Origin of the sequence: Enterobacter cloacae complex sp. P13B (genome assembly GCF_014895915.1) — a bacterium.
Taxonomy (GTDB): domain Bacteria; phylum Pseudomonadota; class Gammaproteobacteria; order Enterobacterales; family Enterobacteriaceae; genus Enterobacter; species Enterobacter bugandensis.
Genome location: NZ_JADBQN010000043.1, coordinates 1 through 56,579, shown reverse-complemented (window position 1 = coordinate 56,579; position 56,579 = coordinate 1). Strand labels below are relative to the sequence as shown.

General features: G+C 56.4%; 56 protein-coding genes and 1 tRNA gene (1 of these 57 running past the window's edge). 12 read left to right on the top strand and 45 right to left on the bottom strand.

The features are described 5' to 3' along the window. Positions 1 to 1,400, top strand: partial view of a phosphate acetyltransferase gene (gene pta / locus IM273_RS18415; RefSeq protein WP_041908921.1) — the 3' portion only. The gene continues 742 nt to the left of window position 1, outside the view; only the last 1,400 of its 2,142 coding nucleotides appear in the window; the start codon falls outside the window, past its left edge; its stop codon occupies positions 1,398 to 1,400. A gap of 107 nt (positions 1,401 to 1,507) precedes the next feature. Here the strand turns inward: pta and IM273_RS18410 are convergent, their stop codons facing one another. The 5 genes from IM273_RS18410 to IM273_RS18390 form a co-directional block, all read right to left on the bottom strand. Continuing rightward, positions 1,508 to 2,461: a transketolase family protein gene (locus IM273_RS18410; protein WP_045259691.1), complete on the bottom strand. Its 954-nt coding sequence runs from the start codon at positions 2,459 to 2,461 to the stop codon at positions 1,508 to 1,510. Next, on the bottom strand, positions 2,454 to 3,284 hold the full coding sequence (locus IM273_RS18405) for a transketolase (RefSeq protein WP_028013942.1): 831 nt from the start codon (positions 3,282 to 3,284) through the stop codon (positions 2,454 to 2,456). The genes IM273_RS18410 and IM273_RS18405 overlap by 8 nt, the downstream gene beginning before the upstream one ends. Beyond that, positions 3,281 to 4,672, bottom strand: coding sequence for a PTS ascorbate transporter subunit IIC (locus IM273_RS18400; RefSeq protein ID WP_045259690.1), 1,392 nt, complete (start codon positions 4,670 to 4,672; stop codon positions 3,281 to 3,283). Before IM273_RS18400 ends, IM273_RS18405 begins: the two co-directional genes overlap by 4 nt. Positions 4,673 to 4,693: 21 nt before the next feature. Then, complete coding sequence (locus IM273_RS18395) at positions 4,694 to 4,966, bottom strand: PTS sugar transporter subunit IIB (protein WP_041908914.1); 273 nt, start codon at positions 4,964 to 4,966, stop codon at positions 4,694 to 4,696. Between the two features lie 81 nt (positions 4,967 to 5,047). Then, the gene (locus tag IM273_RS18390; protein ID WP_028013945.1) at positions 5,048 to 5,491 is read right to left on the bottom strand and encodes a PTS sugar transporter subunit IIA; all 444 of its coding nucleotides are present in this window, start codon (positions 5,489 to 5,491) and stop codon (positions 5,048 to 5,050) included. A 232-nt stretch (positions 5,492 to 5,723) separates the two neighbouring features. Here IM273_RS18390 and IM273_RS18385 point away from each other — a divergent pair, with 232 nt between their 5' ends. Next, positions 5,724 to 6,743 (top strand): LacI family DNA-binding transcriptional regulator, encoded by a 1,020-nt coding sequence (locus tag IM273_RS18385; protein ID WP_193050969.1) that lies wholly within the window; start codon positions 5,724 to 5,726, stop codon positions 6,741 to 6,743. 3 nt (positions 6,744 to 6,746) lie between these two features. Here the strand turns inward: IM273_RS18385 and yfcD are convergent, their stop codons facing one another. Genes yfcD through yfcF form a run of 3 tightly spaced genes read right to left on the bottom strand, consistent with a single transcriptional unit; the run spans position 6,747 to position 8,620 of the window. Then, the gene (gene yfcD, locus IM273_RS18380; RefSeq protein WP_006811396.1) at positions 6,747 to 7,313 is read right to left on the bottom strand and encodes an NUDIX hydrolase YfcD; all 567 of its coding nucleotides are present in this window, start codon (positions 7,311 to 7,313) and stop codon (positions 6,747 to 6,749) included. Positions 7,314 to 7,368: 55 nt separating this feature from the next. After that, on the bottom strand, positions 7,369 to 7,920 hold the full coding sequence (yfcE, locus tag IM273_RS18375; protein ID WP_193050971.1) for a phosphodiesterase: 552 nt from the start codon (positions 7,918 to 7,920) through the stop codon (positions 7,369 to 7,371). 55 nt (positions 7,921 to 7,975) lie between these two features. Continuing rightward, on the bottom strand, positions 7,976 to 8,620 hold the full coding sequence (yfcF, locus tag IM273_RS18370) for a glutathione transferase (RefSeq protein ID WP_047367994.1): 645 nt from the start codon (positions 8,618 to 8,620) through the stop codon (positions 7,976 to 7,978). Between the two features lie 140 nt (positions 8,621 to 8,760). Between yfcF and yfcG the strand changes: the two genes are divergently transcribed. From yfcG to IM273_RS18350, 4 genes are all read left to right on the top strand, one after another. Beyond that, entirely contained in the window at positions 8,761 to 9,390 is a 630-nt protein-coding gene (gene yfcG / locus IM273_RS18365) for a GSH-dependent disulfide bond oxidoreductase (protein ID WP_193050973.1), read from the top strand. A 75-nt stretch (positions 9,391 to 9,465) separates the two neighbouring features. Then, complete coding sequence (folX, locus tag IM273_RS18360; protein ID WP_028013950.1) at positions 9,466 to 9,834, top strand: dihydroneopterin triphosphate 2'-epimerase; 369 nt, start codon at positions 9,466 to 9,468, stop codon at positions 9,832 to 9,834. Between the two features lie 13 nt (positions 9,835 to 9,847). Continuing rightward, positions 9,848 to 10,741 (top strand): TIGR01777 family oxidoreductase, encoded by an 894-nt coding sequence (locus tag IM273_RS18355; protein ID WP_126326766.1) that lies wholly within the window; start codon positions 9,848 to 9,850, stop codon positions 10,739 to 10,741. 44 nt (positions 10,742 to 10,785) lie between these two features. Further along, on the top strand, positions 10,786 to 11,283 hold the full coding sequence (locus tag IM273_RS18350) for a GNAT family N-acetyltransferase (RefSeq protein WP_193050975.1): 498 nt from the start codon (positions 10,786 to 10,788) through the stop codon (positions 11,281 to 11,283). Positions 11,284 to 11,340: 57 nt separating this feature from the next. Here the strand turns inward: IM273_RS18350 and hisP are convergent, their stop codons facing one another. From hisP to pdxB, 15 genes are all read right to left on the bottom strand, one after another. Beyond that, positions 11,341 to 12,114, bottom strand: a complete 774-nt coding sequence (gene hisP / locus IM273_RS18345) for a histidine ABC transporter ATP-binding protein HisP (protein ID WP_010433274.1) — start codon at positions 12,112 to 12,114, stop codon at positions 11,341 to 11,343. Between the two features lie 8 nt (positions 12,115 to 12,122). Next, positions 12,123 to 12,839, bottom strand: coding sequence for an ABC transporter permease (locus IM273_RS18340; protein WP_028013953.1), 717 nt, complete (start codon positions 12,837 to 12,839; stop codon positions 12,123 to 12,125). Further along, the gene (locus tag IM273_RS18335) at positions 12,836 to 13,522 is read right to left on the bottom strand and encodes a histidine ABC transporter permease HisQ (protein WP_028013954.1); all 687 of its coding nucleotides are present in this window, start codon (positions 13,520 to 13,522) and stop codon (positions 12,836 to 12,838) included. The genes IM273_RS18340 and IM273_RS18335 overlap by 4 nt, the downstream gene beginning before the upstream one ends. 87 nt (positions 13,523 to 13,609) lie before the next feature. Next, complete coding sequence (gene hisJ, locus IM273_RS18330) at positions 13,610 to 14,392, bottom strand: histidine ABC transporter substrate-binding protein HisJ (protein ID WP_047367997.1); 783 nt, start codon at positions 14,390 to 14,392, stop codon at positions 13,610 to 13,612. A 213-nt stretch (positions 14,393 to 14,605) separates the two neighbouring features. Next, positions 14,606 to 15,388: a lysine/arginine/ornithine ABC transporter substrate-binding protein ArgT gene (argT, locus tag IM273_RS18325; RefSeq protein ID WP_028013956.1), complete on the bottom strand. Its 783-nt coding sequence runs from the start codon at positions 15,386 to 15,388 to the stop codon at positions 14,606 to 14,608. A gap of 290 nt (positions 15,389 to 15,678) precedes the next feature. Then, positions 15,679 to 16,248, bottom strand: a complete 570-nt coding sequence (locus tag IM273_RS18320; RefSeq protein WP_193050977.1) for a UbiX family flavin prenyltransferase — start codon at positions 16,246 to 16,248, stop codon at positions 15,679 to 15,681. A gap of 88 nt (positions 16,249 to 16,336) precedes the next feature. Beyond that, positions 16,337 to 17,854, bottom strand: a complete 1,518-nt coding sequence (gene purF, locus IM273_RS18315) for an amidophosphoribosyltransferase (RefSeq protein ID WP_057057711.1) — start codon at positions 17,852 to 17,854, stop codon at positions 16,337 to 16,339. A 33-nt stretch (positions 17,855 to 17,887) separates the two neighbouring features. Beyond that, positions 17,888 to 18,376, bottom strand: coding sequence for a colicin V production protein (gene cvpA, locus IM273_RS18310; RefSeq protein ID WP_000262116.1), 489 nt, complete (start codon positions 18,374 to 18,376; stop codon positions 17,888 to 17,890). Positions 18,377 to 18,540: 164 nt separating this feature from the next. After that, the gene (gene dedD, locus IM273_RS18305) at positions 18,541 to 19,215 is read right to left on the bottom strand and encodes a cell division protein DedD (protein ID WP_193050979.1); all 675 of its coding nucleotides are present in this window, start codon (positions 19,213 to 19,215) and stop codon (positions 18,541 to 18,543) included. After that, positions 19,205 to 20,473, bottom strand: a complete 1,269-nt coding sequence (gene folC / locus IM273_RS18300) for a bifunctional tetrahydrofolate synthase/dihydrofolate synthase (protein WP_193050981.1) — start codon at positions 20,471 to 20,473, stop codon at positions 19,205 to 19,207. Before folC ends, dedD begins: the two co-directional genes overlap by 11 nt. 70 nt (positions 20,474 to 20,543) lie before the next feature. Next, complete coding sequence (gene accD, locus IM273_RS18295) at positions 20,544 to 21,449, bottom strand: acetyl-CoA carboxylase, carboxyltransferase subunit beta (protein ID WP_003861408.1); 906 nt, start codon at positions 21,447 to 21,449, stop codon at positions 20,544 to 20,546. Between the two features lie 154 nt (positions 21,450 to 21,603). Continuing rightward, on the bottom strand, positions 21,604 to 22,263 hold the full coding sequence (locus IM273_RS18290; protein ID WP_008502599.1) for a DedA family protein: 660 nt from the start codon (positions 22,261 to 22,263) through the stop codon (positions 21,604 to 21,606). A 28-nt stretch (positions 22,264 to 22,291) separates the two neighbouring features. Beyond that, entirely contained in the window at positions 22,292 to 23,104 is an 813-nt protein-coding gene (truA, locus tag IM273_RS18285; protein ID WP_045259682.1) for a tRNA pseudouridine(38-40) synthase TruA, read from the bottom strand. Then, the gene (locus IM273_RS18280; protein WP_028013962.1) at positions 23,104 to 24,117 is read right to left on the bottom strand and encodes an aspartate-semialdehyde dehydrogenase; all 1,014 of its coding nucleotides are present in this window, start codon (positions 24,115 to 24,117) and stop codon (positions 23,104 to 23,106) included. Before IM273_RS18280 ends, truA begins: the two co-directional genes overlap by 1 nt. 67 nt (positions 24,118 to 24,184) lie before the next feature. Beyond that, positions 24,185 to 25,321, bottom strand: a complete 1,137-nt coding sequence (gene pdxB / locus IM273_RS18275) for a 4-phosphoerythronate dehydrogenase PdxB (RefSeq protein ID WP_045631484.1) — start codon at positions 25,319 to 25,321, stop codon at positions 24,185 to 24,187. 113 nt (positions 25,322 to 25,434) lie between these two features. Between pdxB and flk the strand changes: the two genes are divergently transcribed. Then, positions 25,435 to 26,439 (top strand): flagella biosynthesis regulator Flk, encoded by a 1,005-nt coding sequence (flk, locus tag IM273_RS18270; RefSeq protein ID WP_028013964.1) that lies wholly within the window; start codon positions 25,435 to 25,437, stop codon positions 26,437 to 26,439. Positions 26,440 to 26,528: 89 nt separating this feature from the next. Here flk and IM273_RS18265 read toward each other — a convergent pair whose 3' ends face one another. Both IM273_RS18265 and fabB read right to left on the bottom strand, forming a co-directional pair. Next, entirely contained in the window at positions 26,529 to 27,707 is a 1,179-nt protein-coding gene (locus IM273_RS18265; RefSeq protein ID WP_193050983.1) for an MFS transporter, read from the bottom strand. A 67-nt stretch (positions 27,708 to 27,774) separates the two neighbouring features. Next, the gene (gene fabB, locus IM273_RS18260; protein WP_193050985.1) at positions 27,775 to 28,992 is read right to left on the bottom strand and encodes a beta-ketoacyl-ACP synthase I; all 1,218 of its coding nucleotides are present in this window, start codon (positions 28,990 to 28,992) and stop codon (positions 27,775 to 27,777) included. Between the two features lie 158 nt (positions 28,993 to 29,150). Here fabB and mnmC point away from each other — a divergent pair, with 158 nt between their 5' ends. Beyond that, the gene (gene mnmC, locus IM273_RS18255; protein ID WP_193050986.1) at positions 29,151 to 31,148 is read left to right on the top strand and encodes a bifunctional tRNA (5-methylaminomethyl-2-thiouridine)(34)-methyltransferase MnmD/FAD-dependent 5-carboxymethylaminomethyl-2-thiouridine(34) oxidoreductase MnmC; all 1,998 of its coding nucleotides are present in this window, start codon (positions 29,151 to 29,153) and stop codon (positions 31,146 to 31,148) included. Between the two features lie 53 nt (positions 31,149 to 31,201). Here the strand turns inward: mnmC and IM273_RS18250 are convergent, their stop codons facing one another. Genes IM273_RS18250 through prmB form a run of 6 tightly spaced genes read right to left on the bottom strand, consistent with a single transcriptional unit; the run spans position 31,202 to position 35,750 of the window. Next, the gene (locus IM273_RS18250) at positions 31,202 to 31,477 is read right to left on the bottom strand and encodes a YfcL family protein (RefSeq protein WP_028013966.1); all 276 of its coding nucleotides are present in this window, start codon (positions 31,475 to 31,477) and stop codon (positions 31,202 to 31,204) included. A gap of 13 nt (positions 31,478 to 31,490) precedes the next feature. Next, positions 31,491 to 32,036 (bottom strand): elongation factor P hydroxylase, encoded by a 546-nt coding sequence (locus tag IM273_RS18245; RefSeq protein ID WP_045259677.1) that lies wholly within the window; start codon positions 32,034 to 32,036, stop codon positions 31,491 to 31,493. Next, positions 32,036 to 32,845, bottom strand: a complete 810-nt coding sequence (locus IM273_RS18240) for a sulfite exporter TauE/SafE family protein (protein ID WP_041908882.1) — start codon at positions 32,843 to 32,845, stop codon at positions 32,036 to 32,038. The genes IM273_RS18245 and IM273_RS18240 overlap by 1 nt, the downstream gene beginning before the upstream one ends. Further along, a complete protein-coding gene (gene mepA / locus IM273_RS18235) occupies positions 32,845 to 33,669 on the bottom strand; it encodes a penicillin-insensitive murein endopeptidase (RefSeq protein WP_060571938.1) in 825 nt (274 codons plus the stop codon). Before mepA ends, IM273_RS18240 begins: the two co-directional genes overlap by 1 nt. A 2-nt stretch (positions 33,670 to 33,671) precedes the next feature. Next, positions 33,672 to 34,757 carry a chorismate synthase gene (aroC, locus tag IM273_RS18230; protein WP_028013970.1) on the bottom strand — a complete coding sequence of 362 codons (1,086 nt, stop codon included), beginning with the start codon at positions 34,755 to 34,757 and terminating at the stop codon, positions 33,672 to 33,674. Positions 34,758 to 34,817: 60 nt separating this feature from the next. After that, entirely contained in the window at positions 34,818 to 35,750 is a 933-nt protein-coding gene (gene prmB, locus IM273_RS18225) for a 50S ribosomal protein L3 N(5)-glutamine methyltransferase (protein WP_023312578.1), read from the bottom strand. Between the two features lie 145 nt (positions 35,751 to 35,895). On the opposite strand from prmB, the gene smrB reads away from it, so the two are divergent. Then, a complete protein-coding gene (gene smrB / locus IM273_RS18220; RefSeq protein WP_008502613.1) occupies positions 35,896 to 36,447 on the top strand; it encodes an endonuclease SmrB in 552 nt (183 codons plus the stop codon). A gap of 47 nt (positions 36,448 to 36,494) precedes the next feature. Here the strand turns inward: smrB and sixA are convergent, their stop codons facing one another. The 4 genes from sixA to IM273_RS18200 all read right to left on the bottom strand — a co-directional run bounded on the left by sixA (position 36,495) and on the right by IM273_RS18200 (position 41,178). Then, entirely contained in the window at positions 36,495 to 36,980 is a 486-nt protein-coding gene (sixA, locus tag IM273_RS18215) for a phosphohistidine phosphatase SixA (protein WP_003861375.1), read from the bottom strand. A gap of 209 nt (positions 36,981 to 37,189) precedes the next feature. Beyond that, positions 37,190 to 39,337, bottom strand: coding sequence for a fatty acid oxidation complex subunit alpha FadJ (gene fadJ, locus IM273_RS18210; RefSeq protein ID WP_193050987.1), 2,148 nt, complete (start codon positions 39,335 to 39,337; stop codon positions 37,190 to 37,192). Beyond that, entirely contained in the window at positions 39,337 to 40,647 is a 1,311-nt protein-coding gene (fadI, locus tag IM273_RS18205) for an acetyl-CoA C-acyltransferase FadI (RefSeq protein ID WP_041908875.1), read from the bottom strand. Before fadI ends, fadJ begins: the two co-directional genes overlap by 1 nt. Before the next feature lie 246 nt (positions 40,648 to 40,893). Continuing rightward, entirely contained in the window at positions 40,894 to 41,178 is a 285-nt protein-coding gene (locus tag IM273_RS18200) for a YfcZ/YiiS family protein (RefSeq protein WP_028013973.1), read from the bottom strand. A 372-nt stretch (positions 41,179 to 41,550) separates the two neighbouring features. Between IM273_RS18200 and fadL the strand changes: the two genes are divergently transcribed. Beyond that, complete coding sequence (fadL, locus tag IM273_RS18195) at positions 41,551 to 42,831, top strand: long-chain fatty acid transporter FadL (protein WP_041908871.1); 1,281 nt, start codon at positions 41,551 to 41,553, stop codon at positions 42,829 to 42,831. A 44-nt stretch (positions 42,832 to 42,875) separates the two neighbouring features. On the opposite strand, the gene mlaA is transcribed toward fadL, so the two are convergent. Next, on the bottom strand, positions 42,876 to 43,628 hold the full coding sequence (gene mlaA, locus IM273_RS18190) for a phospholipid-binding lipoprotein MlaA (protein WP_041908870.1): 753 nt from the start codon (positions 43,626 to 43,628) through the stop codon (positions 42,876 to 42,878). 315 nt (positions 43,629 to 43,943) lie between these two features. On the opposite strand from mlaA, the gene IM273_RS18185 reads away from it, so the two are divergent. Both IM273_RS18185 and IM273_RS18180 read left to right on the top strand, forming a co-directional pair. After that, the gene (locus tag IM273_RS18185; protein WP_041908869.1) at positions 43,944 to 44,873 is read left to right on the top strand and encodes a formate/nitrite transporter family protein; all 930 of its coding nucleotides are present in this window, start codon (positions 43,944 to 43,946) and stop codon (positions 44,871 to 44,873) included. A 75-nt stretch (positions 44,874 to 44,948) separates the two neighbouring features. Further along, positions 44,949 to 45,020, top strand: a tRNA-Arg gene (locus IM273_RS18180). A gap of 51 nt (positions 45,021 to 45,071) precedes the next feature. Here IM273_RS18180 and IM273_RS18175 read toward each other — a convergent pair. The 9 genes from IM273_RS18175 to IM273_RS18135 are packed head-to-tail and all read right to left on the bottom strand — an operon-like array spanning position 45,072 to position 56,559. Beyond that, the gene (locus IM273_RS18175; protein ID WP_193050988.1) at positions 45,072 to 46,400 is read right to left on the bottom strand and encodes a VasL domain-containing protein; all 1,329 of its coding nucleotides are present in this window, start codon (positions 46,398 to 46,400) and stop codon (positions 45,072 to 45,074) included. 60 nt (positions 46,401 to 46,460) lie between these two features. Beyond that, the gene (locus tag IM273_RS18170; protein WP_193050989.1) at positions 46,461 to 46,931 is read right to left on the bottom strand and encodes a hypothetical protein; all 471 of its coding nucleotides are present in this window, start codon (positions 46,929 to 46,931) and stop codon (positions 46,461 to 46,463) included. Positions 46,932 to 46,945: 14 nt separating this feature from the next. Next, on the bottom strand, positions 46,946 to 47,398 hold the full coding sequence (gene tssE / locus IM273_RS18165; RefSeq protein ID WP_045259669.1) for a type VI secretion system baseplate subunit TssE: 453 nt from the start codon (positions 47,396 to 47,398) through the stop codon (positions 46,946 to 46,948). Further along, positions 47,391 to 47,927, bottom strand: coding sequence for a type VI secretion system lipoprotein TssJ (gene tssJ / locus IM273_RS18160; protein WP_193051000.1), 537 nt, complete (start codon positions 47,925 to 47,927; stop codon positions 47,391 to 47,393). The genes tssE and tssJ overlap by 8 nt, the downstream gene beginning before the upstream one ends. Next, entirely contained in the window at positions 47,908 to 49,011 is a 1,104-nt protein-coding gene (gene tssG, locus IM273_RS18155; RefSeq protein WP_193050990.1) for a type VI secretion system baseplate subunit TssG, read from the bottom strand. Before tssG ends, tssJ begins: the two co-directional genes overlap by 20 nt. Then, positions 48,966 to 50,729, bottom strand: a complete 1,764-nt coding sequence (gene tssF, locus IM273_RS18150; protein WP_193050992.1) for a type VI secretion system baseplate subunit TssF — start codon at positions 50,727 to 50,729, stop codon at positions 48,966 to 48,968. The genes tssG and tssF overlap by 46 nt, the downstream gene beginning before the upstream one ends. A gap of 15 nt (positions 50,730 to 50,744) precedes the next feature. After that, a complete protein-coding gene (locus tag IM273_RS18145) occupies positions 50,745 to 51,488 on the bottom strand; it encodes a hypothetical protein (RefSeq protein WP_193050994.1) in 744 nt (247 codons plus the stop codon). Between the two features lie 50 nt (positions 51,489 to 51,538). Then, positions 51,539 to 53,134, bottom strand: a complete 1,596-nt coding sequence (tssA, locus tag IM273_RS18140; protein ID WP_193050996.1) for a type VI secretion system protein TssA — start codon at positions 53,132 to 53,134, stop codon at positions 51,539 to 51,541. After that, positions 53,134 to 56,559: an ImcF-related family protein gene (locus tag IM273_RS18135; protein WP_193055565.1), complete on the bottom strand. Its 3,426-nt coding sequence runs from the start codon at positions 56,557 to 56,559 to the stop codon at positions 53,134 to 53,136. The genes tssA and IM273_RS18135 overlap by 1 nt, the downstream gene beginning before the upstream one ends. Positions 56,560 to 56,579 lie beyond the last annotated feature (20 nt).

Here is a 56,579-nt window from a genome sequence, read left to right as displayed (position 1 = left end):
TCAACACCCGCCGCGTGAAGTCCGTGACCTTCTGCGCGCGCAGCATTCCGCACATGCTGGAGCACTTCCGCGCAGGTTCCCTGCTGGTGACCTCCGCAGACCGTCCGGACGTGCTGGTTGCTGCCTGTCTGGCAGCGATGAACGGCGTGGAAATCGGTGCAATTCTGCTGACCGGCGGCTACGAAATGGACGCGCGCATCAGCAAGCTGTGCGAACGTGCGTTCGCGACAGGCCTGCCAGTCTTCATGGTGAACACCAACACCTGGCAGACCTCTCTGAGCCTGCAAAGCTTCAACCTGGAAGTGCCGGTTGATGACCACGAGCGTATCGAGAAAGTTCAGGAATACGTTGCGGGCTACATCGACGCAGACTGGATTGAATCCCTGACCGCGACCTCCGAGCGCAGCCGCCGTCTGTCTCCTCCAGCCTTCCGCTACCAGCTGACCGAGCTGGCGCGTAAAGCGGGCAAACGCGTGGTTCTGCCAGAAGGCGACGAACCACGTACCGTTAAAGCGGCGGCCATCTGTGCAGAGCGCGGTATCGCGACCTGTGTGCTGCTGGGTAACCCGGACGAGATCAACCGCGTTGCGGCGTCTCAGGGCGTTGAGCTGGGCACAGGCATCGAAATCGTTGACCCGGAAGTGGTTCGCGAAAGCTACGTTGCCCGTCTGGTTGAGCTGCGTAAGAACAAGGGCATGACCGAAGCCGTTGCGCGCGAGCAGCTGGAAGACAACGTCGTGCTGGGCACGCTGATGCTGGAACAGGACGAAGTTGACGGTCTGGTTTCCGGTGCGGTTCACACCACCGCGAACACCATCCGTCCACCGTTGCAGCTGATCAAAACCGCACCGGGCAGCTCGCTGGTCTCCTCCGTGTTCTTCATGCTGCTGCCTGAACAGGTTTACGTTTACGGCGACTGCGCGATCAACCCGGATCCTACCGCAGAACAGCTGGCAGAAATCGCTATCCAGTCTGCGGACTCCGCGACTGCCTTCGGTATTGAACCACGCGTAGCGATGCTCTCCTACTCCACCGGCACCTCTGGTGCAGGTAGCGACGTAGAGAAAGTCCGTGAAGCGACCCGTATTGCGCAGGAAAAACGTCCAGACCTGATGATCGACGGCCCGCTGCAGTACGACGCCGCGGTAATGGCTGACGTGGCGAAATCCAAAGCGCCGAACTCGCCGGTTGCCGGTCGCGCTACCGTGTTCATCTTCCCGGATCTGAACACCGGTAACACCACCTACAAAGCGGTACAGCGTTCTGCCGACCTGATCTCCATCGGGCCAATGCTGCAGGGCATGCGCAAGCCTGTGAACGACCTGTCCCGTGGTGCGCTGGTTGACGATATCGTCTACACCATCGCGCTGACGGCGATTCAGTCTTCGCAGCAGCAGTAATGTTTTGCCGGATGGCGCTTCGCTTATCCGGCCTACAGGACCGTAGACCCGGTAAGCGCCAGCGCCACCGGGCAACAAAAAGGCGACCACACGGTCGCCTTTTTTTATTACAGCAGCTCCCGCGCCGCCGACACAATGTCATGCGCCGTCAGGCCATACTCTTTTTGCAGGAAGTCCTGTGTGCCCACCTGGCCGTAACGCTCCTTCACGCCCACGCGACGCATCGGCACCGGGCAGGTCTCCACCAGCACTTCCGCCACCGCTGACCCGAGACCGTTGTGAATACTGTGGTTTTCGCAGGTGACGATGCGCCCGGTTTTCTCGGCATAGTTTTTCACCAGCATTCGATCGATAGGCTTCAGGGTAAACATGTCGATGACCGCTGCGCTTACCCCCTCCTGTTCCAGCTGGCGCGCCGCCTCCAGCGCTTCCGCCACCATGATGCCGTTGGCAATGAGCGTGATATCACTTCCCTCGCGCAGCACGTTGCCTTTGCCAATGGTGAAGGTTGAGCCCGGCGCATAGACGCTCGGCGCCTGCTTGCGGATGGTGCGCACCCAGTAGAAGCCTTCGAGATCGATAAGCTGGCGCAGCACATCCTCGAACATCACCGCATCGGTAACTTCCAGCACCACCGAATGCGCCAGACCGCGCACGATGCCCATATCCTCGAAGGACATGTGCGTCCCGCCGTTGTGGCAGGCCGTCACGCCCGCATCCGAGGCAATCACCTTCACGTTGTTGCGCTGGTAGTCCAGGGACATAAACAGCTGGTCGAAGCAGCGACGGCTGGCAAACGCGGTGAAAGTGTGCACGAACGGCTTACGGCCGGTGAGCGACAGCCCCGCCGCAGTGCCGATGACGTTGGCCTCCATAATGCCGCAGTTAATCACGTGCTGCGGATAATCGCGCGCTACGCCGTCCATCGCCATTGAGCTCATCAGGTCCGCTTCCAGGGCGATAATCTCGCTGCCGGCCTCAATCTGCTTTGCCACAAAGCCCGCGTAGACCTTGCGCATCTCAACGGCGTCTTTCTGTCCTGCCGGTGCAACCTTAATCATGTGAAGCCTCCAGTTGGCGAATCGTCTCATTGAGGGCCGCTTTGCTCTCCGCGGTCAATCGCAGGTGGTGCGAGTTGCTGAGCTGTTCCAGGTACGGCACCCCCTGCCCTTTGATGCTGTCGAGGATCACCACCCGCGGACGCGCATCGGCCTCCGGTACCCTTGAAGTCACCTTCAGCAGTGCCGGAATGTCATCCCCTTTGACCGTCACCACATCAAAGCCAAAGGCGCGGAATTTGCCCTCAAGGTCGAAGGCACAGATGATTTCGTCCAGTTCGCCGTCGAGCTGCTGTTTGTTCCAGTCCACGAACACGGTCAGGTTGTTCAGACGATGGTGAGCGATAAACTGGAACGCTTCCCAGCACTGGCCTTCGTTCAGCTCGCCGTCGCCAACGATGCAGAAGACCCGATTCGGTCGCCCGGCCAGCCTGTGTGAGAGTGCCATACCGCCCGCAATGGAGATCCCCTGCCCCAGCGAGCCGGTGGTGGCATCCACGCCGCGCGTTTTCAGGCGGTCCGGGTGGCTGGGCAGACGAGTGCCGTTCTGGTTCAGCGTGCTCAACTCTTCAACCGGGAAGTAGCCCTTAATCGCCAGGGTGCTGTAGAGCGCCGGGCCTGCATGACCTTTCGACAGCACAAAGTAATCGCGCTCAGGCCAGTCCGGATCCGCCGGGTCGATCTTCATCACGGCGCCGTACAGCACCGCCAGGGTTTCCACCACCGACATGCTGCCGCCGTAGTGCCCAAAGCCCAGCTGCGTCAGGGATTTGAGGGTTTCAAGACGGATCTGACGCGCCAGTTCGGTTATCTCGTTCTCATTCATGATTTGGCTCCGGTATTTTCCTGCGCGTTACTACCCGCAGGTTTGTTTTTCGCGAAGATGTTGTAGGCCACCAGCAGCGCGAACAGCGCCACAACCAGCCCGGTGATGGCAAGCGGTGACAGGAAGCGCGCCAGGTTGCCCAGCACAATCCCGACCGCGCCGAAGTCGGCGTCCGAGAAGGTGGTGTTAGCAAAGCCAATCGCACCCAGTACCGGCAGCAGCAGGACCGGGAGGAAAGTAATCAGCAGGCCGTTAGCAAAGGCGCCTATCATTGCCCCGCGGCGTCCACCGGTGGCGTTACCGAACACGCCTGCCGTTGCGCCGGTGAAGAAGTGCGGCACTACGCCCGGCAGGATCAGCACCCAGCTAAACTGACCGCAGATCAACAACCCCACAATTCCCCCGAGGAAGCTGAAAAGGAAGCCAATCAGCACCGCGTTTGGCGCATACGGGTAGACCACCGGGCAGTCCAGCGCCGGACGCGCGTTCGGCACCAGTTTTTCCGAGAAGCCGGTAAAGGCCGGGACGATTTCCGCCAGAATCAGGCGCACGCCCTGCAGGATGATAAACACGCCCGCCGCGAAGGTGATCGCCATGATGATGGCGTAGACCAGGTAGTTTTGCCCGCCGCTAAAGGTGGCCTCGACGTACTCACGCCCGGCGCTTACCGCCATGATCAGGTAGATAATCATCATGGTCAGGGAGATGGAGATCGAACTGTCGCGCAGGAAGCTGAGGTTTTTCGGCAGGTTCATCTCTTCGGTGGAGCGCGAGCCTTTGCCGACCCTGCTGCCAATCCAGCCGGACAGCACGTAGCCCAGCGTACCGAAATGACCGAAGGCGATCTCATCGTTGCCGGTAATACGCTTCATATAGCGCTGCGCAATCGCCGGGAAAAAGGCCATAATCAGGCCGAGGATCAGCGAACCGGTAAAGACCAGCCCCACCCCTTCAAAGCCCGCGACCGTCAGGATCACGCCGATCATGCACGCCATGTAGAAGGTGTGGTGCCCGGTCAGGAAGATGTACTTCAGGCGGGTAAAGCGCGCGACGACAATGTTCGCCACCATGCCGAAGGCCATGATCAGCGCGGTCGAGGCACCGTATTTTTCCAGCGCGATCGACACAATCGCTTCATTGTTTGGAATAATGCCCTGGATATTAAAAGCGTGCTCAAACATGCCGCCTAACGGGTTTAACGACCCCACCAGCACCGTGGCGCCACCGCCCAGTACAATAAAGCCGAGAATCGTTTTAATTGTGCCTTTTACGACATCAGAAAACGCTTTTTTCTGCGCGACCAGACCAATTAACGCGATTAAACCCACCAGCACCGAAGGGACTTTTAAAATATCGACAACGAAATTCAGCGTTTCAAGGATAAACATATCCACCTCGCCTTGTCAGGGTTATTGTCTGTCGAACCAGGCGCGCAGCTGCGCTTCGAGTTCGTTGATATCAATGATGTTATTGATCACCACCAGCTGGCTTTCCGGCACGCTGGCGCTGGCCGCGATGTCTTTCGCCATCACGAACAGGTCCGCCGCGCCCGGCGTGGCGGAGGAGAGATCGGAGTGTTCAACCTCGGCCTCAATGTCCAGCTTTTTAAGCACTTTTTTAATGTTCATTTCGACCATAAAACTGCTGCCCAGGCCAGAACCGCAAATAGCCATGATTTTCATTGTTGTCCCCTTATTTTGAGTAGAGCACGCCCCATCACGCTGGCGCGTAATGTTGTGAATAATCGGATTAAAAAAATTAAATCAGAAGCGGTCAATAATGGCTTTAATGTCCTCCAGGGTATTCGCCTGATGTAATTTCTCCATATCTTCGTCGCTGGAAAATAATTCAGCGAGCGCGGATATCATTTCGATATGGCTATGTTTATCTGGTGCCGCGAGCATAATAATCAGATCGACAGGGTCAAACTCTCCGGCACCAAAAGAGACGCCCTGTTTTAGTTTTAGTAATGACAAGCCCAGTCCCTTGGCGCCTTCCTCCGGCCGCGCATGCGGCATGGCTAGCCCTGGTGCCAGCACATAATAGGGTCCTAACGTATGGTGCTGCTGAATGATTGCCGTCACGTATTCCGGTGCAATTACCTGCAGATCCAGCAGCGGTTTCGCGCATATCTCCAGCGCCTGTGGCCAGCTTTCCACGCTATCCTGCAGCGTGATGGTTGTATCATATATCCACTTTTTGAGCATTTTCCCTCCCGCCAAACGCTAAAGATGGGCAAACTTTATTCAACCCATCAATCATTGACTGCGATCGCGATCACAAAGATAGCGCTACCAATTACTAACATGCAGAAATGTGATAGCGCTATCAAAATGTAATCATGGTGTGAAATCACAGCAAAAAAAGGGATTTAAGGCGTATACTGCCTGTCACCTGAAATGAAGGAAAAAAGAACGCGTCTGGTCAGCAGGAAGGTGTATGTCTTTAACCCGAAAACGGCGCAGTACCGGAAAAGTCACGCTCGCTGATGTCGCGCAGCTTGCCGGAGTCGGCACGATGACCGTCTCCCGTGCGCTCCGCACGCCCGAACAGGTTTCCGATAAACTGCGTGAAAAAATTGAAGCTGCGGTGCAGGAGCTGGGCTATATGCCCAATCTCGCCGCCAGCGCACTGGCATCCGCGTCCTCATGGACGATTGCGATGGTTGTTCCCAACCTTTCCGAAGCCGGTTGCTCTGAAATGTTTGCGGGCCTACAGCAGGTGCTGCAGCCCGCCGGATACCAGATCATGCTGGCAGAGTCCCAGCATCGGCTTGAGCAGGAAGAGAAGCTGCTTGAGACCCTGCTGGCGTCGAATATCGCCGCCGCGATTTTGCTCAGCGTCGAGCACACCGACACCGTTCGCCACTGGCTGAAAAACGCCTCAATTCCGGTAATGGAGATGGGTGCGATGCGCGCCGATCCGATCGATATGAATATCGGGATCGATAACGTGGCGGCCATGTACGAGCTGACGGAAATGGTGATTAGGCGCGGCTACCAAAATATCGGCCTGCTGTGCGCCAACCAGGAGCAGTGGATTTTCCAGCAGCATTTGCAGGGCTGGTACAAGGCGATGCTGCGCCATCATCTGTCGCCGAACCGGGTGATTAACGCGGCGATGCCGCCGAGCTTCTCGACCGGCGCGGCACAGCTGCCAGAGTTCTTGCTGGTGTGGCCAGAGCTGGATGCGCTGGTGTGCGTATCAGACGAGCTGGCCTGCGGCGCGCTGTATGAGTGTCAGCGTCGACGCATTAAAGTGCCGGACGATCTGGCTGTCGTGGGCTTTGGCGATAGCGACGTGAGCCGCGTCTGCCAGCCGCCGCTGACGACGATGGCGGTACCGCATCGAAAGATTGGGATTGAGGCAGGTAAAGCGCTACTGGAACGTCTGAATGACGGAGACTGGCGCGACCAAAAACCCATCGCGTCCAGCCTGTGCCTGCGGGAAAGCTGTTAAGGCTTACTCAGCCTCTTCCTCTTTTTCCGCTTTGTTTTCCGGCTTAGCGGATTCGTTTTTGGCGTTGCGGGTCATCCACAGCGCCAGCGCTTTTAACGAATCCGGCGTGAACTCGTCGCAGCGGGCGGTAATCTCTTCCGGCGTCATCCAGCAGACTTCGCTCACTTCCTCTTCCTGCAGGGCGAAAGGCCCGTGGGAAACGCAGCTAAACAGTCCACCCCAGACGCGGCAATGTTCGTCTTCGAAATAGAACTGCCCGTGCTCGGCAAACGGCACCCCGGCGATACCTAACTCTTCTTCCGCTTCACGGCGTGCGGAATCCAGCAGCACTTCATCGGCCTGCACGACGCCCCCCGCGGTGGCATCAAGCATGCCCGGAAGAAAATCTTTGGTGTCCGTGCGGCGCTGGACCAGAATCTTGCCCATGCCGTCATGCACAACGATGTACGTTGCACGGTGACGGAGGCGCTCTGCACGCATTTGTTCGCGGCTCGCCTGCGCGATCACTTCATTTTCTTCGCTGACAATGTCAACCCATTCAGTACTTGCCAAATGATTCTGCTCCACCATCGGGAAACCTTCTCGTCTAAGCGCTCTTTCGGCGCGTTTGCAGTTGTGGTGTAACTTACGGATTAATCGCTACCTGCGCAATAACTTGCTGATCATTAAGTGCGATAACGCTCAGGGTATTTCCATCCAGCAGGCCATAGCTCGCAGGATATCCGCCTTTCGGAATGCTGACCGACCCCGGATTAAAGTGATAAATCTCACCGCGTTTTTCAGCCACCGGAATATGAGTATGGCCGTAAACCAGGACATCGCCAGCCGCGAGCGCCGGGAGATTATCCGGGCCGAAAAGGTGTCCGTGGGTAAGAAACAGGCGGCTGTTTTCCAGCAGAACCTGTTGCCATGGCGCGGTAAGGGGAAAATGCAGCAGCATCTGGTCGACTTCGCTGTCGCAATTACCGCGAACGGCGATAATGCGCGAGGCTAACGGGTTAAGCTTTTCCGCCACCTGCGCCGGGGCATAGCCTTCCGGCAGCGCATTGCGCGGACCATGATTTAACACATCCCCCAGAATCACCAGCCATTGGGCCCCGCTTTGCGAAAACAGAGAAAGCACTCGCTCGGTCGCGGGCAGCGATCCATGGATATCTGACGCAAACATCAGTTTCATCCGTCACTCCCTGGTAAAAAAACTGCCCTTATCATACCTGAAGCGTCAGGGCTTATCAGCCCGCGCGCTTAGCGGAGAGTGCCACATAGCGCTGTACGGAGGCTCGCTGCCACTGGAACGCCGCATAGTCCACCAGCAGTTGAGGGACCTCATCGCCGTTGAGGATCAAACGGTTCAGCATCAGCGCCAGATCGGTATCGGCAATACACCATTCACCGAACAGGTTCGGGTTGCCGTGAGCGAGCAGCGAGGCTGCAGTTTCAATCAGCTTTTGCGCGCTGTCGACGCCTTCTGCGCTGAGCGCTGGCTTTTTCACACCGGCAAACACGACATCCGTGGAGCGCTCGACGCGAATCGGCACCAGGTCGCTACGCAGCCACGCCTGGATCTGCCGGGCGCGGGCGCGCTTTTGCAGATCGTGAGGATAGATGCGCTCCCACTCAGGCGGCGCAAAACGATCTTCCAGATATTCATCGATCGCCGAGGATTCGCTCAGTGCAAAACCATCCAGTTCCAGCACCGGCACGCGTCGCGTCAGGTCGTAACCCTGCCACTGGGGTTTGAGGTGTTCACCACCGTCGAGATCGACGGTCTTCAGCGTAAAAGAGAGCCCCTTTTCGGCCAGCGCGACGTAAACGCTCATAACATAGGGAGAAAAGAAATTCGCATCGGACCACAACGTAATTACGGGCTGGTTCATAACATCCTCATCGGCTGATCGGTTTTTACTCAACATATAATCTCTTTGCTTCGCTGTCACTTGATGAAAACTCACGATTTACAACAAGCACCTATACTCATTTGTCATGGCACCACTATTCGCATGGACAGGAGTTGAGAATGATTGACCTTTATTACGCCCCTACCCCAAACGGCCACAAGATCACCCTCTTTCTCGAAGAAGCCGAACTGGATTACAGAATCATCCGCGTGGATATCAGCAAAGGCGAACAGTTCAACCCTGTGTTTTTGGCTATCTCGCCCAACAATAAAATTCCGGCCATTATTGATAGCCAGCCGGCGGACGGAGGCAGGCCGTTAAGCCTGTTTGAATCCGGTGAAATTTTGCTTTATCTGGCAGAGAAAACCGGCAAGCTGCTGAGCGGTGAACTGCGCGAGCGTCACCACACTCTGCAGTGGCTTTTCTGGCACTCAAGCGGCTTTGGGCCGATGCTGGGGCAGAACCACCACTTCACCGCCTTCGCGCCGCAGACCATTCCTTACGCCATTGAGCGATATCAGGTTGAAACCCAGCGTCTTTACGGCGTTCTGAACCAGCGGCTGGAGAAAACACCGTGGCTCGGGGGAGACCATTACAGCATTGCCGATATCGCCTGCTGGCCGTGGGTAAATACGCATGATAAACACCGGATTGACTTAGCGTCTTACCCGGCGGTGAACAACTGGTTTGAGCGTATCCGGACCCGCCCGGCCACCGAACGCGCAATGCAAAAAATCCAGCAGGTTTAATCACCTATGAGGCTGGGTGGCTGAGAGGCTCTCATGTATTATGGGCGGGAAATACTGACACGGAGAAGACCTGCAATGTCACAGCCAGACGCTATTATTCGTATAAAAAATTTACGCTTGCGCACGTTCATTGGTATCAAAGAGGAAGAGATTGCCAACCGTCAGGATATTGTCATTAATGTGGTGATTCACTACCCGGCAGACAAAGCGCGGGCCAGCGAAGACATCAATGACGCGCTGAACTATCGCACGATCACTAAAAACATCATCCAGTACGTGGAAAACAACCGCTTTTCGCTGCTGGAGAAATTAACCCAGGATGTGCTCGATATCGCACGCGATCATCACTGGGTCACTTATGCTGAAGTAGAGATCGATAAACTTCACGCCCTGCGCTATGCCGACTCCGTCTCCATGACGTTAAGCTGGCGACGCCAGGCGTAAACCTGGAGGTTGTATGAAGATTCTGCTGACCGGCGGTACAGGCCTGATTGGGCGCCATCTCATTGCGCGTTTGCAGGCGCTGCATCACGACATTACCGTAGTGACCCGCAGCCCGGAGAAAGCGCGCCAGGTGCTGGGCGCGGGGGTCGATATCTGGAAAGGGCTGGCCGATCGGCAGAATCTGGACGGCTTCGACGCCGTCATCAACCTTGCGGGTGAACCCATCGCCGATAAGCGCTGGACCGAAGAGCAGAAACAGCGGTTGTGCAGCAGCCGCTGGAACATCACCGAGAAGCTGGTTGAGCTGATTCGCAACAGCCAGACCCCGCCGTCGGTGCTGATTTCAGGCTCTGCGACGGGCTATTACGGCGATCTCGGCGAAGTGGTGGTGACCGAGGAAGAGCCGCCCCACAACGAGTTCACCCATAAACTCTGCGCCCAGTGGGAACGTATCGCCAGTGGGGCGCAAAGCGATCGAACCCGCGTTTGCCTGCTGCGCACCGGCGTGGTGCTCGCGCCGAAAGGCGGCATTCTGGGTAAGATGCTTCCTCCCTTTAAGCTGGGGCTCGGCGGGCCGATCGGCAACGGGCGTCAGTACCTGGCTTGGATCCATATCGACGACATGGTTAACGGCATTATCTGGCTGCTGGATAACGATCTGCGCGGGCCGTTTAACATGGTTGCGCCGTATCCGGTGCGAAATGAACAGTTTGCCCACGCGCTGGGGCATGCCCTGCACCGTCCGGCGATATTACGCGTACCTGCGACGGCGATTCGGCTGTTGATGGGTGAAGCGTCCGTGCTGGTGCTGGGCGGTCAGCGCGCGCTGCCAAAACGGCTGGAAGCGGCCGGGTTTGCGTTTCGCTGGTATGACTTAGAAGAGGCGCTGGGAGATGTGGTGCGCTGAATATGTTACAGTGATACGCCATGTTCCGATGAAATGGCGTAACAATGGCAACCATCACTACATCCCGACTTCACCTCACCCCTTTCGAACCCTCTGACTGGGCGTTCTTCCGCTCGCTGCGCGAAAACAGCGACATCATGCGCTATATGGCCGCGATTGCGCCTGAGAAAGAGACCCGACGCGTGTTTGCCGCACGCCTGATGGCGGAGCATGTCTTCGTGATCCGCTTTCGGGATGACGATACGCCGCTGGGCGATATCGGCCTGCAAATCAGCCCTGAGAATCATGAAGAGGCGGACATCGGCTACACGGTTGTGCCTGCCGCGCAGGGAAAAGGCATCGCCAGCGAGGCGCTGCGCGCGGTGTGTGATTATGCGTTCAACCAGACCGGCGTGAAGGCGATTAACGCGTACGTGCTGGCGGACAACGGCGGGTCTGTACGGGTGCTTGAGAAAGCCGGGTTTGTGCGCACGCAGGTGCTTGAAAAGGCGTATGAGATTGACGGCGTGCGGTATGACGACTGGGTGTATCGGCTGGAGTGAGGTGCGGCTTGATGCCCTCACCCCGGCCCATTCCCTCTGGGAGAGGGAGAGCTCCCGTTACTTCAGGGAGCCTTTAAGGAACTGCTGCAAACGCGGGCTTTGCGGGTTCGCCAGCACCTCATCCGGATGCCCCTGCTCTTCAATTTTCCCCTGATGAAGGAAAATCACGTGGTTCGAGACGTTACGGGCGAAGCCCATCTCGTGCGTCACCACCACCATCGTTTTGCCCTCTTCGGCCAGCTTCTGCATGATGCGCAGCACTTCGCCGACGAGTTCCGGGTCCAGCGCGGAGGTCGGTTCGTCGAACAGCAGCACTTCCGGCTCCATCGCCAGCGCGCGGGCGATAGATACACGCTGCTGCTGGCCGCCGGAGAGGTGTACCGGATACTTCATCTGCTGGCGCTCGTCGATACCCACTTTCGCCAGGTATTTCACCGCGCGCTCGCGGGCTTCCTGCTTGCTCAGGCCCAGTACCTGAACCGGCGCTTCCATCACGTTCTCCAGCACCGTCATGTGGCTCCAGAGGTTGAAATGCTGGAACACCATCGTCAGGCGCGTACGCAGCAGGCGCAGCTGATGCTTATCCGCCACCTTCAGCTGGCCGTCTTTGTCACGCACCAGGTTGATGTTCTGCCCGCTCACCACAATCGAGCCTTCGCTCGGCTTTTCGAGGAAGTTAATGCAGCGCAGGAAGGTACTTTTACCCGAGCCGGATGAACCGATGATACTGATTACGTCGCCTGCGTTAGCCTGCAGCGACACCCCTTTCAGCACTTCATGTTCGCCGTAGCGTTTGTGCAAATCAATAACGTTTAATTTGTTCTCAGCCATCATCTTTCTCAGTGCGTCGAAGAAGGTTTTATATGCTGCAACCAGCGTTTTTCAGCCTTACGGAACAGGCTAATCAGAACATAAGAGATAATTAAATAGAGCACCGCCGCAATGCCAAACGCGGTAAACGGCTGATAGGTCGCGGAGTTGATATCGCGCGCGATTTTGAGCAGGTCCGGCACCGTGGCGGTAAAGGCGAGCGCGGTGGAGTGCAGCATCAAAATCACTTCGTTGCTGTAGGCCGGTAGCGCAATGCGCAGCGCCGACGGCAGAATAATGCAGCGGTAAAGCTTCACCGAGGAGAAGCCGTACGCGCGCGCCGCCTCGATCTCACCGTGCGGCACGGAACGAATGGCCCCGGCGAAAATCTCGGTGGTATAGGCGCAGGTATTGAGCGTTAGCGCCAGCACCGTACAGTTCAGGCCACTGCGGAAGAACGCATTCAGCATTTCCGTGCCTTTTACGATCTCCAGCGTATACATCCCCGAATAGAACACCAGCAGCTGCACGTACAGCGGCGTGCCGCGAAACACATAGGTAAACAGCCAAATCGGGAACTGAATAAATTTATTGTTCGACACGCGGCCGATGGCGAGAAACACCGCCAGAATGCCGCCCATCACCACGGAAGAAATCAGCAGCCAGAGTGTGATCGCCACGCCGGTAAAGCGGTAGCCATCCGTCCACAGCAGGGATTTCCAGTATTCCTGAATAATCTCAATCACAGGTCAGCCCTCTTCACACCCACGGAGTAGCGACGCTCGAGCAGAAGCAGCACACCATTGGAGACGGTCGTAAAGACCAGATAGATCGCGCCGCAGACCACCGCAAAGTAGAACGGCTCCCAGGTGCTCTTGCCCGCCAGCTGAGTCGCTTTCACGACGTCTTCCAGACCGAGCAGCGAGACCAGCGCCGTCGCTTTGAGGATAACCTGCCAGTTGTTGCCGATGCCCGGCAGCGCATAGCGCATCATGGCCGGGAACATAATCCGGCGAAACGTTTGTGAAGAGGTAAAACCAAATGCGGTTGCCGCTTCAATGTGTCCTCTGGGAACCGCCATGTAAGCGCCACGGAAGGTTTCCGTGAAGTAGGCACCGTAGATAAAACCGAGGGTGATAATACCGGCCACCATCGGGTCGATATCAATTTGTCCCATGCCCATCGCATCCGTCACGCTGTTCAGGGCAATCTGCAGGCCGTAAAAAATAAGCAGCATCAGCACCAGATCGGGTACGCCGCGAATGAGCGTGGTATAGCCTTCGAAAATGAGCGCCAGCGGTTTGTTAGCCGAAAGCTTCGCCCCTGCGCCCGCCAGACCTATCAGCACCGCCAGCACCACGGAGCTGATAGCCAGCTCAAGGGTGACAAGCGCGCCCTGTAAAATAACGCCAGAAAATCCGTACAGCATACCGCGAGCCCTGTCGTATCGTGAGTGGTAAACCGTGTCTTATCCCCTCCCCCAGCGGGAGGGGCCGCACGTTATTTGACGGAGCGATTAGCCGCCGTACACATTGAAATCGAAGTACTTTTTCGCCAGCTTGTCGTAGGTACCGTCAGCGCGCATTTCAGCAAACGCTTTGTTCAGCGCCTCACGCAGTTCGTTGTCTTCCTTACGCAGGCCCATACCGGTACCCACGCCAAAGAGCTTCTCGTCCTTAATGGACGGACCGCCGAACTTGTAATCTTTGCCTACCGGCTGCTTCAGGAAACCTTCGCTTGCCGCGACTTCATCCTGGAATGCCGCATCAATACGGCCTGCCGTCAGGTCTGCGTAAATATTTTCCTGGCCCTGATAGGAGACGATTTCGATCCCCTTCGGCGCCCAGTGTTCGTTACCGTAAGTTTCCTGCGTGGTGCCCTGCAGCACGCCCACGCGTTTCCCCTTCAGCGACTCGAGGGTCGGTTGAATGTCAGAAGACTTAGCCACTACCAAACGTGAATCGGCCGCATAGAGCTTGTCGGTGAAGGCAATCTCCTGCTGACGTTTCTCGGTGATGGAAAGCGAGGACATAATCACGTCTATTTTTTTTGCTTTCAGTGAAGGGATCAGCGCATCCAGCGGGTTCTCTACATAAGTACACTGTGCTTTGATGCGTTTGCACAGCTCATTGGCCAGATCGATGTCAAAACCCACCAGTTCACCCTTTGAATTCTTCGATTCAAACGGCGCGTAGGTGGGATCGGTGCCAATACGAATTTTCTGCGGAATGGCTGCGAAGGCCGCGGTGGCGCTGGAAAAGGCCAGTACCAGAGATAATGACAACACGAGTTTTTTCATATTTGTCCTCAACAAACTGTCTTCATACGGTTTTTTTACGACGACGGGGTGGGGTTAATGTGCCATTAATCCACGCTGTCAGGCAAAGAATAATGCCTTTCAGACGGGAATTTTTGCATTATAAATGCTTAAGTATGCACGTAGTGACCCAATATGGTGCACAGATTGCACCATATTGAATCATCCACACCCGCGACGCACCACGCTGGTGCGTTAGTCACCGTAGACGTTGAAGTCGAAGTATTTCTTCGCCAGTTTGTCGTAGGTACCGTCTTTGCGCAGCTCCGTGAATGCTTTGTCAAAGGCGGCTTTCAGCTCTTTATCGTCCTTACGCAGGCCGATGCCGGTGCCGTCACCAAAGTATTTTTTGTCTTTCACGGACGGGCCCGCAAAGGCGTAATCTTTACCAGCCGGCTGCTTCAGGAAGCCTTCGCTCGCCGCGACTTCATCCTGGAATGCGGCATCCAGACGGCCTGCCGCCAGGTCAGAGTAGATCAGATCCTGGTTCTGGTAAGCCACCACGTCGACGCCCTTCTCGCGCCAGTTGGCATTCGCGTAACCTTCCTGAGTCGAGCCCTGGAGCACGCCCACATGCTTGCCTTTCAGCGAGTCGATGGTCGGCTGGATCGGGGAACCTTTCGCGGCAATCAGACGCGAATCCGCAGCGTAGAGCTTGTCAGAGAAGGCAATCTCCTGCTGGCGTTTTTCGGTGATGGAGAGAGAAGAGATAATGGCGTCGATTTTCTTTGCCTTCAGCGACGGGATTAACGCGTCGAAGTCGCTGCCCACCCATGTGCATTTCACTTCCATACGTTTGCACATTTCATTTCCCAAATCGATATCAAACCCCACGAAATCGCCTTTCGCATCCTTGGAAGAGAATGGCGCGTAGGTTGCGTCTGTACCGATACGAACCGTCTGTGGAAGCGCTGCGTAGCTACCTGCCGCCGCACTTAACCCCACCAGCAAAGACAGAGCCAGAACCGTCTTCTTCATACATTTACCCTCAAGTACCGTGATTTTATTATGTATTGTGTTGTGTGTTGTGTTGCAGGCTTCTCTTGCAGGTCTTATGCCACATTGCCGTCTGGTCAAAAGTTCGACGTTAAATATGTTAATAAAACGTTGCGATATTGCCTTAATGGTGAAAGATAGCAGGTCTGCCGAACGAACCGGAAAGAGAAAAAGGGAAAAAGCGAATTAAATGTCGAGGATATGATCGCCGTTGCATAATTGCCCTGAAACAGGGCAACGTCTCTTTTCATGCACAGCATTTGTGCACAGAATCAGGCTCCCTGCCAGCGGGTGAAGAGGTCTTCGGGCAGGTCGATGTCAAACTGATCCAGCACGCGATTGACGGTCTGATTGATCACATCGTCCAGCGACTGCGGTCGGTGATAGAACGCCGGCACCGGCGGCATGATCACCGCGCCCAGCTCGGCGGCCTGGGTCATGAGGCGCAGATGGCCCAGGTGCAGCGGCGTTTCCCGCACGCAGAGCACCAGCGGGCGGCGCTCCTTCAGCACCACGTCCGCCGCGCGCGTTACCAGCGTGTCGGTATAGCTGTTCACAATCCCGGAGAGCGTTTTGATTGAACAGGGCAGGATCACCATACCGGCGGTTTTAAACGAGCCTGAGGAGATGCTGGCGGCGATATCGCGGGCATCGTGAACCACGTCCGCCATCGCCTGGACATCGCGCAGGGAGAGATCCGTTTCAAGGGAGAGGGTTTGCCGCGCCGCCTGGCTCATCACCAGATGCGTTTCCACTTCTGCCACGTTACGCAAAATCTGTAGCAGGCGTACGCCGTAAATCGCGCCGCTGGCACCGCTGATGCCTATTATGAGTCGTTTCATGATTTCGCCCTTGCTGAATTCTGGGCTGACTGTGCAGGATTTTGCGGGGAGTTGCAAGTGAGGGCGAGCGCCCTCACCTGCGGAGAGATTAACCTTCGTTGTGCATCTCTAAGCTTTCGAGATCGTTTTGCAGCTGAACGGCTTTCGCATCGTCGTTGCGCAGCGAATCAAGGTAGTCGAGGTACTGCTGGTCAACGTCTTTCGTCACGTAGACGCCATTGAACACGGAGCATTCGAACTGCTGAATCTCCGGGTTCTCGGCGCGCACCGCGTCGATGAGATCGTTCAGATCCTGGAAAATCAGGCCGTCGGCACCGATGATCTGGCGAATCTCATCTACTTCACGGCCGTGAGCAATCAGCTCGTTGGCGGTTGGCATATCAATGCCGTACACGTTCGGGAAGCGAATCTCCGGCGCGGCAGACGCCAGGTAGACTTTCTTCGCACCCGCTTCGCGCGCCATCTCGATAATCTGCTCAGAGGTGGTGCCGCGAACGATGGAGTCATCCACCAGCAGAACGTTCTTGTCGCGGAATTCCGCGCGGTTGGCGTTCAGCTTACGGCGCACCGACTTACGGCGCAGGTGCTGGCCCGGCATGATAAACGTGCGGCCAACGTAGCGGTTCTTCACGAAGCCCTGACGGTACGGCTTGTCCAGAATGCGGGCGATCTCCAGGGCGATATCGCAGGAGGTTTCCGGGATAGGAATAACTACGTCAATGTCGAGATCGTCCCACTCGCGGGCAATCTTCTCGCCGAGCTTCGTGCCCATATTGACGCGCGCGCTGTAGACGGAAATCTTGTCGATGAACGAATCCGGACGGGCAAAATAGACGTATTCAAACAGGCACGGGTTGCTGACCGGGTTGTCGGCACACTGACGGGTGAACAGCTGGCCCTTCTCGGTGATATACACCGCTTCGCCCGGCGCAACGTCGCGCAGGAATTCGAAGCCCAGAGTATCCAGCGCCACGCTCTCAGAGGCAACCATATATTCGGTACGGCCATCGCCGAGGTCGCGCTTGCCCAGCACCAGCGGACGAATGCCGTTTGGATCGCGGAAGGCGACCATGCCGTGACCGATGATCATCGCCACGCAGGCGTACGCACCGCGGATCTGGCGGTTGGTCGCGGCAATGGCAGCGAAGATATTGCCTGCTTCCAGCGGGTAGTGACGGAAGTTATCCAGCTCGCTGGCGAACACATTGAGCAGGATTTCTGAATCAGAGGTGGTGTTAATGTGGCGACGTTTCTCTTCGAACAGCTTCTTACGCAGCTCATGAGCGTTGGTCAGGTTGCCGTTATGGGCAAGCGTGATGCCATACGGTGAGTTGACGTAGAAAGGCTGTGCCTCAGAGGCGCTGGAACTGCCAGCAGTAGGATAACGAACGTGACCGATCCCCATATTACCTTGCAGACGCTGCATATGGCGGGCTTCAAACACATCGTTTACCAGGCCATTGGCCTTACGTAAACGGAAGCAGTTGTTTGCATCAATGGTGATGATACCCGCAGCATCCTGCCCACGGTGCTGAAGCACCGTTAACGCGTCATAAATCGACTGGTTTACCGGCATGAAACCGGCGATACCGACAATACCGCACATTCGTCTTTTCCTCGTTAAGCCACATCTCAGGGTTTATGCCCTGGGCAAAAAACTCGACGAGCTTTGCAGATAGTCAAAGAACCATCTGATGATGAAGCTGAACTCTGGAATGAGCTGCGATTTTTGCCAGTCTTCGCTTTTGGAGAACCCGGTGAAGGTATCCAGGAAGAACAGGATCGCGGCCACAATCAGCACGCCTCGTAATGCCCCGAAACAGATCCCGAGTACCCTGTCCGTTCCTGACAGACCGGTTTTCTCGACCAGCTGACCTATCACGTAATTCACGATAGCGCCGACAATCAGCGTCGCGATAAACAGCACCGCGATGGCGATTCCATTTCGGACCAGTTCATCTTCAAAGCCCGTGAACCAGACAGACAGGTAAGTGTAGTAATGACTGGCAACAAAGAAAGCACAACCCCAGGTTACCAGCGATAACGCTTCACGAACAAAGCCACGGATCAGGCTAACCAGACAGGAAAAACCAATCACCGCAATGATGGCGTAATCAATCCAGACCATATGTGTCCCACGATTAAACGCCCTGTCATCCAGTTCGGGGCGAATTCTAACAGAAAAAGAAAACGTTTGCGTAGGGATTTCCTTCCCGCGCGTAAATAAAAAAGGCGCTGAAAAAATGTTCAACGCCGTGGCTTATCGCCTCTCTCTAAAGGAGCAGGTCGTACTTAGTTCGCGCTGTAGCTCATCACCACACCACTCAGCCCGGAGATCTGCTTCAGCTCGCCCAGCGACCCTTTCAGCTTGTCTTTCGACGCCTCCGGCCCCACGAGGATACGGGTAATTTTACCCTGTACCGGCGTGGAAGGTGAAGTGTAAACGCGATAGCCCGCGCTGCGCAGTTTACCGACAACCTCGTTGACTTTATCGGCGTTTTTCAGCGCCCCCAGCTGCACAACGTAGGCTTTGCCGGTCGGCGCTGCGTCTTGCTTCGCCGGTGGTGGGGTTTCAGACGCTGCAGCCAACTGCTCTGCTGCTTTATCTCGCTGTTGCTGAGGCTTCGGCTGCGGTTTTTCAACAGGCTTAGGCTTCTCTACCGGTACCGGATCGATCTCGATGTTGTTATTCGCCGCCAGACGCGACGGGTCGAGTGACGGTGCAGCGGCATCGCCCGCGCGAACTTCTTCCGCCGCCCCTTCAGGCGGCTGAGCAGGCAGCGCCTGGGTCGCCGCAGGCAGCATATCCGGCTCATCGCGGTCGCCCGGCTTCGGCACCAGCGGAATGGCTGCAAACTCGTCCTGATAATGTTTTTTCTGCCCGTCGAGCAGCCCGGGAAGAATAATCACCCCGAGCGCGACCAGCACAATGGTTCCTGTTAAACGGTTCTGAAACTTACTCGCCACCGGTTCTCCCCGCGTCCATCACTTCCATGACATGTGCCACCGTGTGGAAAGAGCCACACACCAGCACGGTATCTTCTGGTTTAGCATCCGCCATCGCGGCATGCCAGGCCTGCGCCACGCTACTGTAGATTGCACCTTTGCCGAGATGTTCCATCAACTGCTCAGCAGTCGCACCACGCGGCCCCTCCAGAGGAGCACAATACCAGCTATCGACCACACTCTCCATGCAGGCCAGCGTGCCGCCGATATCTTTATCATGAAGCATACCGATAACCGCCAGCACGCGCCCGGTTTTTGGTAACGATTTGAGACGTCCTGCGAGATACGCCGCCGCATGCGGGTTGTGCGCCACGTCCAGAATTAGACGCGGTGACTCGCTGACTATCTGGAAACGACCGGGCAGCAGCGCATTCTGAATGCCGTCACGGATCGCCTGCTCACTTACAGCTAATCCGCTGGCGCGCAGTGCCGCCAGCGCGGTTGCCGCGTTAGGCTGTGGCACCTGCGGCAGCGGCAGATTCTCCAGAACGCCCTGCGCATCGCTAAAGCGCCAGCCGTTGCACTGCACCTCATACTGCCAGTCAACGCCTCGGCGCAACAGATGTGCGCCCTTCTCTTTCGCCACGTCGGCAATGGTATGCGGCATGTCCGGCTCGCCCACCACGGCGGGCTTATTCGCCCGGAAAATACCGGCCTTTTCGCGGCCAATGCTTTCACGGTCCGGGCCCAGCCAGTCGGTATGATCCAGCGCGATGCTGGTGACCACCGCCACGTCCGCATCCACCATATTGGTGGCATCCAGACGCCCGCCCAGCCCCACTTCCAGGATCACCACGTCCAGCTGCGCCTGTTTGAACAGCCACAGCGCCGACAGGGTGCCGTATTCAAAATAGGTTAATGAGGTTTCCCCGCGCGCCGCTTCGATAGCCGCGAACGACGCCGTATGGGCAGATTCCGCCAGCTCGGTGTTCTGCACCCGCACGCGCTCGGTATAGCGCACCAGATGCGGTGAGCTGTAAACGCCAACCTTGTACCCCGCCGCCATCAGGACTGACTCCAGCGTGCGGCAGGTCGTCCCTTTACCGTTAGTACCTGCAACGGTGAACACGAACGGAGCCGGTTTCAGCACGTCGAGACGCGCGGCAACCTGGCTTACGCGCTCAAGGCCCATATCGATGGTTTTACTGTGCAGGTTTTCCAGATAAGAAAGCCACGCGGCCAGGGGCGACGTGGCTTGGGGAATGCTTTTATTTTCCATAATGCCCGGTTGTCATTAACAGGTTATAAAGCAAAAGGGCAGCGCCATCTGGCCCTGCCCTTTTCAGTTATCAGGCCTCGGGTTCCTGATCCGGTACCACCACGCCTTCGCGCGGCTCATCCGGGTTAGGCGCTGGCAGATTCATCAGCTTCGCCAGAATGCTGGCCAGTTTCAGGCGCATTTCCGGACGGCGGACGATCATATCGATAGCGCCTTTCTCAATGAGGAACTCACTGCGCTGGAAGCCCGGCGGCAGTTTTTCACGAACGGTCTGCTCGATGACGCGAGGACCGGCAAAGCCGATCAGCGCTTTCGGCTCAGCGATGTTCAGGTCACCCAGCATCGCGAAGCTTGCGGAGACGCCACCCATGGTTGGGTCGGTCAGTACCGAGATGTACGGCAGACCGCGCTCCTGCATTTTCGCCAGCGCCGCAGAGGTTTTCGCCATCTGCATCAGGGACATCAGCGCTTCCTGCATACGCGCACCACCGGAGGCGGAGAAGCAGATCAGCGGACAGTTGTCTTCCAGCGCCTGCTCAACGGCACGCACGAAACGCGCGCCGACCACGGAGCCCATTGAGCCGCCCATAAAGGAGAACTCAAACGCAGCGGCAACCACCGGCATCTCGTGCAGGGTGCCCTTCATGACGATCAGCGCGTCTTTCTCGCCGGTCTCTTTCTGTGCAGAGGCCAGACGATCTTTGTATTTTTTGGAATCGCGGAACTTCAGCACGTCTTTTGGCTCAAGCTCGCTGCCCAGTTCTACCAGAGAACCTTCGTCCAGCAGGCTATGCAGGCGGTTGCGCGCCGACATACGCATGTGGTGGTCACACTTCGGACACACCTCAAGATTGCGTTCCAGCTCTGCGCGATACAGAACCTGGCCGCAGCTATCACACTTCGTCCATACCCCTTCAGGAATGCTCGCTTTGCGCGTCGGGGTAATGTTGCTTTTAATTCGTTCAATCCAGCTCATTGATAACCTTTCTGCCTGAACCTGGTCGTATGCCAGTTTTGCTATAAGAGGCGAATAATGCCATTTTTGCCTCCAACAGACCATGAATGTTGCACATTAAAACATAACAGCCCGAAACTTTGGATAAAAAAGTGGTCGAACCGCCAGCGTGCATTTACTTCGCTTGCTTTGCTGCCGCGCGTTTGTGACGAATAATTTCAATCACGCCAGGCAGTACGGAAAGCACAATAATCGCTACAATCAGTAACTTAAGGTTTTCCTGAACCACCGGCAAGTCGCCAAACAGGTAGCCTGCATAGGTAAAGAGCAACACCCAAAGCAGTGCGCCCACCACGTTATACATTGCAAAATGACGATAGGACATATGGCCCATTCCCGCCACAAACGGTGCAAATGTGCGCACAATAGGCACAAAACGCGCAAGGATAATGGTTTTTCCGCCATGACGTTCATAGAAGGCATGGGTCTTGTCTAAATAGCTGCGGCGGAAAATTTTCGAGTCCGGATTACTGAACAACCGCTCACCGAACACCCGGCCAATCGTATAGTTGACCGCATCCCCGACAATCGCGGCAATCACCATCAACACCACCATCAGATGCACGTTCAAATCATTGGTGGGCAGCGCCGACAACGCACCGGCCACAAACAGCAGCGAGTCTCCCGGCAGGAACGGGGTAACGACCAGACCGGTTTCACAGAACAGAATCAGGAACAGAATGGCGTAAACCCAGACGCCGTACTGCGCGACCAGCTCCGCCAGGTGAACATCAATATGCAGAATGAAATCAATCAGAAAACGTATTACGTCCATATTGTCTAAGCCTTAATTGCACCTTTGTTTAGTCCGCTAAAAACAGCGGGCCCATTGGCGGTTTTGGCAGGTCAAACCGATCCGGATAGTCTACCGAGACCAGATAAAGCCCTTCCGCTTTCGCCGTTGCTGCCGCAAGCGTTCTGTCCTTCGCTGCCAGCAGTTCTGCAATCCAGCTCTCCGGCTGGTGTCCGGCGCCCACTTCCATCAGGCTGCCTACAATATTCCGCACCATATGATGTACAAAGGCATTGGCTTTGATATCCACCACCACATACGCGCCAAAACGACTGACGTTAATGTGCATGACGTTACGCCACGGCGTACGGGACTGACACTGCACCGCACGAAACGACGTAAAGTCATTTTCACCAATCAGACACTGCGCCGCACGATGCATACGTTCTGCATCGAGCGGTTCATAAAAATGCGTCACGCCCTGGCTTAATACCGCCGGGCGCAGACGCTGGTTGTAGATGACATAGCGATAGCGACGCGCCGTTGCGCTGAAGCGCGCGTGAAAATCATCCGGCACAGCTTTCACCCAACGCACCGCGATGTCACCAGGTAAATTCGCATTTACCCCCAGCGTCCAGGCGGCATCCTTACGCACGGCGGTGGTTTCAAAGTGAACCACCTGCCCCGTGCCATGAACACCCGCGTCCGTACGCCCCGCGCACAGGACGTTAATCGGCTCGTTTGCTACCTGAGAGAGCGCTTTCTCCAGCTTTTCCTGAACGCTGCGCACCTCATTCTGACGCTGCCAGCCATAATATTTACTGCCATCGTACTCAATACCCAGGGCAATTTTATGAACCGGCTTTTGATCCACTTCGGACATCAGTACAGATACTCCTGCACCAGCTTCTCGGCGATCTTGACCGCCATCAGCGCGCCGCCAAAGCGAACGTTATCGGCAACGGACCAGAACTGAACCTGCTCCGGCATACCATAGTCGTTACGCACGCAGCCAACGGAAAGATGCGCGCTGCCGGTGGCGTCGCCCACCTGGGTCGGGAACTCGCTCTCTTCGGAAAGGACGATGTCTTCACCGCGGCCAAACGCGTCGCGCGCTTCCTCTGCCGCCAGCGGGCGCAGGGCTTCAAAACCGACCATCTGCGCGTGGCCGTAGAAGACCGGGGACTGTACGACGCTGGCGGAAATCATCAGCCCCTCGTCCTGCAGAATCTTGCGCGCTTCGTCGACGAGACGACGCTCTTCGCGCACGGAACCTTCACGATCCGGCAGCAGCGGCAGCATGTTGAACGCCAGCTGGCGGCCAAAGAAATCATCTTCGTCGATCGGGATGCCGTTCAGCAGCTTCGCACTCTGCCCGGCCAGCGCGTCAACGGCCTTTTTACCGTTCGCCGACGCGGACAGCAGGCTGGTGACGGTAATGCGCGACAGGCCGCCGTCGTCAATCAGCGGTTTCAGGGCAGTCAGCAGCTGGCTGGTCAGGCTGTTCGGTACCGCGATAACGTTACGGTTGCGGTAGTCAGCCAGCACAAACGGATTGACGTCCGGGACCACCAGCGGCACGTCCGGCTCCAGGGAGAACAGACCGCTCAGGTCGATCACCAGACAGCCCGAATTGGTCGCCTCTTCAATATAAGACGCCGTGGCTTCAGCACCTGCGGCAAAAAACGCCAACTGCGCCTGGGTCCAGTCAAACGCGGCCGCATCCTGAACCATCACGGATTTACCGCCAAAGCGCAGATGTTCGCCCGCGCTGTCGGTGCGCGCCAGCGCATAGATATCTCCCACCGGGAACTGACGCTCGGCAAGAGTTTCGAGCAGGGCTTCGCCCACGGCACCCGTGGCACCTAAAATGGCAATGTTCCAGCCTTCAGACATGGTGGTTTACTCCAGAAATAAAAAAGCGTCCCTGTCGGCGTATCCGACAGGGAGCATTAAGAAGACATTAATGCGCCGGGTGATGAACGGCGTTAAAACCCAGTTTCTTGAGCAACGTCGCAGCCGCTGCGTCGTCGCACATCACATACAGGGAAGACCACTCGCGGCGCTCAACGTAGTTCTTGCGCAGCTTATCAAATTCACCCGGGATCCCCGCCACCTTACGCAGCAGCGCATCGTCGCGGCGCACATCATACACCAAATGCACCAGCCTTTTCAGCGTTGCCTGATCGAGCGGGCCATGCAGGGTAATGCGGCCAAATTCAGGCGCGGGGAGTAAAGTATCAAGCGCCACCTGCTGCGGATGGCCGATAAAGGCGCTGTAGGCTTCAAACACCTGCGTCGTGCCGCGCGCTTTGCCTTCAAGCGTATAGCCCGCGATATGCGCGGTGGCAACGTCAACCTTGTTCAGCAGCTCAACGTTGAGATCCGGCTCCGGCTCCCAGACGTCCAGCACCACGCTGAGATCGTGTCCTTCATTCAGACATTTCAGCAGCGCGGCATTATCCACCACCGGGCCACGGCAGGCATTAATCAGAATAGTGCCAGCCTTCAGACGGCGAATCAGCGCCTCGTCCGCCAGATGCAGGGACTTATACGGCCCTTCTTTAAACAGCGGCGTGTGGAACGTTAGCACATCGCACTGTTCAACCAGCTCATCCAGCGCGCGGAAATCCTCGTCGTCACCGTTGTCTTTACGCGGCGGATCGCACAGCAGCGTGCGGATACCTAACGCTTCAAGGCGCTTTTGCAGACGCCCGCCGACGTTACCCACGCCGACAATCCCCACGGTGCGGTCTTTCAGCGCAAAACCATCGCGCTCGGCCAGCATCAGCAGTGAGGAGAAAACGTATTCCACGACGGCAATGGCGTTACAGCCCGGCGCGGCGGAAAAACCGATTCCGGCCTGCTTCAGCCACTGATCATCCACATGATCGGTCCCTGCCGTTGCGGTTCCGACAAACTTAATCGCTTTACCGGCAAGCAACGCCTCATTTACTTTGGTCACCGAGCGCACCATCAGCGCGTCTGCGTCATCCAGTTCGTTAACCGGGATCGGGCGACCAGGGACAGCCTTAACGTCGCCGAGGCGGCTAAACAGCTCGCGGGCGTAAGGCATATTTTCATCAACGAGGATTTTCACGTCTGAGTACCTGTTTGAGAGGAAGAAAACCTGCCAAGTGTGCCATAATCTGGCCGCCAGGCATATACGTATGCCGGGTTTACGCTGAGTTTTGACTTTAAGGATTTTTGACGATGCAGCCCATTTCAGGTACGCCGCCACGCCCTCCGGGTGAAGGCCCTGTCACGCCAAACGTTGCCGGTGAACAGCCACTATCCACGCAACAGCGCACCGTGCTGGAGCGACTGATCACGCGCCTGATAGCGCTGACTTCGCAGCAAAACGCGGAAGTCTGGGCCGGGGTAAAGCATGATTTAGGTGTGAGGAACGACGCACCGCTGCAGTCGCGCCATTTCCCTGCCGCCGAGCAAAATCTCAACCAGCGTATTACGACCGCGCAGCAGAACCACACCACGCGTCAGATTGTCACGCAGTTGACCGAGCTGCTGGGCCAGGGAAATAACCGTCAGGCTGTCAGTGACTTTATCCGTCAGCAGTATGGCCAGACCGCCCTGAGCCAGCTGACGCCAGACCAGCTTAAAACCGTGCTGACGCTGTTGCAGAACAATCAGTTGTCTATTCCGCAGCCTCAGGTGCGCCCCTCAACCGAGCGCCCGCTGCAACCTGCCGAGCACAACACGCTGAACCAGATGGTGACCAAACTGGCCGCCGCCACCGGTGAGTCGACGAAGCTTATCTGGCAATCCATGCTGGAACTGTCCGGCGTGAAGGCGGGCGAGCTGATTCCGGCCAAACAGTTTACCCATCTGGTGACCTGGCTCCAGGCGCGCCAGACGCTCAGCACCCAGAGCGCCCCTACCCTGCATACCGTTCAGGCGGCGCTTAAACAGCCGCTGGAACCGCACGAGTTCGAGGTGATTCGGGATTACGCCCAGCAGAACTGGCAGGCCACGCCGCAAACGGTACTGACCACCGCGCAGGTGCAGGATGTGCTGAATCAGATCTTTGTTCGCCGCGCCGAGCGGGAAGGCGGCGTGCCGGAGGTAAGAAACGTTCAGCCGATCTACAGCCCGCTGTTTGCGCCCGTTGTGGAGACGTTCAGAACGCTCTCTGCCCGCCCGGGATTAATGTTGATTGCATTATTGATTGCGCTGGCGATTTTCTGGCTGGTTGCCTGAGGATTTGCCCGGTAGCGCTACGCATACCGGGCCTACAACGGCTCGAACCGTAGGCCGGGTAAGGCGCAGCCGCCACCCGGCGACAACAGTTAATTTCTGCGAAACGCCACCAGCGTCACCACGATCCCCACCACCGCAGAAACCGCGCCCGCCAGGAAGACGGACGGGTAGCCAAACGAAGTGGCTAACAGACCCGCCAGCGGCCCGGTTACGCCGTATGAGATATCCTGAAACGCCGCATAGCCGCCCAGCGCCGTACCGCGGACCTGCGGCGCCACGCGCTTCACCACCTCAACGCCCAGCGCCGGGAAGATCAGCGAGCAGCCGCAGCCGGTTAACGCCGCACCAAGCAGCGCAACGGAGGCGACCGGCGCCTGCCAGAGCAACACCAGCCCAACGGTTTCAATCACCAGCGACGCCACCGCCACCTTCACGCCGCCAAAGCGATCCGGCATCCAGCCGAACAGGACACGCATCAGGACAAACGCGCCGCCAAAGGCCGTCAGCGTAAAGCCCGCCATTGCCCAGCCGCGGCTCATGAAATAGAGGGAGACGAAGGTACCAATCACCGCGAAGCCTACTCCCTGAAGCGCCAGCCCCAGCCCTGGCTGCCAGATTTGCCCCACCACACTCCACAGCGAAGGACGTTCGCCTTTATGGGCGGGTACCTTGCGTACCGAACCGTTAAAAGCCCACGCCAGCAGCGGTAATACCATGGTGGTTGCTGCCAGTACCGCAAAACCAAACTGGCTGTGGATCAGCAAACCCAGCGGCGCGCCTGCAGCCAGTGCGCCATAAATCGCCATCCCGTTCCAGGACATCACTTTGCCGGAGCGCGCAGGCCCCACCAGCCCCATCCCCCAGGTCAGGGTGCCGGTCAGCAGCTGGCTTTCACCGAAGCCAAGGATTAAACGGCCCACCACCAGCAGCGCAAATTTATACGCGGCATCGACCGGCAGAAGAGCGGCCAGCAGCCACGCGCCGCCCGCCAGACCGCAGGCAAACATGCCCTGCAGCGCCGAGCGTTTTGCACCGTGCTGATCGGCCAGCCGTCCTGCGTAACCGCGGGTTAATACCGTGGCTAAAAACTGGATGCCCACAGCAATGCCGACCATGGTGTTGCCATAGCCGAGTTCCTGATGAACGAACAGCGGGATCACCGGCAGCGGCAGGCCAACGGTCATGTAGGTCAGGAATACCGCAAAGGCGATGCGGAAAAGAGAAAGGTTCCCGGAAGGAGTGCCCTTCTCGGCGGTAACAGCCTTCATGCATAACTCCGTGTTCAGGCATAAAAAAGGGAGCCTTCCGGCTCCCTTCTATTATACATTCAAACGCTTATGCTTTCAGCTTGCGCATAACCAGTGTGGCGTTGGTGCCGCCGAAGCCGAAGCTGTTGGACATGACGGTGGTCAGCGTCGCTTCCGTTGGTTTGGTCACTATGTTCAGGCCAGCCGCCTGCTCGTCCATCTCGTCGATGTTGATGCTTGGGGCGATAAAGCCGTTTTCCAGCATCAGCAGAGAGTAGATCGCTTCCTGCACGCCCGCCGCACCCAGAGAGTGACCGGTCATGGCTTTGGTGGCAGAGATAGCCGGGCTGTTGTCGCCGAACACTTCGCGGATCGCACCCAGCTCTTTCACGTCACCTACCGGAGTAGAGGTACCGTGGGAGTTCAGGTAGTCGATTGGGGTATCAACATCGTGCATCGCCATCTTCATGCAGCGCACCGCGCCTTCGCCGGACGGAGCAACCATGTCGGCGCCGTCGGACGTTGCGCCGTAGCCCACGATCTCAGCATAGATGTGCGCGCCACGTGCCAGAGCGTGCTCCAGCTCTTCAACCACAACCATACCGCCGCCGCCCGCGATGACGAAACCGTCACGGTGCGCGTCATAGGTACGGGAGGCTTTGTCTGGGGTTTCGTTGTACTTGGTGGACAGTGCGCCCATCGCGTCGAATTCACAGGCCATTTCCCAGCCCAGCTCTTCGCCGCCGCCAGCAAATACGATGTCCTGTTTGCCCAGCTGGATCTGCTCAACAGCGTTACCGATACAGTGTGCGGAAGTCGCACACGCGGAGCTGATGGAGTAGTTCACACCATGAATTTTGAACGGGGTCGCCAGGCACGCGGAAACCGCAGAACCCATAGCTTTCGTGACCACGTACGGACCTACCGCTTTCAGACCACGCGGGCTGCGCATGGCGTCAGCACCGAATACCTGCGCTTTAGAGGAACCGCCGGAGCCGGCAATCAGGCCCACGCGCGGGTTGTTCTGATAAACCTCTTCGCTCAGGCCGGAATCTTTGATCGCTTCCTGCATGGAGAGATAAGCATAAATAGAGGCATCGTTCATGAAACGAACCACTTTGCGGTCAATCAAACCGGTGGTGTCCAGTTTGACGTTACCCCATACGTGGCTACGCATACCTGAATCTTTAAACTCTTCAGAGAAAGTGATCCCGGAGCGTCCTTCACGCAGAGATGCCAGGACTTCCTGCTGGTTATTACCGATGCTGGAAACAATGCCCAGGCCAGTAATCACTGCACGTTTCATTCAATACCTCTGTAAGTCGCACTATAAAAAGTTTCGAGTCGCACAATAGCGTACACTTGTACGCCGAACAAGTCCGATCAGACATTTTCTGCGGAAATTTGCACCGATGGACTCACATCGTTAAGATCGTGCCACTGCCTGTCAGACGAGTAACTTACGTGAAACAAAACGCTATACAACCCGCCAACCTCGAATTCAACGCTGAGGGTACACCTGTTTCCCGAGATTTTGATGACGTCTACTTTTCTAATGATAACGGACTCGAAGAAACCCGCTATGTTTTCCTCGAGGGAAACCAGCTCAGCGCCCGCTTCCCTGCGCACCCGCGCAGCCTGTTCATTGTTGCGGAAAGCGGCTTCGGAACCGGACTGAATTTTCTGACTCTCTGGCAGGCGTTCGATCGATTTCGCGCTGCACACCCCGAGGCTACGCTACAAAGATTACATTTCATCAGTTTTGAAAAATTTCCGCTTACCGCGCACGATCTGCGGCTCGCCCACCAGCGCTGGCCGGAGCTTGCAGCCTGGGCGGAGCAGCTTCAGGCGCAGTGGCCGCCGCATATCGGCGGCTGCCACCGTCTGATTCTGGACGGCGGACGAGTGACGCTAGATTTATGGCTGGGCGACATTAACGACCTGACCGATACGCTCGACGACGCGATGAACCAGACGGTGGACGCGTGGTTCCTTGACGGCTTTGCGCCCGCCAAGAACCCGGACATGTGGAGCCAGCATCTGTTTAGCGCGATGGCCCGGCTGGCGCGTCCCGGCGCAACGCTCGCCACCTTTACCTCGGCCGGCTTTGTTCGCCGCGGCCTGCAGGACGCGGGCTTTACCATGCAGAAGACCAAAGGCTTTGGCCGCAAGCGCGACATGCTGGTCGGCACGATGGAACGGACGCTGGACATTCCCGCTCGGGCTCCCTGGTTTGCGCGCAGCGCCAGCGCATCGCGCGAAGTGGCGATCGTTGGCGGAGGGATCGCCAGCGCCCTGCTCTCTCTCGCGCTGCTGCACCGGGGCTGGCAGGTGACGCTCTACTCCGCTGACGAGGCACCAGCCAGCGGCGCGTCCGGTAACCGCCAGGGCGCACTTTACCCGCTTTTAAGCGCGCACGACCCGGCCCTGTTCCAGTTTTTCCCCGCGGCCTTTACCTTCGCCCGTCGCCTGTACGACGCGCTGCCAGTGGCATTCGACCACGACTGGTGTGGCGTGACGCAGCTCGGCTGGGATGAGAAGAGCCAGCAAAAAATTGCGCAGATGCTGTCGCTGAGTCTGCCGGAGGAGATTGCCCGCGCGGTCAGTGCGCAAGAGGTGGCAGACACCGCGGGCGTGGAAACCGGCTGTGGCGGCATTCAATATCCCCTCGGCGGCTGGCTGTGCCCGGCTGAACTGACCGCGGCGGCGATTAGCCTGGCGCAGTCACGCGGGCTGAGGGTGCATTATGCTCATAAGGTTGAATCGCTTAGCCGGTCAGAACGGTGGACTCTGCATTTTGCTGATGGCAAAGCGGCACACCATGCCAGCGTTGTGCTGGCAAACGGACATAACATCAGCCAGTTTATCCAGACCGAGACGTTGCCGGTTTATCCGGTCGGCGGCCAGGTAAGCCATATTCCGACCGCGCCCGAACTGAGCAAGCTGCGCCAGGTGCTGTGCTATGACGGCTATCTGACGCCACAAAATCCGTCTAACGGACATCACTGCATCGGCGCCAGCTACCATCGTGGCGAAGCGGATATGCGCTACAGCGAAGCGGATCAGCAGCAAAACCGCCAGCGCCTGATTGACTGCTTCCCGGACGCGGCGTGGGCGAAAGAGGTTGACGTGAGCGAGGGCGAAGCGCGCTGCGGCGTGCGCTGCGCGACCCGCGATCATCTGCCGATGGCGGGAAACGTGCCGGACTATGAAGCCACGCTTGAACTCTATCAGGATCTGGCAGAAAACAAGGAAACGGCGGTAAGTGCCCCGGTTTATCCGGAACTGTTCATGCTGGGCGGATTAGGATCGCGAGGATTGTGCTCCGCGCCGCTGCTGGCTGAAACGTTAGCCGCGCAAATGAGTAATGAGCCTGTTCCGCTGGACAGAACCACGCTTGCGGGGCTGAACCCGAATCGACTGTGGGTACGGAAACTGCTGAAGGGGAAAATGGTTAAGTAGGGTGCGGTCGAATCCCCTCTCCCCAAAGGGGAGAGGGAAGAGTAGGCAGCGGCTTAGCGTTTAGCCTGCTGGAATAAATTGTCCCACATCCCCAGCACCAGAGACTGGTCGCGCGGAGAGAGCTCCCCGGCCAGAATGGCTTTTTCCAGGCTGCGCGTGACTTCAGCGTGAACGGCGTCGGCAGAGTGATCGTCACCTGCTTCCAGCTCGGCTACCGCCAGCGTCAGGTGACCACGCAGATAACCGCTGGCGAACAGCTCATCATCACTGGCGTGTTCCACCATGTCATCAATTAACGCCAGAATGCGTGATTCAAATTCTGCGATCATCTTCTTTCCTCTGTTAAAGATCTTCCGGCCAAGGGAAGCATTCCGCCGTGATCTCCGGCGTGTGGTAATAATTCTGTAAAGCCTCGATCAGGCGCGCCGGACGTTCCGGGATGCCTTTCTCAAGATACTCCATCACCTGCGCATGCACGCGGCGCTGGAAGACGATACGGTCTGGCTCAAAGTCACCTTCAAGGTTGTCACAGCTCACGTTGAACGGGAAGCCCGCCGCCACGCAGAACAGCCATTCCAGCGCCTGCGGCTTCACTTCCACGTCTTCAAACTGGCCCTGGGTGGCGGCGTCGCGCCCGTCCGGACAGTACCAGTAACCGAAGTCCACCAGCTCGCGACGCGCTTTCCCCGCGATGCACCAGTGCGAAATCTCGTGCAAACCGCTGGCGTAAAAGCCGTGGGCAAAGACGATGCGGTTGTACGGAACCTCTGCATCAGCAGGAAGATAGATCGGTTCGTCGTCGCCTTTAATCAGACGGGTATTAAAATCATCAGCAAAACAGCTATCGAAGATCTCAATCAGCTGTTCGTATTTATGCGTACTGTTCATTAGTTCATCCCCAACCAGGTGAGGATCTCCTGTCCATGGCTGTCATAAAGAAGTTTGGCGCTCATCACCGCCGAGACGACAACGATCATCGGGCGGATCAGCTTTTGCCCTTTGCTTAATACCAGACGCGAGCCTGCGCGCGCGCCCAAAAATTGCCCTGCCATCATCACAAACCCGGTTGCCCAGATAACCTTGCCGCCAATGATAAACAGCAGCAGGCCGCCGACGTTCGAGGTCGCATTCAGCACCTTGGCGTGGGCGGTGGATTTGGCGAGGTTAAAGCCGGCCAGCGTCACGAACGCCAGCGCGTAAAACGAGCCTGCCCCCGGGCCAAAGAAGCCGTCGTAAAAGCCGACGCAGCCACCGGCAATCAGCGCAAACGGCAGGCCGTGCAGCCGCCGCGCCCGGTCTTCCTCACCGAGCTTAGGCATCAGCAGGAAATAGAGACCGATGCAGATAACCAGAATCGGCAGGATCTGGCGCAAAATATCCGACTGCACGTGCTGCACCAGCAGCGCGCCCGACGTTGAGCCGATAAAGGTCATCAGGATATTGAGCTTTTGATCGGCGAGATTCACCACCTTGCGGCGGATAAAATAGAGCGACGCCGAAAGCGAGCCGCCGCAGGCCTGCAGCTTATTGGTGGCAAGCGCCTGCGCCGGGCTCATGCCTGCCGCCAGCAGCGCGGGCACGGTTAACAGCCCGCCGCCGCCCGCAAGGGCATCGATAAAACCGGCCAGCATGGCCACGAAGAACAGCACCACCAGCAGCAGCGGTGACACCATAAACAGATCGACGAAATTATCCATTAAAGTACATGCTCATCCAGTAGCGCCTGGCAGGAAGGCGGCAACGGAGGCGGTGTCTTCTTCTCAGGCTTAGAGGTTCCAGGTTTTGCCGGCTCAAACCAGCTTTGCAGTTCGTAACCACAGCCATCGCCTGGCGGCGGTAGCGGCTGATCTTCACATTCCAGGCTGTTCGCCGGGCAACGCAGACGCACGTGCATATGCGCCCGGTGCTGGAACCACGGGCGCACTTTGCGCAGCCAGTCGCGATCCGTCCCCGCATCCAGGCAAAGCTGCTGCTTGATCGCCGGGTTGACGAAAATCCGCGTGACGTCGTTATCTTCCGCCGCCAGCTTGATCATACTGGAAACCTCCCGCGTCCACAGCGAGGGCACCACGCTTTTGCCGTCGCGCGACACCAGATCCAGCGCCTGCGGCTTCAGCAGTTGCGCAGACGTCCAGCGCGTTTTCGGCAGCTGCAGGAAGATGTCGACATCCAGTCCGGTCTGGTGGCTGGCGTGCCCGCCGTTAAAGCGGCCACCGGCAGGCATCCCCATATCGCCAATCAGCATTGTCCCCAGCCCCAGGTTATGCACCTGGTTCCCCAGTCGCTGAATGAACAGCACCAGATCAGGGTGGCCGAAGTAACGACGCTGGTCGGTACGCATCACCTGATAGGTATCTGATTGCAGCGGCAGCTCCTGCGCGCCCACGATACAGCCGTTAGAGAAGGCGCCGATGGACTGCGCGCTTCCCGCCACCGGATGGGTGATTTTTTGCCACGGCGTGGCGGCCAGACTGGCTCCACTGGCCAGCAGCGCCAGCAGAGCAATTGCGGTTTTTTTCATGTTTACCAGCGTGGAATGGTGGTCGTCACGTCCGCGTTCTGCGCGCGCTGGCGCAGGAAGTGATCCATCAGCACGATCGCCAGCATCGCTTCCGCGATCGGCACCGCGCGGATCCCCACGCACGGATCGTGACGACCTTTGGTGATCATCTCAACTTCTTCGCCTGAGCGGTTAATCGTGTGGCCCGGCACGGTGATGCTTGAGGTCGGCTTCAGCGCGATGTTGGCAATAATCTGCTGTCCACTGCTGATACCGCCGAGAATGCCGCCCGCATGGTTGCTCTGGAAGCCCGCTTTCGTGATTTCGTCGCGGTTCTGGCTGCCGCGAAGCGCCACCACGTCGAAGCCGTCGCCAATCTCGACGCCCTTCACCGCGTTGATGCTCATCAGCGCGTGGGCGATATCGGCGTCGAGACGGTCAAATACCGGCTCGCCCCAGCCAGCCGGGACGCCATCTGCCACCACGGTGACTTTCGCGCCAATGGAGTCGCCCTCTTTTTTCAGGCCGCGCATCAGTTCGTCCAGCGCGTCAAGCTTATCCGCATCGGCGCAGAAGAACGGGTTTTGTTCGACCTGATCCCAGTCTTTGATCGCCAGCGGAATGTCGCCCATCTGGGTCAGACAGCCGCGAATGACGATGCCAAATTTCTGCTGCAAATACTTTTTAGCAATAGCGCCAGCGGCCACGCGCATCGCGGTTTCACGCGCGGAAGAGCGTCCGCCGCCGCGATAGTCGCGAAAGCCGTACTTTTGCTCGTAGGTGTAGTCGGCATGGCCCGGGCGGAACACGTCCTTGATAGCACCGTAGTCCTGAGAGCGCTGATCGGTGTTTTCAATCAGCAGACCAATGCTGGTGCCGGTGGTGCGGCCTTCAAAAACGCCGGAGAGAATTTTGACCTGGTCCGGCTCGCGACGCTGCGTGGTGTAGCGAGAGGTGCCCGGACGACGGCGGTCAAGGTCGTGCTGTAAATCTGCTTCGGTCAGTTCGATGCCTGGCGGTACGCCATCAACGATACAGCCCAGCGCCAGCCCGTGCGACTCGCCAAAGGTGGTCACGCGGAATAACTGTCCAATACTGTTTCCTGCCATCACGGCTCCGATGTTGTTGTTTGTGTTTGAGCGTTGTGAAACGGGCCGAAGCCCGCTGGATTAATCTTTATAGATGCTGAAGTGTTCGCGCGCGTCGAGCAGCTGCGCTTTGGTCAGCATAAAGACGCCGTCACCGCCGTTGTCGAACTCAAGCCAGGTGAACGGCACATCCGGGTACTGCTCTATCAGATGTACCATGCTGTTGCCCACTTCACAAATCAGAACGCCGTCATCGGTCAGGTAATCCGGCGCGCAGGCCAGAATGCGGCGGGTCAGCTTCAGGCCGTCCGAGCCTGACGCCAGGCCCAGCTCCGGCTCGTGACGATATTCGTTCGGCAGATCTGACATGTCTTCTGCATCGACGTACGGCGGGTTAGTGACGATCAGATCGTATTGCAGCGTCGGCAGGTCGCGGAACAGGTCAGAGCGGATTGGCGTGACGTGATGGATCAGGCCGTGCTCTTCGATGTTGTGTTCGGTCACGGCCAGCGCGTCGGTGGAGATATCGACGGCGTCCACTTCCGCTTCAGGGAAAGCGTAGGCGCAGGCAATAGCGATGCAGCCGCTGCCGGTGCACATATCGAGAATGTGCTGCGGCTGATGGTTAATCAGGCCTTCAAAGTGATTGTTGATCAGCTCACCAATCGGCGAGCGCGGTACCAGCACGCGTTCATCGACGTAAAACTCGTGGCCGCAGAACCAGGCTTTGTTGGTCAGGTAAGCCACCGGAATGCGCTCGTTTACGCGACGGATCACGCGCTCAACGATGCGGTGTTTTTCGCTGGAGGTCAGGCGCGCGGTGCGCATGTCTTCCGGAATGTCCAGCGGCAGGTAAAGAGACGGCAGCACCAGCTGAACGGCCTCGTCCCACGGGTTATCGGTACCGTGACCGTACCAGATATTAGCGGCGCTGAAGCGGCTAACCGACCAGCGCAACATGTCCTGTATGGTATGCAGCTCGTTTACTGCTTCATCGACAAATATTTTATCCACTCTTTCCTCCAGGGCATGCTCGCATAATTTTCGGCGGCTAGTTTGCCATGAAGACGGCGATAAATCAGCAATGACGCGTACCGCTTGAGGTTAAAAAATGCGTTTAGTCGGGTACACTATCGGAAATACGAGATGAGAATGACGAATGAAAAAGAAAACATCGCTCAGCGAGGAGGATCAGGCTCTCTTCCGCCAACTGATGACCGGGACGCGTAAAATCGCGCAGGACACGATTGTCCACCGTCCGCAGCGTAAAAAAATCAGCGAAGTTCCGGTCAAACGGCTGCTCCAGGAGCAGGCGGATAACAGCCACTATTTTTCAGATGAATTTCAGCCGCTGCTCAATACGCAAGGGGCTGTGAAGTACGTGCGCGAAGACGTCAGCCATTTTGAGCTGAAAAAGTTACGACGCGGAGATTATTCGCCGGAGCTGTTTCTCGATCTGCACGGCTTAACCCAGATGCAGGCGAAACAGGAGCTGGGGGCGTTGATTGCCGCCTGTCGCCGCGAACACGTTTTTTGCGCCTGCGTGATGCACGGCCACGGTAAACACATTCTGAAGCAACAGACGCCGCTGTGGCTGGCTCAGCACCCGCACGTGATGGCGTTTCATCAGGCACCGAAAGAGTACGGCGGCGATGCTGCATTGCTGGTGTTGATTGAAGTTGAGGAGTGGCAGCCGCCAGAGTTGCCCTGACAGAAGGGCGGGAAACACGTAGTACCCCCGCCCTGTCACACGTCACGTCAGATAGCTTTTGCCATCTTCAGGTTGCACGGGCTCATTTGCCAGTTGAAGACCCCTTTGCCGGTTTCGTCGAGAGTGACGTTGGCAATGGCGGAGGTGGTGAACATTGGCGGCGTTTCGCCCGGGCACAGCTCAGATACCAGATAGCCGACCAGCGGCAGGTGGGAAATGACCAGTGCGGAAGCGACACCTTCATTGCACAGCGCCTGAAGGTAAGCGCTGACAAGACCGACATCACCGCATGGCGTCAGCTCAGGGAGAACGTCCACGCTGGATGGCAGGTTCATACACTCCCCTACCACGTCCAGCGTCTGTTCTGCACGCAGGAACGGACTCACCAGAACACGTTCAATGTCCACTTTTTGACCTTTAAGCCACGTCGCCATTTGACGGGATTCGTCACAGCCACAGACGGTTAAAGGACGTACTGAGTCACTGGCGGCATCGAGTGCCGCGTCGCCGTGACGCATGATAAAAACTTGCATATTGCACCGCTTTTGTTAACCAGAATCACCGGCGTTAACTACCCGCGATTAATGCTCTGAGGTAGAAAACCCGATGGCCGGGCATTGTGCCTGATCCATTCGGTGAATGAAACGCTGTTTTTTACCTCAATGGCGTAAGTATAGTCAATCTCTGTTTACAAAATCGCCAGAACAGGTTCATTCACCTCAGGATTTACCCTTCTTTGACTTCAGTTTACGAAATCAGTTTCCCTTGCAGGCCAGAATGTCTGGCCCCGCTCCGCCATCTGCAATAATTCGTCACACGGTGTGAACCGCGGACCGTATTGCGAGGCCAGACGTTGCAAAATGACAACCACTTCACCCGCACCGAGCGTATCCATGTAACGGAACGGGCCGCCAAGGAACGGCGGGAAACCAATACCAAATACCGCGCCGATGTCGCCATCGCGTGCGCTCTTGATCACCTGTTCACCAAAGCAGCGCGCCGCTTCATTGAGCATCATCATCACGCAACGTTCTGCGCACTGAACGGCAGACAGTCTTCCCTGACCGGTGGCCGAAATAAGCCCATAAACCGAAGGGTCGACCTGTTTCTTGCTTTTACGCCCTTTCGCGCCGTAAAGATAGAAACCGCGTTCATTTTTTCTGCCTTTGCGATCGTCCTTCAAAATTGCAGAAACAATGTTTGCAGGCGGGGTAAAACGATCGCCATAAGCCGCTTCCAGCACAGGTATAATTTTAGTGCCGGTGTCTATTCCCACCTCATCCAAAAGTTGGATTGGACCGACGGGGAAGCCAAACTTTACGAGCGCCTCGTCGACGTGCTCGATTTTCTCCCCTTCCGTCAGCAGCCGCATCGCTTCGTTGATATAGGGTGCCAGAATACGGTTGACGTAGAAGCCAGCCTTGTCCGCGACCACAATCGGGGTTTTACCCTGTTTTTTCGCCAGCTTCACCACGGTGGCGATGGTCTGCGGGCTGGTCGTGGCGTGCGGGATCACCTCCACCAGCGGCATTTTTTCGACCGGACTGAAAAAGTGCAGACCAATGACCTGCTCCGGACGAGCAGCTTTCGCCGCGATATCGCCAATCGGTAAAGACGAGGTGTTTGAGGCGAAAATAGTGTGCGGCGCGCAATGCTGCTCTACGTCAGCCACCATCTGCTGCTTAAGCGCCAGGTCTTCAAATACGGCTTCAATCACCAGGTCCCGGTGCGCAAAACCGCTGTAATCCGTCGTGCCGGAGATCGTCGCCAGGGTTTTATCACGCTCGCTTGCCTTGATATGGCGGCGTTTGACCTTCCGATCAAGGTTCTGCCAGCTGTACTGCAGCGCGTGGTTGATGCCCTTTGCGCTGATGTCTTTGATACGCACGGGCAATTTGCCTTTGCTGGCGGTAACAAACGCGATTCCGCCGCCCATGAGCCCACCGCCCAGCACGCCAACGGCGCGCAGCCGCGCAGGCTCAGCCTCGCTGCCCGGATCTTTTTTCACCTCAGTACTGGCGAAGAAGATGCTGCGCAGCGCCTGCGACTGCGGCGTCATCGCCAGTTCGCCAAAGGCTTTGGCCTCAGCGGCATAGCCGCTGCTGCTGCCCTGCGACAACCCGGTTTCAATCACTTCCAGAATGCGCTTTGCCGCCGGGTAGTTGCCTTTGGTTTTTTGCTCGGTTTTTTTGCCTACCATGTTGAACAGGAGCGCGCGCCCCAGTGGCCCTGCCAGCACGCGCTCGCGTACGGAGAGAGGACGTTTTGTCTGACGTCCCTTCAGCGCCAGCTCAACGGCAGCGTCCAGTAAAATGGTGTGCGGAACGACGTCGTCAACCAACCCCACTTTCAGTGCCTGACGGGGGCGTAGCTGCTTGCCGGTTAAGATCATCTCCAGGGCGGTGCTAACCCCAACCAGACGCGGCAGACGCTGTGTTCCACCCGATCCCGGCAGCAGGCCTAACTGCACTTCTGGCAACCCTAAAACGGTTTTCGGATCGTCAGTGCAGATACGGCTGTGACAGGCCAGCGCCAGCTCCAGCCCGCCGCCCAGGCAGGCACCGTGGATCGCGGCAATAACCGGAATCGGCAGAGCGTTGATTTCAGCCATCACCTGCTGTCCCTGACGCGCCAGATCTTCAGCTTCCTGCGCGCCTTTCGCTCGGGCGATCATGTTGATATCGGCCCCGGCAATAAAGTTATCCGGCTTAGCCGAGATAAAGACCAGACCACGAATCGCTTTATTTTCGCGGATCTGCTTAAGCATGGCGCGAACCTGAGTGCCGAATTCAGCCTTCAGGGTATTCATCTTTTCATCAGGCACATCAATAGTGATAACCGCGACGTTATCGAGGCGAACTGTCAGATTAAATGCAGATGGCATATCCATTATTCAGCCTCCAGAACCATTGCTGCGCCAAGGCCGCCCGCCGCGCAGGCGGTGACGAGACCAAACCCACCGCCGCGGCGACGGAGTTCGTGTAGTGTCTGGGTGATCATTCGCGCGCCCGTGGCCGCAAACGGATGGCCGTAGGCGATCGACCCACCCAGCACGTTGAATTTGCTCTGATCCACTTCGCCGGTGGCATGGGCGCGGCCCAGCACGTCGCGTGCAAAACGCTCGCTTGCCAGCAGCTGGACGTTTGCCAGGGTTTGCGCGGCAAAGGCTTCGTGCATATCAATCAGGGTTAAATCCGCCAAGGTTAGCCCCGCGCGATCCAGCGCCAGCGGCGTGGACCACGCCGGACCTAACAGCATGTCCTGCCAGACATCAATGGCGGTAAAGGCATAGCTGCGCAAATAGCCCAGCGGCGTGATGCCCAGCTCTTTTGCACGCGACTCCGTCATCAGGATCACCGCAGCAGCACCATCGGTCAGCGGCGTACTGTTGGCCGCCGTCACGGTGCCGTGCTTGCGGTCAAACGCCGGGCGCAGTTTGGCGTAATCCGCCAGCGTCGAGGTGCCACGAATATTGTTGTCTTCAGTAAGAGGCTCTCGATAGGGAGGCGTGTAGGCGGTCATGACCTCGTCGGTGAGTTTGCCCTCCGACCAGGCTTTCGCTGCCAGCTGATGCGAGCGATGCGCCAGCGCATCCTGCTGCTCGCGGGTGATGCCGTAGGTTTTGGCCATCTGCTCGGCGGTATCGCCCATTCGCAGGCCAGTCGAATATTCCGCGACGGCAGGTGGCACGGGCATGAGATCGCGCAGGCGTAAACGCGAGAAGAGTTTGAGCTTCGCACCGGTGGTGCGGGCTTTATTAGCGTCCACCAGAATGCGGGCCAGCTTTTTACTGACGCCAATCGGCAGTACGGAGGAAGAATCGGCGCCACCTGCGATCCCGGCGCGAATGGTGCCCGCCATCAGACTTTCCGCCACGTTTGCTACCGCCTGGAAGCTGGTCGCGCACGCGCGGCTAACGCTGTAGGCATCGGTATGAACGTTCATGCCGGTACCGAGAACAATCTCCCGCGCAATGTTAGGGGCTTCAGGCATCTGCACCACCTGGCCGAAGACCAGCTGTTCGATGACCTCAGGCGGAATTTCGCTGCGAGCCAGCATCTCCCCCACTACCATTTTCCCCAGATCGACAGCCGGTATACCGTGAAACGCCGTCGCCTGACGTGCAAACGGCGTACGCAGACCGCTGACAATGGCAATGCGGTCACCTTGTCGGGTGATTAGCGGTAATGCCTGACTCATAACCTTCCCCTGTGAAAAATTTTACATGATTATAAAGTGGTCTGACCTGATAACAGTCTTAACCATTTTTTTACATTCAGCCAATCTGGGAAGCTTAAAAATGCGAGGTAAAACACAGAGAAGAAAAAGAAAATGCCCCTGCATGGCAGAGGCAATTGTGCGGTTTGTTGCCGGGTGGCGACGGTGCCTTACCCGGCCTACACGATCCTAGGCCCGTGCAAGCGAAGCGCCGCCGGGCAAAAAGGATTAACGCAGACCGAGCTGGAAAATCAGCGTTTCAGCTTCGCAGGCAAACACAAAGTCGATATCCAGCTTCACGCCGCCGTCCACTTCCGTGAAGGTAGATTTGATTTCACACGGATCGGACTCCACATCACGCGCGCGCTTGCTCAGCGCGGCCAGCGTTTCTTCAGCTTCGGCGCGGTTGGTGAACACACGGCTGTAAGACGCGGTGCAATCGGTGTTGTCCATGATGGTGCCAACATCCATACAGCAGCAAACCGGGGTTTCATCAGCACTGCATTTACTCATAGCTCAATTTCCTCTGTATTCGCGCAGCGCGCGAGATAAACACGATGCTGATATTTTACGCCCCAGCGCTGGCTCTCTCCAGCCGTTAATGGCGCAAAATCGGATAAGTGACCGATATCACACTAAAAAATGATCTAAAACAAAAACCACCTTTTTGGGTGAGCCGCGATGGTCACAATTTTGCCAACCAGATCTCGTTTCAAGAAACATGTTTGAAAATATTAATAAACAAACTTGCAACATTCAGGCTGGTCGGACCTATACTCTGGCCACTGGTCTGATTTGTCTGTCATACCTCAGACCCTACACTTCGCGCTCCTGTTACGGTATGTAACAATTATTGAATAAAAATAACTCAATGAGGTTATGGTCATGAGCCAGAAAACCCTGTTCAACAAGACTGCGCTGGCAGTCGCAGTGGCAATCGTCTCTACTTCCGCCTGGTCAGCGGGCTTTCAGCTAAACGAATTTTCTTCCTCTGGCCTTGGCCGCGCGTATTCAGGGGAAGGTGCAATCGCTGATGATGCGGGTAACGCAAGCCGTAACCCTGCATTAATCATGATGTTCGATCGCCCGACCTTCTCTGCTGGTGCGGTGTATATCGATCCTGATGTCAACATTTCCGGCACGTCACCTTCTGGTGCGAGCCTGAAAGCAGATAACATTGCGCCAACGGCGTGGGTACCTAACCTGCACTTCGTTGCACCAATCAATGAACAATTTGGCTGGGGCGCATCCGTCACGTCTAACTATGGCCTTGCTACCGAGTTCAATAACAACTACCCGGCAGGCGAATACGGCGGTAAAACAGACCTGACAACGCTAAACCTGAACCTGAGCGGTGCTTATCGTCTGAACGACAGCTGGAGCTTCGGTCTGGGCTTTGATGCCGTCTACGCCGATGCAAAAATTGAGCGTTACGCCGGTGAACAAACGGCTCGCCTGCCGAAAAACAGCAACAAAATTGCCAGCCTGAAGGGTGATGAGTGGGGCTATGGCTGGAACGCCGGTATTCTGTACGAGCTGGACAAAAACAACCGCTGGGGCCTGACCTATCGTTCCGAAGTAAAAATTGACTTCGACGGCGATTACAAGAGCGGCATCCTGACGCCGGTAAACAGCCTGGTCCCTGGTGCGGGTACCACTATCCCGTGGGGGACTTCCGGTCAAACTGTCCCTGGCTCACTGTCACTGCATCTGCCAGAAATGTGGGAAGTCTCAGGTTACAACCGCGTAGCGCCACAGTGGGCTATTCACTATAGCCTGGCCTATACCAGCTGGAGCCAGTTCCAGGAGCTGAAAGCGACCGGCACCAACGGTCAAACGCTGTTCTATAAGGACGAGAGCTTCCACGACGCCTATCGCATTGCGTTGGGTACCACCTATTATATGGATGATAACTGGACATTCCGTACCGGTATCGCATTCGATGACAGCCCGGTACCGGCTGATAAGCGCTCCATTTCCATTCCGGATCAGGACCGCTTCTGGGTGAGTGCTGGTGCAACCTACGCGTTCAACGAGAATGCTTCTGTCGATGCGGGCGTATCTTATATGCATGGCCAGAAAGTGACCTTCAAGGAAGGCCCGTACGAATTTACCTCTGAAGGTAAAGCCTGGCTGTTCGGTACTAACTTCAACTACGCGTTCTAATCGCGCAGGGATCAAAAAAGGTGAGCGTTGCTCACCTTTTTTATTTATTCCGAATCAATATCTTTGAGTTCGTTTTCAATTGCCTTCGCGTTTGGATTATCTTCCGGCTTCAGCTTGCCGCCGTTGGCGATAAAGTCATGATTCTGGAAGTACGCTTCACGAACCATAATGTACGGATCGGACGACTGGCGCAGCAGACCGTCTGAATCAAGCAGTTGCGCACGGGTTTCAATCCCTTCCACCGTCCATTTACCCACCGACAGCGGCCAGGTCAGCCACGACAGAACCGGATACAGCGTATCGACCATATCGCCGCCATCATCACGCACGGTGAAGCTGCCATAGAACGGCAGATGGACGTAAGGACCGTAACCGACACCATAATGCCCCAGCGTACTGCCGAAACGGTGCGGCTGTTCACGCTGCAGTTTCGGGTTTGCCATACCTGCAACATCGATAAAACCACCCATACCCAGCAGGGAGTTCAGGAAGAAGCGCGTAAAGTGCACCATCCCCTGATACGGATCGCCCTGCAGGAAATAGTTGACCATCACCGCAGGCTCTTCGAGGTTGCTGGTAAAATTGCTTAACCCGTTACGCGCGGGCTGTGGAACGTAATCACGCCATGCTACTGCCACCGGGCGAACCACATACGGGTCCAGCACGTTGTAGTTGAAGCTATACATAGAGCGGTTAAATCCTTCGAGAGGATCGGAGCGTCCCGTTTGCTCCCCGGAGCTGGCGCAGCCCACAAGCATCGTCGCGCCCAGCGCAAGCGCCGACAGCCGAAGTTTCATAAATATCTCCCTGTTCAGTATGGCTATCGTTGATTGCCATCCGTAACGGAGCATCTGGCGCTCCGTCTGAAAACGTGCAAGTGATTGTAACAGCACGTTTACCGATGTCTATGAGTACAGTTACGGGCAGTAATCACCGTGACTCTGATCTCAGCATAGCCTGACTTTTGGAATTCGTTTCGCTGGCAATTTTATAATGTCTTTGAACAAGATGTATCACCTTTGTTGTCATTCCCGCCAATTTAAGAGCATCCCCACAGGCATCCCGATAAAAGCCGCTACGCTTAAAAGAAAGATCAACCTCCGGGAGTAGATATGAAAGAAGTGGGTGAAGACAAAATTGGCGAAAGTAATGAGGAACATGAAATTGAAAGCGAGGAGAAAGCGCGCGGTGAGGAGATAGAGATTGATGAGGATCGCCTCCCCTCCCGCGCGATGGCAATTCACGAACATATACGCCAGGACGGCGAAAAGGAGATGGAGCGCGATGCCATGGCCCTCTTCTGGTCAGCTATCGCGGCTGGATTGTCAATGGGCGCCTCGCTGCTTGCTAAAGGGATATTTCATGTGCAGCTGGAGGGCGTGCCCGGCGGATTTTTACTGGAGAACCTCGGCTACACCTTCGGCTTTATTATCGTCATCATGGCCCGCCAGCAGCTGTTTACTGAGAACACGGTGACCGCCGTACTGCCGGTGATGCAAAACCCCACCCTCGGCAATTTTGGTTTATTGATGAGGCTCTGGAGCGTGGTTCTGCTGGGAAATATCATCGGCACGGGCATCGCGGCCTGGGCATTTGAATATATGCCGATATTTGATGAACCCACCCGGGACGCGTTTGTGAAGATCGGTATGGATGTGATGAAAAACACGCCGGTCGAAATGTTTTCTAATGCCATCATCTCTGGGTGGATTATCGCCACAATGGTGTGGATGTTCCCTTCTGCCGGTAGCGCTAAAATCGTGGTGATCATACTGATGACCTGGCTAATTGCGCTGGCGGATACCACGCATATCGTGGTCGGTACCGTTGAAATACTTTACCTGGTCTTTAACGGTACGCTTCACTGGAGCGATTTTTTCTGGCCGTTCGCCATTCCGACGCTGGCGGGAAATATCTGCGGTGGAACGTTTATCTTCGCGCTGTTAAGCCATGCCCAAATCCGTAACGACATGTCGAATAAACGCAAAGCCGAGCTTAAGGCGCAGGCAGAAAAGGATAAAGCAGCAAAAAAATCAACCTGAATGGTGACTCTTTGAGCAGTCAGGCGGCAACGCGCTTAACGCAAAGTGTAAATAACGCTATACTCGTGCCGCCTCGTCCCCTTAGTTAAATGGATATAACGAGCCCCTCCTAAGGGCTAGTTGCAGGTTCGATTCCTGCAGGGGACACTTTTATCTTCCTCTGTTTTTAACCCAAATTAGTCTGTTCGCTGCAAAAACTCATTGAGCAGAAGCATCCTGCTTTATTTGAGCATAACGCGTTGCCAGTTGCTTTAGGTGAAGCTCAAGTTGGGTCTTTTCTGCTTCAGGGAGCGCACTTCCTGCAGGATACTGCGACAGGCGCCTGAGCTGCTCTTCAGCGGGTATCGCATGGTTAAATGACTGCATAGTCGTAAAAACCACGGATTTAAGCTCACTAACGGTTATATATTTTCCTTTTTGCTCATCCAGACTACTCAGCCGATCACTCAGTTGCTGAAGCGTCATCATCCCCTGATACCAGCTGTTCATTGCGTCTACAGGCAACGCCGTCGCGTTAAACTTTTTTTGCCACTGTATTATCAGCGCTTTAGCCTCTTCGGGCCGTAATGTCTGGAGCTGCTTTAACAGCTGTAGGCTGTAGGAAATATTCCAGTCAGGAGACAGTTTATCCAGCCGTGCAAGCTGCTGCTGCGTATCTGAGATAAACGTAGACGGTAACGTTCCTCGCTGCGTTAACGCGTCTTGCTGAACAGGTGTAAGCACTTCAGGTAACGGCGCCAGCGAGGCAATGGCCTGGGTCGTTAAGGGATCGGGTCTGGATAGAAAGCCCCCTCCCCACGCTACGGCGACGCAGGCCACCAGCATAGAACACATCCCGGCGACAAAGGGCTTCCACTGCCCGGCAATCCGGGAGGGCATCACAGGTTCCTCACCGTTCGGCTCATTTTTCTGCTCGACAACATATACCCTTTTCACCGCCTGGATCGGTTCATCCTTTTCCAAAGGAGCTTCCCTGTCGGGCTTCATCTCATGCGAATCTGTCATTCCATGATTTTTTTCCAGTCTTGCCGCATTAGAATGTATCACCGTTCGTAATGTCTCGAACTGGCTGAGGTGTTTAAGCTCAAGGGTCTGGAGCACCGCCCCCAGCCTGGCAAGCAACGCTTCAGCGTTATATAGTTCACTCAGATTGCTGTCATCCAAAGTGAGCATACGCATGAGTTGCTGCAGGCGCTGGCTCAGGCTGCTAAGGATTTCCATTCGCACGTGTTGCGAATGCGGCCAGAAAACCTCCCACTGGTGGCTAATCAGAGCCTCCAGGATCGCCAGCCCCTCATTCAGGCCAGCGACTCCAGACTGCTGCGTACGGGCGAGGGTGTACCAGGCTGCAGTCTGCAACTCAACACCGTTTTGCTCGAATAATGAAAGGCAGCGTTTTTCAACGTATACCCAGTTCACGTCCGGTCGAGCGGGATGGCTTAATTTACTCAGTTCATCGCGAAGGGCGGCATAATCCGGAAGCGTGCGCGGGTCGCCGCCGGTTTTTAACGTTATATCTATAGTCATTCTGGAGAGCCTGCATATTCGTGTCAGTTGATTTCGTCAGTTGATGAAATAATGTTATCGCTATGGCAACAGCGCTAAAATCAGACCGAAAAAAATACCTTCATCAAATAATTGTCCTGACCGGGATGGAGTATCTGGGGGAGTGAAGATCCAGTCACTTCCCCCCCCTACCCGCATAAAGAGCCGCCCTTGAGAAATAACATTTTCTCCGGAACAGAAAGTCACCTCGACACAACCGGCGACGCCCTGTCCATACAGAAAGATCGGCATAAACTTTACCGCCCGACTGTCATAACGAAGAACAATACCGGAAATCTCAAAAGCTCCGCCCTCTACCAGAAGATCCGAAACGGATACCGTTAGTGGCTCCACATTCAGTCCCGTATCCGTCAGCCACGCGTCCATTTCATCCTGCAGCTGAGCCATTCGCTGGCGAAACTCTGCAATATCAGCCTGACTCTTGCTGATTGCAGGAACACGTGCAGCTTGTCGCGCCTGCAACTTCTTCAGGAACTGTAATTTTACGGACATGATGTTATCGGACCTTACAAATGGAGAGTTGTGTCGAGATACTGTTGTTGTCTGAGATGCCTTAACAGGACCCGCCCTTCGGGCATAAATTCAGTCCCGTAGCGCACCAGACCAATCCCTTTAAGTTCAGCGTCAATGGCATAGCGCAGTTCGCCGGGGATATTTTGTTCCAGCAGAACAACGGTTATTTTTTTCAAGCGCGGTTCGTATTTGAGCAGGACGGCAGATAATGTGCCCATAAGCTCATGGGCCGTTCCCGGCATGCCCTGCAGGATTTTGGTCATATCCGGCAGGCCGTAGTCAGGCAGATGCGCCAGCGTGCCGGCGCGACAGTTGAGAACGCGCTGCATGTTATCGAGTACGGACAAAATGACCTGGTTCTGCTCGCTGACCTGATGCAGGTCGAGACCGCCGGTGAAATTGCCATAAAGTACTTCATACAGAGAAGGACGAGATGATTCACTCATCTTTCAGCGCCTGTAGAGTCAGTCGATTGTTGCCCGCTTCAATCACCCGGGCCTTCTCAGGATCAAGCTCATCGCGGCTCATTACCACACGCCAGGTGTTGTTCTCCTGGTCCGGTGACATAAACATCCCGGCCACTGCCACATACTGCGCATCCTTTTCCATTGGCATATCGACCATGACAGCACCACCCGGTTGCAGCCGTATATCTTTCTCCGCCACCAGGTCTGCCTTGACAGCCTGGCTGTCGTCTTTAAACAATGACGGGTAGTCCGTGCTGTCAAAAGTTTTGCGATCTTTAAGCTGATAAATACGCACAATCGTCGACAGAGCTACACCACCAGCATTGCTGTTCACGGCTTCACGGGCACGTATATCCAGATGCAGGATCTTCACCTGCTTATAAAAAATCGATTTAGTCACAGCGACAGTGCCGTCCGTAACACTCTGAGTAAGTCCACAGCCTGCCAGCATCAGCGTAATGCCTGTAGCCAGCGTAACCAGAGGAAATTTACCAGCGGTAATCGCCATCTTCATCAGTCTCCCTGCGGTGAAAATTTTCCTGTACGCGCTCGTAGCGGCCAAGATTGATGGTTATTGTTTTTGGGTGTGATGCGGTCTTAGCCGCGTTCAGCGGTCGCATCACGGCGGTGCGGCCCAGTTGCACTGCACCCGCTTTGGGTTGAGTGCTCATTGTCGCGTCAGGCAGCAGGCTACGATCGACACACAGCTGCAGGCGGACTTCCAGGCGAGAGCCAAGATACACGTGCAGGAGCGCCATCAGGTCCGCGTGAAGCTCCCCGCCCGGTAACCAGCCCTGCACTTCTGCCGGGTCAGTGGTGGTCAGACGCATCAGCACCTGGCTGTTCACGTCGGTGGCATAGTTGCCCATGACCGGTCGATTTGTCAGGGTGACGGGCTGGCTGACGCTCATGGTCAGTGGCTTCTTCAGCGGCACACGGCGTTTGTCATGGTGCCAGATTTTCGCCTGCGTGTTGGGTGCCAGCAGGCGCACCAGCGAGGCCATGCCTTCTGCGGTACGCCCCGGCAGTAACATGACCGGCAGCAGTGCCAGAAAGCGCGAAGCCGGGGTCGCGATACTGTCCGTGCAGCCGTTAATCCCGAGCCCGGCCAGTCCCAGCAGGTACTGCGAGGTTTTGTCCTTACCGCCTTCTTCGAAAGTCGCCGGGTATGAATATTTACGCCAGATACGGTAGTACTGAGCAATCAGCCGGTGGTTGAAGATATCGAGGAAGTCCGCGTTAGCTTCGTACCCTTCCCGTCGCTGAGCGATGTCATCGATATAGTGCGTCGGCAGCGGAGACTCCACGCCGTAGAGCCCCATAAAGGTGGTACGGATTGTGGGTGGAAGGTGCGGATGTTCCGGTAGCTCTGCCCCTTTGATTTCAGAGGCCGGGAACCCCATCCCCGAATGGGGACGGAAGCGTACCGGCTCATGTCGCACCTGCCAGGTGCTACCGATGACCGGTTTATCCGGCTGGCTCTGCTCCAGCAGCTGGCAAAAACGATAAAAGTTCATGTACGGCAGCCGGTCGCCCAGTTGCACTATCAGCCTGGCAGACGCGGACTGTGATTCTCTTTCCACCGGATACATTTTCCTTCTGGCTGAACAATGAGGGTGAGCTGGTTGAACTGGTTCATATCGGCATACAACGCAAAGAATCGGTTGAGCATTTCACCGAACAGGTGAATATCGCCCTCACCGGTAAAACCATTGCTGTCGAGGGTGACTTCGATATCCAGCCCCCGCAGCAGATAGCCCTGTTCAAAACGTTGAAGGCGATGATGTTTTACATGCTGAATCGCCTCCAGACGCCGGGTGTTCATTTCATCTTCCTGCCAGTTATACAGGGCAAGCGTGCCGCGCAGCACTTCGGCGGTACTCATCATGTTCAGGAAACCGGATCCCAGGTGACTCAGAACCCGCCAGTGGAAGCGGTCTTCAGAAGGCGGATAGACTGGCAGCGTTGGTTTGCAGAGGTTACGTACTGAAAGTTGCGTACTCACCACCTGCTCACAGCGGTCAAGCAGCGAGCTCTGTAGCGCACGGCGCGGCAGCTGGCCGTTGGTGCCGGTGATTTGCAGCGACACGGCTTCACGTTCAAACAGGCGGTCATCTTCCCACTGGTGCCCCCCAAGTATAAGCCAGGTGTCATACAGCCCGGTCACGCTGCGCTTCACGCGGGTATGGTAATAACGGGGGGGAGCATGACGGCGCATCATCCCGCCCTTGTGCCTGAAGCTGCTAAACGGCACATACTCCGCGTCATTGGTGCGGTTTGAGCCAGTGACTGAATCCACCGAATAAATCTCGGTATGTCCGTCCTGCAGACGTTTTGGACGCAGCAGGTACTCGCTTTCAAGCCCGGTAATGGTCAGCGGGTCAGCCTCCAGCGTAAACAGGTTAATCACCGGCACGCAGTGAAGGCGAACCGCGTCATCAGTGACCGGCAGGTCAGATGGCCATGGCGTATTGAACACCACTTCAATATCAAAATACTCGGTCCCCGCTGGCGGCGTGATGCCCTTAAGGCCGTTAAGGTGGACAAACATAAACTTGTCGCGGAAGGTGAAATACTCCAGCAGAAGCTGGTAGCCGCTGAACGCGGTATCGCCTTTCGGCCACAGGCAGTCTTCGTCACGAAAGCCGCCCGGTGAGAAATATCCGTCAAGCCGGATACGGTCAGTCTGACCAGGCAGGCGCATATAGAGTGCGGCCTGCCGTTTGGTCAGCATAAGGTGCAGCTGGCTGCTGACCGGTGCATCCGCCCCGAGATAGAGGCTCAGGTCACTGAGGTCCGCATGGGACCAGTCCGCCTGCGTGCTGCAGGCAAAGCGCATTCTCAGTAACGAGCGCCCGTCCGGCTCAGTAGTCATGGTCACCCGAGAGATATTCAACGGGTTGAGCATCACATCGCGGGTTGTGCGGTAACGGCAGACTGTGTTTTTCGGACCCACCGGGCGGGAGTACACTTCCAGCCCCGCGGGCATCACCTCTGCCATCTTAACGGTCTGAAGCGCAGGCGTGAACGCGACCACCGAGAGTGACGGAATAGTCCGAAGGTAATGTGGCCAGAGCATACTGACCAGCCCTTCGGTCAGTTCCGGCAGGTCGTCGTCGATCTTCTCCCGTAGCCGTCCCATTGAGAAAGCAAAGCCTTCGAACAGCCGTTCAACATACGGATCGGGAGTCCCGGCTTTATCTAGGTCGAGCATCGCTGCACGATCGGGATGGGTCTGCGCGAACTCTTTTGCGGCTTCACGCAGGTAGCGCATTTCTGCATCAAAATAGCGCAGGGTTAAATCTTCCATAAAACACCTGTTTGATTAATGTCCGAATGGTGAAGGGCCATTAATGAGCTGAAGCAGACTTAATGATATCGGGAAAAAAACAATATCAGCAGTGAGTGCTAACGGGGTAACGACAATATTGGTCGCCAGATTTACGGGGTGAAAATCGGTTCCAGACTTCAGCGAATAAAACTGAACGCTGTACGTTCTCCCCAAAGATTCAGTCTTATCAAAAGTATAATTAAGGCTCACTTTGGGAATAATCACTCCCGTGATATATACGTCCCTGACATACCGGACACCGTTGCTCCGGAAGCCTGCGTGCTGAATAGTCTTTAACTCTTCTGTTGAAAGCATCCTGGAGGATTCATTGACTTCGACAGGAAGAGCATCGCTGAACTGAAGCACGCTGTCGCTGCCTGATGGTTTGTTTATCCGAAACTTAAGGGTATTCTCTTCCCGACCTGATATCAGGGGAATTTGAGTTGCAAGTTTATTAAGGGACAGAAGTTCATCAGCCCCCCGGGTCAGAATGTATATATATTTTTCACCTACAAAGGCAACACCTTCAGAGGGAACGTTAACAGTAGTTTTTTTGCTTCCCTGAACAACAGAAACAGCAAGGTTTTTATACTGAAATACACCGGTTACACTGTCCTGAATCTGAATATGTCTCTCTGTTTTTGGTTCGGCGACCTTATTTCCTCCCCACAGTAGTGCCGTACAACCTGAAAGCAAGAACATCACACCTAAACAAGTAAATATTCTAAGACGTTTCATTTTTTAATTTCCCTTTATTCTGATTTGTTTCCTGAAGGTATGACTAATTATCATCCGCAAAGTACGGCGGCACGGGCAGGATTAACTGCGATCAGCTCGGCAAGTAACTGGTCCATTACCGGTGTAAGGCGAGTCTTATCAGCCTCACTGCGACTGGCTTTCAGCCGCAGGAGTTTCAGATGACGGGTCTGTACCTCAAACAATAGCTCAGGCTCCCAGTTCGTAAGGGTGACTTCACCGGCCCGCTCGCCCAGCTCCGCAAACAGATGCACCGCCAGCTCATTTTTGCCGTACTGCTCCGCGATACGCCCCATCAGCAGGCGCAGCAGCCACTGCTGGCGTACGGTGGTGATGCCGGGACGGGCCTGCAACCAGCCCAGTGCCGCATCCGGGCCTTCACTGTCGGCCAGTGCCACCGCTTCCGGCTCCAGCGCCAGAATGTCATCGTTGCCTGGGGACATCTGTGCGGAAGGAGTGTCATTGCCCCACCCGCCTGTCGAATCCAGCACGCTCTGCTGGATCCAGTTCAGCGTCACGTCATCCGCAAATGGCGTGCCGTCACTGAAGGCCAGTGTTTCGAGCCCGGACAGACGGGTGAGCAGCCCTTTCAGGTCAGCCGCGATAATACCGGCCAGCGTGTCCTGACCGGATTTCGTCAGCGCCTGATGGATATACCACTGCAAATCCAGCCACAGGTGATTGGCACCACGGGAAAACGCGCTGTCCGCCGTTTCCAGCATTTCAGCCCAGTTCTGCTGTAGGTAGAGGCGTTTGAGTAGCGCACGCTGATCCGCCCTTGGCGGCTCAATGCGGGTACGGCCCTGCGCATCCGGGGCCGGGATGGCCCGCAGTGTGTCATGACGCAGGCTTTTCATCAGATGGTGCGCTGACAGCCAGCCGTCCGGCTGTTCACGCAGATATTCAGCGAGCACGCGGGCCTGCGCCAGCAAATCCTGACCGGAGGTGATACGTCCGATGACCGGGGCATCGTAGTGGCTGGCACTCGCAGGGGGTTCGAAGGCACTGGCGTTCTGAGGCACAACCGCATCCACACCACCCGCTTTCTGCAAGCGGCTTTCAAGAGCACCATACAGCGTATTGAGTTCCGGTCGAATTTCATCCGGCTCATTTTCCGTCAGTTGCTCTATCAGCAGCAGTGCCCCGGTGGTACGTATCGCATCGATCCTGACCACTTCGGGGTACAGGGAGAGAGAATCAGTCATTCGCGATCCCGCCAGCCATTCCAGTGCCGCCTTACGGCTGCGATCACGCTGTGGATGCAGTTGTGTACCAAAGCGCTCCAGCAGGCCGCACAGCAGTTCAAGTCCTTCAGCGAGCCCCTGCTCACCTTCGCGGTGCAGCTTTGCCCAGCAGTAGTAGGTGGCCACACGGATATCTTTGGCGGTCGTGGTCAGAAGCTTCTCTGCAAGCTGGCAAATAAGTTCGGTATCCGCACCTGAGAGTTTGTTTACCTCCTCGCGCATCTGCTGAAAGTCATCGTCATAACCCGGGTCGTCACCCTGAGGTGATGGACCGGACAGCGGCTGCAGCCAGCTATCCCAGAGCCTAACCCGCTCACGGGTGGCCGCAAGGAGTGGATCCTGCTCAGTCTGGCAGGCGCTGAGTAAAGCATTGAGCGTGCTCATCAATATACGTCCTCTGTATCATTGCTTGCGCTTTCGGCCTGGTCTGATGCTTCCAGGCCTGTCGTGCTGAAGATGGTCTCTGGCAGGCGGAAATTACGCAGCTTCAGCAGCGCCAGCGGGCCCTCTCCCGCTTCGGTACGCAGGGTGTAATTTAGTGTACGACCGTCCTGAGCCAGCCAGCTCAGGCTGTAGCTGCTACCCACGCCCGGATAAGCACTGACGGCAGCTTTGTCGAGCAGTCGGATCCATCCCCAGGCGCCTGGAATATCCGCATACTGACGGGTGCCTGCCTGGGTGCTTATCCAGCTCAGGTTCGCACCAGGGGCCTCAGTATCCGCAGGCCAGGCGAAGCGCTTCCAGACTGGCATCTGGTTAACGTATATCAGCTTCTGGTTGTCGATAATCATGGTGGTTTGCATCACGCCATCGGCAGTACCCGGACGCAGTTCGAAGTTCATCCCGGCATTGCCTTCGGTGAAGGCGACATCCGAGATATGACTCAGGGTGTTGATGGCATTGAGAAACTCTGGGTTAAAGGCCAGCCCCTGCGAGTTGATGCTGTCCGGCACCCAGTGGTTTCCTTCTTTGTGCAACACGCCTTTGAGGCGGTTTTGCAGGAACTGCGCAATACGCCCGGAATCGACATTAAGGTATTTAGCCAGCAGCGGCAGGGATACATCACTGCTGGAATTGTTAAATGGATAGCGCCCACCGAAGGCACTGTTCCACTCAGCCACTACCGCCTGTTGCCACTGGGCATTGAGGCTAGCGGCCGCCGGAGCCAGCACCTGCTGCCAGGCCTGTTCCATCGGAATCACAAAGACCGAACGACCAAAACCGCTCCACTCCTGCCCCAGACCGGCAGCAATCAGGCTGCCGTAGTCGCGGGTTTCAGTCAGATCCACGGCCTTGCCCTGGAATACGGTCTGAGCAAGGGTCTGGGTCATGGCCTGAGGGTCGGCAGCATTAGTCACCTGCTGCAAGCGCAGCCGAACCTGCGTCACGCGGGTCAGGTACGACTGCAAGCTCAGCGACTGCGCAACGGTGTTGCTTTTATCCATCAGCGCCAGCACCGGACCAAAGGTTGCATCCAGCGGGCCGTGAACGCCGGCACTCTGGTCAATGACATCCGTATTGTCACCGCCCAGCAGATTTTTCGCTGATTTCACCAGTGAATCCGAAATCGCCTCCCCGGTCTGTCCGGTACGCCCCTGCACATTAAGGGTATTCATCAGCGCCACCAGAGGTGACTGGCGCACGTCGGCCATCAGAGTCAGCTGGTCAATGGAATCCGACAGCGTGGTGGCCTGGTTCCAGCGCAGGCTGTTGAGGAATTCCAGCCAGGCGCCGCCAAAATCGGCAAAATAACGCTCCGTCAGGCGATTTTTAAGTGCTTCCGGGGAGATTTCATCCTGCTTACTGACCGGACGTTTGCTGTCCGTCAACACCCAGTCGAGCTCGTCCCGGCGCGCCTTCACCACCTTTTCGATGGCAGGCTGGACGGCCTGCTCCCAGGCCTGGCGGGTAAACATACCTGGCACGATCTCGGTGGTGCTGAACAGGCGGGCAGCATCAGTATCGCCGGTCATGTCCTCGAGACGCATATCGACATACAGATGTGCCACCTGTGAAAGCATTTTCTGGTACAGGGTCGATTCGCTATTACGCACGCCCATCAGGCGAACCAGTAGGGAACGCGCCTGGCTGACCATGTTTTCATCAGCTCGCAGTTTCCACTCAGGATGTGTGACCAGTTGTGCACCATAAAACGACAGCAGCGACGGAGCCACGCCTAGCCAGATACCGTCTTTCACGCCGTCACGCTTCGGCCAGTCCTGAAGCAGCACCGTGCTAAACCAGGCACCATCCATATGCTCAGGACGCGCCAGCATCAGGTAAAGTTTCAGCTGGTCATAGGTCGCTTTTGCCCTCTGCTCGCGCAGCGGGCTATCCGGAGGCAGCGCGTTAAAGGCACTGACCTGCTTCTGCAGATGGTCTGCAGCCGCATCGCGCAACAGCGGCAACGCGCTGTCCTGATAGTGTGGCCAGAGTGCCGCCAGCAGCGCATTGTTCTGGCTCAGCCCGGCCTTTTCGTACCACGGCACACCATGCTCAGAACGGTACTGCAGACGGGCCAGCGTTTTCTGAAGTTCAGACAGCGCTTGCAGACGCTGCTCCAGGGGCTGATTCTGTCGAGCGGCAAGTTCGGCCTGAGCATTCGCACCGTCAATCTGGCTGCGGTTGGTGACATACGCGATGCTCATCCACATAGCCCAGCTCACCATCGTGAGCGCAGCTGCAGATGCCATTACCTTGCGCCATGGAATACCGGGCTTGCGAGGACGCAGCCCGGCAGGAAGCGTCCGGACTGATTCAGGCAGAACATCCCAGCGCTTATCCATGCCCCAGTGGTGCGGCACGGCGCGTTCTGCACCGGCTGAAGGCTGACTGAACACCACACCGGCCAGCGGCAGCGGGCGGTACGGATTGAGCATCACCGACAGCGGTGCGGTCACGCTTTCCGGCTCACGAATGAGTTGGTCGGCAAGGGACAGTAGGAAGTTATGTTTCACTTCACTACAGGTCTGCTGCAGACCCTGTGAAGTCAAATCTGCCGTCAGGGTGGAGAGTTGTTCTGCCAGCCCCTCGGCACGACAGCCTGCAGGTAACAAACAACCAGTCGCCTGGGTAATGCGACCTTCTGGTTTACCGCCGCGCGCGTGTAGGGACCAGACATACAGGGGGAGTTTCCAGCCAAGCGCTTCCATACGTGCGCAGATGGCATGAGACAGAGAATCCATGGTGCTTTCAGACGGTACCGGCAGCGGCTGCTCCAGCCCTGGCGCTGAAAGCTGGTCAAAGGCTGAGGTGACCCACACCAGACCATCTACCGGACGGCGGCGCAGTTTGCGCAGTGCGGTCAGCCAGACGCTGTCGGCTGGGGTGTTGAGGTCACCGCCCCACAGCAGCAACGTGCCGCGATCTTCCTGCCAGAGTTCACGGGGGAGCTTGGGGGTGAGATGTTCGACATCGGCAGCGTTGCCAGTTACAAGCAAGATACGAATTTTGCTATGCCAGAAATGACCGTAAGTATGGCGCAGAGCTTGTTGTACTTCGGTTATTATTTTTTTACTTATGTCTACTTGTTTCAAATGAGCACTATTATTGTTTGACTGGGTACTCTGTTTATCATTTAACTTACGGAAAAAACGCAATCTTGACCCAAACGCAACAAGTGAGTAGCGACTGACTAGCAACAAAGAGAGGAAAACAGGAACTGCGAGAATGGTACAGAGTACGCGAAATTTTTCTGCTGGTTCCATCCATCCCAGGGATGATCCCCACAGGTAATAAATTAGAAGCAAAATAACAGCAATGATTATAACAAAAAAAACGCCAGAAAATTTAATAAAGATTTTTTTCATATTATAATAAACCTCTAAAC

Coding starts and splice junctions, on each gene's coding strand:
- yfcE (WP_193050971.1), bottom strand. CDS start 7,920: ATGAAACTGATGTTTGCGTCAGATATCCATGGATCGCTGCCCGCGACC.
- truA (WP_045259682.1), bottom strand. CDS start 23,104: ATGTCCGAAGTGGATCAAAAGCCGGTTCATAAAATTGCCCTGGGTATT.
- smrB (WP_008502613.1), top strand. CDS start 35,896: ATGAAAAAGAAAACATCGCTCAGCGAGGAGGATCAGGCTCTCTTCCGC.
- IM273_RS18395 (WP_041908914.1), bottom strand. CDS start 4,966: ATGAAAATCATGGCTATTTGCGGTTCTGGCCTGGGCAGCAGTTTTATG.
- IM273_RS18250 (WP_028013966.1), bottom strand. CDS start 31,477: ATGATCGCAGAATTTGAATCACGCATTCTGGCGTTAATTGATGACATG.
- IM273_RS18200 (WP_028013973.1), bottom strand. CDS start 41,178: ATGAGTAAATGCAGTGCTGATGAAACCCCGGTTTGCTGCTGTATGGAT.
- purF (WP_057057711.1), bottom strand. CDS start 17,854: ATGTGCGGTATTGTCGGTATCGCCGGTTTCATGCCGGTAAACCAGTCG.
- folX (WP_028013950.1), top strand. CDS start 9,466: ATGTCACAGCCAGACGCTATTATTCGTATAAAAAATTTACGCTTGCGC.
- folC (WP_193050981.1), bottom strand. CDS start 20,473: ATGGAAAATAAAAGCATTCCCCAAGCCACGTCGCCCCTGGCCGCGTGG.
- flk (WP_028013964.1), top strand. CDS start 25,435: ATGCAGCCCATTTCAGGTACGCCGCCACGCCCTCCGGGTGAAGGCCCT.
- IM273_RS18175 (WP_193050988.1), bottom strand. CDS start 46,400: ATGACTATAGATATAACGTTAAAAACCGGCGGCGACCCGCGCACGCTT.
- aroC (WP_028013970.1), bottom strand. CDS start 34,757: ATGGCAGGAAACAGTATTGGACAGTTATTCCGCGTGACCACCTTTGGC.
- fadI (WP_041908875.1), bottom strand. CDS start 40,647: ATGAGTCAGGCATTACCGCTAATCACCCGACAAGGTGACCGCATTGCC.
- IM273_RS18390 (WP_028013945.1), bottom strand. CDS start 5,491: ATGCTCAAAAAGTGGATATATGATACAACCATCACGCTGCAGGATAGC.
- IM273_RS18405 (WP_028013942.1), bottom strand. CDS start 3,284: ATGAATGAGAACGAGATAACCGAACTGGCGCGTCAGATCCGTCTTGAA.
- yfcD (WP_006811396.1), bottom strand. CDS start 7,313: ATGGTGGAGCAGAATCATTTGGCAAGTACTGAATGGGTTGACATTGTC.
- fadJ (WP_193050987.1), bottom strand. CDS start 39,337: ATGGATATGCCATCTGCATTTAATCTGACAGTTCGCCTCGATAACGTC.
- cvpA (WP_000262116.1), bottom strand. CDS start 18,376: ATGGTCTGGATTGATTACGCCATCATTGCGGTGATTGGTTTTTCCTGT.
- IM273_RS18385 (WP_193050969.1), top strand. CDS start 5,724: ATGTCTTTAACCCGAAAACGGCGCAGTACCGGAAAAGTCACGCTCGCT.
- IM273_RS18170 (WP_193050989.1), bottom strand. CDS start 46,931: ATGTCCGTAAAATTACAGTTCCTGAAGAAGTTGCAGGCGCGACAAGCT.
- hisJ (WP_047367997.1), bottom strand. CDS start 14,392: ATGAAAAAACTCGTGTTGTCATTATCTCTGGTACTGGCCTTTTCCAGC.
- IM273_RS18400 (WP_045259690.1), bottom strand. CDS start 4,672: ATGTTTATCCTTGAAACGCTGAATTTCGTTGTCGATATTTTAAAAGTC.
- IM273_RS18245 (WP_045259677.1), bottom strand. CDS start 32,036: ATGAACAGTACGCATAAATACGAACAGCTGATTGAGATCTTCGATAGC.
- accD (WP_003861408.1), bottom strand. CDS start 21,449: ATGAGCTGGATTGAACGAATTAAAAGCAACATTACCCCGACGCGCAAA.
- mepA (WP_060571938.1), bottom strand. CDS start 33,669: ATGAAAAAAACCGCAATTGCTCTGCTGGCGCTGCTGGCCAGTGGAGCC.
- tssF (WP_193050992.1), bottom strand. CDS start 50,729: ATGGAAGATTTAACCCTGCGCTATTTTGATGCAGAAATGCGCTACCTG.
- yfcF (WP_047367994.1), bottom strand. CDS start 8,620: ATGAACCAGCCCGTAATTACGTTGTGGTCCGATGCGAATTTCTTTTCT.
- tssA (WP_193050996.1), bottom strand. CDS start 53,134: ATGAGCACGCTCAATGCTTTACTCAGCGCCTGCCAGACTGAGCAGGAT.
- IM273_RS18290 (WP_008502599.1), bottom strand. CDS start 22,263: ATGGACGTAATACGTTTTCTGATTGATTTCATTCTGCATATTGATGTT.
- IM273_RS18185 (WP_041908869.1), top strand. CDS start 43,944: ATGAAAGAAGTGGGTGAAGACAAAATTGGCGAAAGTAATGAGGAACAT.
- tssJ (WP_193051000.1), bottom strand. CDS start 47,927: ATGGCGATTACCGCTGGTAAATTTCCTCTGGTTACGCTGGCTACAGGC.
- IM273_RS18320 (WP_193050977.1), bottom strand. CDS start 16,248: ATGAAACGACTCATAATAGGCATCAGCGGTGCCAGCGGCGCGATTTAC.
- IM273_RS18350 (WP_193050975.1), top strand. CDS start 10,786: ATGGCAACCATCACTACATCCCGACTTCACCTCACCCCTTTCGAACCC.
- hisP (WP_010433274.1), bottom strand. CDS start 12,114: ATGGCTGAGAACAAATTAAACGTTATTGATTTGCACAAACGCTACGGC.
- IM273_RS18280 (WP_028013962.1), bottom strand. CDS start 24,117: ATGTCTGAAGGCTGGAACATTGCCATTTTAGGTGCCACGGGTGCCGTG.
- IM273_RS18240 (WP_041908882.1), bottom strand. CDS start 32,845: ATGGATAATTTCGTCGATCTGTTTATGGTGTCACCGCTGCTGCTGGTG.
- IM273_RS18335 (WP_028013954.1), bottom strand. CDS start 13,522: ATGCTGTACGGATTTTCTGGCGTTATTTTACAGGGCGCGCTTGTCACC.
- IM273_RS18410 (WP_045259691.1), bottom strand. CDS start 2,461: ATGATTAAGGTTGCACCGGCAGGACAGAAAGACGCCGTTGAGATGCGC.
- IM273_RS18355 (WP_126326766.1), top strand. CDS start 9,848: ATGAAGATTCTGCTGACCGGCGGTACAGGCCTGATTGGGCGCCATCTC.
- sixA (WP_003861375.1), bottom strand. CDS start 36,980: ATGCAAGTTTTTATCATGCGTCACGGCGACGCGGCACTCGATGCCGCC.
- IM273_RS18145 (WP_193050994.1), bottom strand. CDS start 51,488: ATGAAACGTCTTAGAATATTTACTTGTTTAGGTGTGATGTTCTTGCTT.
- tssG (WP_193050990.1), bottom strand. CDS start 49,011: ATGTATCCGGTGGAAAGAGAATCACAGTCCGCGTCTGCCAGGCTGATA.
- IM273_RS18135 (WP_193055565.1), bottom strand. CDS start 56,559: ATGAAAAAAATCTTTATTAAATTTTCTGGCGTTTTTTTTGTTATAATC.
- tssE (WP_045259669.1), bottom strand. CDS start 47,398: ATGAGTGAATCATCTCGTCCTTCTCTGTATGAAGTACTTTATGGCAAT.
- IM273_RS18265 (WP_193050983.1), bottom strand. CDS start 27,707: ATGAAGGCTGTTACCGCCGAGAAGGGCACTCCTTCCGGGAACCTTTCT.
- yfcG (WP_193050973.1), top strand. CDS start 8,761: ATGATTGACCTTTATTACGCCCCTACCCCAAACGGCCACAAGATCACC.
- fabB (WP_193050985.1), bottom strand. CDS start 28,992: ATGAAACGTGCAGTGATTACTGGCCTGGGCATTGTTTCCAGCATCGGT.
- argT (WP_028013956.1), bottom strand. CDS start 15,388: ATGAAGAAGACGGTTCTGGCTCTGTCTTTGCTGGTGGGGTTAAGTGCG.
- fadL (WP_041908871.1), top strand. CDS start 41,551: ATGAGCCAGAAAACCCTGTTCAACAAGACTGCGCTGGCAGTCGCAGTG.
- mlaA (WP_041908870.1), bottom strand. CDS start 43,628: ATGAAACTTCGGCTGTCGGCGCTTGCGCTGGGCGCGACGATGCTTGTG.